This is a genomic window from Clostridium ganghwense (assembly GCF_026735165.1).
GTDB lineage: Bacteria > Bacillota > Clostridia > Clostridiales > Clostridiaceae > Clostridium_H > Clostridium_H ganghwense.
In genome coordinates this window covers 115,344-173,014 of the sequence record NZ_JAPQES010000004.1, presented here as the reverse complement: position 1 = coordinate 173,014, position 57,671 = coordinate 115,344, and the positions used below count along the sequence as shown (strand labels likewise).

The window sequence follows — 57,671 nt, the reverse complement described above, 5'->3', positions numbered from 1 at the left end:
AACCTGTAGAAGGGGAAGAAGTTGTAGAAAAATTCAACGGTACTTTAAGTGAACAGCAAATAAAAGAAATAAAGAAGATTGATGAAAAATATATTGATTATGCATCAGCATTAGAAAAATCAAAAGGTAATTTAACTGAAAAAATAGATGCAGCTAATGCAGAGAGAGAAGAATTGAAGAGTAAATTAGATCAATTAAAAGTTAAAAAGCTTGATAAGACAGAAATAACTGCTGAAAGTGGTGGAAGTTCAATAGAAATACCAAATAAAATTGAGCTTGAAGATGATCAAGTAAATAAAATAAATGATGTGGCAGAAGGATATGTTGAGTATGTATCTCAATTAGAAAGTGAAGTTAGTGATTTAAACAATAAATTAGAAGAAGTAAATAGTGAAATAAAATCTATTAAAGAGGAAATAGAAAAACTAAGTAACAAAGAGCAAAATGAAACAGAGGAACAAATACCACAGCAACCAGCAGGACAGCCAGGAGATACAGGAGAGCAAGGCTCAGAAGAGAACCAAGGTCAAACAGGTGAAACGGAAGATCAAGAAGGTTCAGAAGGTAACCAAGAACAGTCAGATGAAACGGAAGATCAAGAAGGTTCAGAAGGCAACCAAGAACAGTCAGGTGAAACAGAAGATCAAGAAGGTTCAGAAGGTAACCAAGAACAGTCAGGTGAAACCGAAAATCAAGAAGGTTCGGAAGAAAATCAAGACCAAACAGGTGAAGCTGAAGATCAAGAAGGTTCGGAAGAAAATCAAGACCAAACAGGTGAAGCCGAAGATCAAGAAGGTTCGGAAGGAAATCAAGACCAAATAGGTGAAAAGGAAGATCAAAAAGGTTCAGAAGATAAGCAAGACCAAACAGATGAAACCGAAGGTCAAGAAGGTTCAGAAGATAAGCAAGACCAAACAGATGAAGCCCAAGATCAAGAAGGTTCGGAAGGCAACCAAGACCAAACAGGTGAAACCGAAGATCAAGAAGGTTCAGAAGGTAACCAAGAACAGTCAGGTGAAACCGAAGATCAAGAAGGTTCGGAAGATAACCAAGACCAAACAGTTGAAACTGAAGATCAAAAAGATTTAGAAGGTAATCAAGACCAAACAGGTAAAATCGAAGATCAAGAAGGTTCAGAAGTTAAGGAAAAAGAAGAATCTAAAACAAATGAGCAAGACTCAGTAGTTAAGAAAGACGAAGTTGCTGACACAGAGGAAGAAAGTCATGAGCAAGATTCAGATAAGAAAGTGTCAAAAGAAAGTAATTCTGCTAATTATACAGCAGTTAATGATGATGCTAATAAACCTAGAATAAAAGAGTAAAAATCCTTTGATAATGGATATAGCCTCCTGTTAAAGGAGGCTTTTAAATAATATTAGAAGAAAGAAGGTGAGAATGTGGTTAAGAATACCAAAAGCTTTTTTAGAAAATTTGTAGTAGTAGTAATGGGTATATTTGTTTTTTCAAGTTTAGTTGTTAAACCTGTAAAAGCTGCTCCAATATTTTCTATAAGCAAGGAAGATGGTCAAGCGATTTTTACTTTAGATGATGCAGGTCTAGCTCCAGGGACTATTATTTCAAAAGAGTTTTATATATTTAATGATTATAGCTATTTAAATAAACTTGAGAAGATATCACTAAACAATTTTAAATTAAATTATAGTGGAAACAATATTTCATCAAGTCATGATAGCTATAAAGATTTTGTAAAATATGTAAAAGTTAATATAGTCCAAAATCAAGACAGTCAACAGAATAGAGAAATATTTAATGGGAGTTTAGATACATTACTTAAAGAAAGTGTATTACTTGATGGAAGTGACAAAATTTTAATAAATCCAGATAAAAAGATTGAAATGGGTATAACAATATCAATGGATAAAGAAGCTGGAAATAGTGTTCAGGGTCTAGCATGTAATTTTGATTTGAATTTTGTATGCAGCTATGAAACTGGAGGATCGGGACACCACAGCAGTAGTAGAAGTAGAAGCAGTTCTACTACTGTTATAAATGAAAAACCTCAAATCACACTACTAGGTTCTAAAACAGTAAATATTAAAGTAGGTGAATCCTATTCAGATGCAGGAGCTGAGGCATACGATAAGGAAGATGGAAATATAACAGACAAAATTGAGGTAAAGGGAAATGTTGATACGAATACTGTTGGAGAATATATAATAACTTATAACGTAAAAGATTCAGCAGGAAATAAAGCAGATGAAGTTACAAGAACTGTAAAAGTAGAAGAAGAAATAATTGTTCCAGAAGAACCAAAAATTCCAGAAGGTACTCCAGATAAGAAAAGACCTGTAATTACATTAAATGGTGATTCTAAAATTGTTCTTAATTTTGGAGATGAATATGAAGAATTAGGAGCAACAGCTGTAGATGATGTTGATGGAGATATTACGGACAAAATTAAAATAAAAGTGAATGGAAAAGATGATGAAGTAAATACAAATATTCCAGGAAATTATGTTATTACTTATAATGTAAGTGATACAGCAGGAAATAAGGCATATGAGGTAACAAGAATTGTTATGGTAAAAGAAGTAGCAAAAGCTTCAGACGATGAAATAACAGTTCCAGAGGACAAAGTACCTCAAGGAACTCCAGTGCTCCCCAAAACAGGAGAACAGAGTCCGTTTATATATTATTTATTAGGAGCTTTTATGATAATATCAGGAGTGATAATTAAGAAAAAAGATATTAAAAGTTATAATGAATAATAACAATTTGTGAAAAATAGAAAGTCATCACATGATAGTTTATGGGATGGCTTTCTATTTTAATTTCATCAAAAATCTCATTGGGTTGGAATAAATGAAATTGCATTATATGTAAAATATTGGTATAATAAATATATATTAAATAAATAATTTATGTTTTAAATTTTACTTTAATTTTTTGTGAGAAACAGTCACAAATAAAGAGCATGGTGCATATAATGTAGTATAGGAGGGGTACAGAATATGTACAAATCCAAACCTCCTAAAAGAATATGTTATTGGTGGGAGCTTTTCACCGATAAAGGCAAACCTATCGAAAGGTAGGGACGCAAAGCTACAGGGCCTTCCAGTTGATGGCAGCCAGCTACCGAAAGAAGAGTTTTTTGTATGCAAAAAAACTGAATATCGGAAAATTTATTGGTGTAAAACTTTTCAGCGATAATAGCAAACCTATCGAAAGGTAGGGACGCAAAGCTACAGGGCCTTCCAATTTGATGGCAGCCAGCTACCGAAAGGAGAGTTTTATATGTTTAAGAAATTAAAAAAAATATTAGCAGCAATGCTAACAGCAATTATATTACCTACTAATATAGTACTAGCTAAGGAAGTACAAAATAATATATTTGATAATTCAAATATAAATAAAGGAATAGTAAGTGTAGGTTATTCAAGTAGTAATGATAAAAAAATTAAATTAATGATAGAGAAAGATGCAGTTAGATATTTTTATGATATAAAAGATAATAATGAGGAAAGTTTTCCTCTTCAATTAGGAAGTGGAAAATATAATATAAAGGTTTTAGAAAATAAAGATGGAGATAAATATAAAGTCGTAAAGGGACAAGCTGTAAATGTTGAGATAGATAATGAAAAACAGGTTTATTTAAATTCTATTCAAATAATAAATTGGAATGAAGACATGGAAGCTATTAAAAAAGCTAAAGAATTAGTAAAAGGAAAAACGACTTCAACAGAAAAAGTACAGGCTATTTATGATTATATAGTTGAGAATGTAAAATATGATTATGATAAAATAAATCACATTGAGTCAGATTATATTCCAGATATTAATGAAACATTTAAAAGCTCAAATGGTATCTGTTATGATTATTCAGCTCTTTTCGCAGCAATGACAAGAAGTATTGGAATTCCTACAAAACTTGTGAAAGGGCATAGAAAAGAAATTGATGCTTATCATGCATGGAATGAAGTATATCTTGATGATTCAGATACCTGGTTTACTATAGATACAACGTATGATGCTTCCTTATATAACAATAATCAAGAATATTCAATGATACAAGATAATTCAAATTATGAAAAAGATAAAGAATATTAGAATACTAGAATAATGTTGCTGTGCAACATTATTCTTATTTTTCAAACATTAAAACCTTTGCCTTTAGTCAATTTATTTACCAATAATACAGAAATAATAGTAGTAAAGGATAGAATAGAAGCAAGGGCAGCACCTGTTCCAAAGTTGCTTGTAAATACCTCTGAGTAAACTGCTACTGAGATTGTAGCTGTAGCTCCTGAGTAAAGAATTATAGTGGAACTAAGCTCGTTTATAGTAGTAACCCAGCTTAATACTGCTCCAGAGGCTGTTCCTGTAAGCATAAGTGGGGCTGTTATTTTCCAGAAGGTTTTAAGTGGAGAAACACCAAGATTTATTGAAGCTTCTTCAAGACTTTCATCCATTTGATAAAGTATAGCGGTACTTGAACGTATTGTATATGGAAGTTTTCTTATAACGTAGGATATTACAAGAATAATCCATGTCCCAGCTAAAATTAACGGTTTTTTATTAAATGAAATAATTAAAGCTATACCAAATACTGTGCCAGGAAGTACATAAGGAAGCATTACTAAAACATCTAATAAGGCACTTACTTTAGTTCTCTTTCTTACAAGTACATAAGATAGAAGCATACCACCAAAAATCATGATTAAGATTGCTACTGTTGAATAAGTAAAGGTATTTGTAATACTTCTGGGTACTTTATAAAAAATTGTTTTATAGTTATCAAGGCTAAATTTTCTGTAGAATATAGGGCCTTTTGTTTTCATGAAAGAAGAAATAATTACAACTGCTTGAGGCAGTACAGATAAAAATACTACAACAATGCAGAATAATGTAGCAGCAAATCTTTTGCAGCTAGATAATTTTTTTACTTTAGGAGGTCTTAAAGAGTTCATATTATAGTTCTTTTTGGTTATTAGATATCTTTGAAGTAATAAAAGAAAAGTAGATACTAATATCATAATAACACTTATAGTAGAGGCAACCCCTGCATTTCCCCCCATTTCATTAATAAACTCATTGTAAGCAAGTACAGGCATTACTCTAAATCCTTCTCCAATCAACATTGGAGTTCCGAAATCTGAAAAAGCTGATAAAAATACAATTAAAGCTCCAGCAGATAAGGTTGGAAATACTAAAGGGAGAGTAATTGTCATAAGTCTTTTAAATTTAGAAACACCAAGACTTTCTGCGGCTTCTTCAAGAGAAGAATCTATGGTGTTTAATGCTCCCTGAACATACATAAATATATGAGGATAGAATTGAAGTGTAAATACAAGTATTATACCTCTCCAACCATATATATTAGGTATATGAATTCCAATCTTGGACAAAGCTTTAACAAGAAGTCCATTTCTCCCAAGCAAAATAATCCAAGAATATGCACCTATAAATGGAGGCATAAGTAAGGATAATATTATGAGTACGTAAAATAATCTTTTACAAGGTATATTAAATCTAGTAATAAGATATGCCATAGGTACACCAATAAGTGTAGCGAATATGGTTGCAAGACAGCATACAAATAAGCTGTTTTTTAAAGCACTCAAATAGTATTTTTTCTCAAAAAATAAAGCGTAGTTTTTAAGAGTTAAATTTGTACCTGAGTTATCAAAAAAACTTGTTTTAAGTACATTAAACAGAGGATAAACTAAAAAAAGTAAAAGTAAAATAAAACTTACCAGCATTACTGTATTCCAAAGGTTTAGTTTGAAAGACTTTTTATTTTTATTCAACCTAATACCTCCTTACCGCTGTCATCGAAAATAATAGTTTTATCTAGGGATACTTTTAAATTAACTTTATCACCTGTAGATTTGATTTCACCAATATTAAAGTAATATTTATGAATTTCTATTGTTTGTTTATTTTGTAGTTTTGCGAAATACGTAATACAGTCACCTAAAAAGACAGAATTTATAATTGTACCTTCAATAACATCTTCTCCATCATCTTCAGTAATGGTTATTCCTTCTGGTCTAATAGAATAGTATATTTTACCTTCGTAATCCTTTGTTAAAGATATTTTTCTTTCTTTACCTGGAAGAGATAATATAAAATCATTATTTTCTTTTCTTATTTTTCCTTCAATGAAGTTAGTTGTACCTATAAAGTTAGCGATGAATTTATTTGAAGGCTTCATATATATTTCTTGAGGAGTACCTATCTGTTGAATAATCCCTTTGTTTATTACTGCTATTCTATCAGATACGGCAAGAGCTTCCTGTTGATCATGGGTAACATAAATAGTTGTAATTCCAAGTCTTTTTTGAAGCTGTTTTATATCATTTCTCATTTTTAGTCTAAGTTTAGCATCTAAATTAGAAAGAGGCTCGTCCATGAGAAGAATACCAGGTTCTATTACAATAGCACGAGCTAAAGCAACTCTTTGCTGCTGCCCACCGCTCATATTTGAAGGCTGTCTGTTTTTTAGCTGCTCTAGTTCTACAATTTTTAAAGCATCAAATACTCTTTTTTCTATTTCAGATTTAGGTATACTTCTAGCTTTTAGTCCATAAGCTACATTATCTCCAACAGTCATGTGAGGGAAAATAGCATAATTTTGAAAAACCATACCGATATTTCTTTTGTGAGGAGGAATATTGTTCATTAATTGCTCACCAAAATATATTTCTCCTTCATTCTGCTTATAAAATCCAGCTATCATTCTAAGAATGGTGGTTTTACCACATCCAGAAGGACCAAGTAAAGTGAAAAATTCACCTTCTCTAATATCTATGTTGGCCTTGCTTACTGCTTTCATATCTCCGAATTTTTTTGTTACATTACAGATTCTAACAGAGCTGCTCATTGTTTTCCTCCTTTCAAATTAATATAAGAATTCTTCAGATGTGCCAAAAGCATTTCTGAAGAATTCAATTGTCATTAATTTATTGAGATTATTTTATAAAGATATCTTTCCATTTATTTAGATTTTCAGATTTATTTTTTGCTGCTGAATTAAAGTCATATTTAACCATAGGAATATCTTTTATAGCTTTTAATCCTTCTGGAGAAGCTACATCATTTCTAACAGATCTTCTCTTGAAGTTTTTAACTACTGTTTCTTGAATCTCTTTACTTAAAACAAAGTCTATAAACTTCTTAGCATTTTCTGCATTTTTAGCACCTTTGATTAAAGCTACACCATCTGGTACTGCAGAAGTTCCTTCTTTAGGATAAGCAACACCTACATTAGCTCCATTATTTATATATCTAAATGCTACTTCTTCAAGTGTTACACCTATAGGATATTCTCCGTCACTTACTTTTTTAGGAACATGAGATGAACTGCTTTCAACTTTTCCATTAAGGTTTGCAGCATATTTATTTATAAAATCCCATCCGTCTTTAGCTGTTACCATAGTAATCATTTGAGTATATGATGAACCAGACTTGTTTGGATCTGCATAAGAAATTTTACCTTTCCATTCAGGTTTTAATAAGTCATCCCAGCTTTGAGGTACTTTGTCTTCAGAAACTAATTTTTTATTATATATCATTACCATAGGTAGTGCTGTAAAGCCATTCCAGTAGTGTTCAGGACTCTTGAATTTTTCATCTATAGTTCCGTCTTCTGAGCTTGTATATGGTTCGAAGTAATCTTTAAAGGATTCTAGCGATTCTGCTCCACCACCAAAGAAAACGTCGCCTAGTGGATTAGCTTTTTCAGATTGAACTCTTTTAAGTAATTCTCCTGTACCTCCACTTATTAATTGAACTTCTATACCAGTTTTTGCTTTAAACCTATTTACTATCTCGTTATTTATCTCTGGTTGGTTTGGAGAATATACAACAACAGTATTACTTGATTTTTTCTCGTCCCTTGAAGGTGCAGTGTTGCTATTATTTCCGCCGCAGCCTGCAAATAAAGCAGTAATTAAAGCGGTTGAAATTAAAGTGGTAATTAATTTTTTCTTCATAAAAAATCCTCCTTAAATCTAATCCAATATATCTATTACAATTTGTAATATAAAGAAGTTTAGAAAAATTAACAAAGTAAAGTTTTGTTCTAATTATTAATATTAAATTTATGTTTCAAATATGTTAAATTCTAGAAATGAACATACGATTAATTCAAGTTATATGAAGTATTGTAATAAAATTACAATTGAGTTATAATTTTTGCAAGGTATTTGTTTTATTTTTACAAATAGGGCAAGCAAAAGGGGGGAAATGTAATGATAAAATTTGGTACTGGAGGATGGAGAGCTATTATTGCTGATGAGTTTACTTTTCAAAATATAAGGCTTGTAGCTCAAGCTGTAGCTATAGATGTGAAAAATAGAGGGAAAGAAGATAAACCTATTATTATAGGATATGATAATAGGTTTTTATCAGATACTGCTGCAAAATTATGTTGTGAGGTTCTAGGAGCAAATGATTTGAAAGTATTATTAATTAATAAACAGGCACCAACACCGCTTATTATGTATACCGTAAAAAAATATGAGGCTGTATATGGTCTTGCTATAACTGCAAGTCACAATCCTGCTGAGTATAATGGTATAAAAATTATTGTGGAAGAAGGGAAAGATGCAAGAGTAGAGGATACAAAACGTATAGAAGAAATAATTGAGACAATTGATAAGTTTAAGTATATTACTTTTGAAGAAGGAATTAAAGATAGGAAAATTGAGATAATAAATCCTTTTAATGATTATATAGATACGATAATAAAAATGATAAATGTAAATGCAATAAGAGATAAAAATTTAAATATAATTTTAGATACAATGTTTGGGGTATGTAAAAGCACTCTTTTAACTATACTTTTAACCTCAAGATGTAATGTTGAAGTTTTGCATGATAATCGTGATACATTGTTTGGGGGCAGACTACCAACCCCTACTTCTCATACATTAGGAAAATTACAGAGGAAGGTTATAGAAAATAATGTGGATTTAGGTATAGCTACAGATGGTGATGCAGATAGACTTGGAATTGTATGTAATCAAGGAGAGTTTATACATCCAAATGAAATTATGTCGGTGATTTATTATTATCTTCTTAAATATAAAGGATGGAGAGGTCCTGCTGTTAGAAATGTGGCTACAACCCATTTAATAGATAAGATTGCTAAAAGCTTTGGAGAAAAGTGCTATGAAGTACCAGTAGGATTTAAATATATAAGTGGAAAGATGGAAGAAGTAAATGCACTTATAGGGGGAGAAAGCAGTGGAGGACTGACAATAAGAGGACATATAAAAGGAAAAGATGGAATATTTGCAGCGGCACTTTTAGTTGAGGCGTTATGTGTTACAGACATGTCAGTACATGATTTATTGAGAAAAATTCATGAAATATATGGAGAAGTTATTTTTAAAGAAGCTAATTTGAAATTTGAAAGCAAGAGAAAAGAAAGCTTGAAAAATAAAATATATGTAAATAAAGAGCTTCCTAAAATGCCTTATGAAGTAGAAAAAGTAAGTTATTTAGATGGAGTAAAGATATACTTTAAAGATGGAGGATGGATATCTACAAGATTTTCAGGTACAGAACCTGTACTTAGAATTTTTGCAGAAATGGATAAGAAAGAAAAGTGTTTAAAAGTTATAGAAGTATTTAAAGAATTCTTAGAATTATAAAATCTTAGGGGGAAGAAATTATGATAAAAAATGTTGTTTTTGATATAGGAAATGTATTAATTCAATTTAAACCTTTAGAATTTTTGAAGGAAAGATATAAAGAAGATAAACTAGTACAAGAGTTGTATGAACTTATTTTCAGAAGCAAAGAATGGATTATGTTAGATAGAGGAACTATAACAGAAGAAGAAGCTGTAGATAATTTATGCAGGAGGTCTCCTCATAATGAGGTATATGTAAAAGAAGTTATGAGTGAGTGGCATGATATGCATATTCCTATGGAAGGAACTGTAGAAATACTAAGGAAATTAAAACAAAATGGATATAGAATTTATCTTCTATCAAATTACCATAAAAAAGCTTTTAAAGTTGTATATGATAGATTTGAATTTTTGAAAAGAGTAGATGGAAGAATCATTTCATCAGATCTTAAACTATTAAAACCAGAAGAAGAAATATATAAGGCTCTTCTAGAAACTTATAATTTAAAACCAGAGGAGACTATATTTATAGATGATACTTTTGTAAATATTGAAAAGGCTAGAGAATTAGGTATAAAAGGAATTTGCTTTAAAAATAGCGGAGATTTATATAAAGAGTTAAATACATTAATTAAAGAAGAAAAAATAGTTAATTTATAACAAACGATACTTCCATATATTAAAATAATAACAAAGTTCTATACTTATTTTACAATTAATGGTAAAATTTATATGGAGGTGTCTTTAATGGAAAAAGTAATAGAACGAGATTTAATATTACCATCTTATTGTAGAATAAGGGGTGCTAATAAATTTGAAGATATATATGCAAAGCTAGCCAGACAAAGTCTGGAATATTATATAAAAAAAAGTAGATATCTAAGGATGCCCTTAGTTCATGAGAAAATGTTAAATCAAAGACATGGAGTCTTTGTTGTAATAAAAAAAGAGGGAGAAATAAGAGGGTGGAAGGGTACTGTGCATCCAACTACAGATTGTATTGCTAGAGAAATAATTAAAAATGCAGTTGAAGCAGGTTGTTACAATAGAAAATTTAGTAAAGTGAAGAGAGAGGAACTGTCTAAGTTAGAATACTCAATATATATTATAAATAGTATTAGAGCGGCAAAAAAAGAAGAGTTAGATCCTAAAAAGTATGGAGTTTATGTGAAATGCGGTTTTAAAAGTGCATATTTACTTCCAAATTTATATGGAACAGAAACTGCAGAGGGACAGCTTCAAAGAGTTTTAAGAAAAGCCGAAATAGGTGAATATGAAGAATATACTTTGGAAAAATTTGAGGTGATTAAAAGGGGATACAGAGGATGAATTTGGGAGATGATTAGGTAATGAAAGAAAATAAGTATAAACAATATATTAATTCATTAAAAGACAATGAACTAAAAAAAGATATATACGATTTAATTAAATTGTTTCCGCAGGTGAGAGAATATTATGATTTGAGGATAAATCCTAAATTAGAAAAGGAATTATTAAATAAATATAAACACATTATAAAACAAGAATTTTTTCCACAAAAAGAAGATGTAAAGATGAGGTATTCGGTAGTTAGTGAAGCTATAATAGAGTTTCAAAGAAAGGCAACAATACCATCAAATGCAGCAGAACTGATGCTTTATTATGTAGAAATTGCTCTAAAATTTACAGAGTCTTATGGAGATATTGGAGAAAAGTTTTATATAAGTGTTGAAGGAGTTTTTGATAAGGCACTAAATTATATTTTAAAAAATGGACTTGAGGATGAATTTTATAAAGAAGCAAAGAAGCTTGTTTTAAGAAGTAAAGGAATTGGATGGGATTTTGAAGATAATATGGAAGAAATATTTTATAAGTATTTTGATTAGATAAAACTAAATTTTTTGAAATGAGCGAACTTTTATATTTTTTGTGCGTATTACTTTATGTATTACAAATTATAAAAATTATAATAAAAGGGGAAGGTAATATGAAAAATACAAAAAATATAGTATGTTTAGCATTATTGGCTACTTTAGTAACAGCTTCATTTACAACAGTTAAGGCAGTTGAAAATACACATAAAAAAACTATTAAAACAGCAGTAAAAGCAGATAATAAACTACAAGAAGATGAAGTGTTTATAGGTGGTACTCCAAATTTTGATGAGAAAACAGGAAAATATATATCTAATGAAGATAATAAAAAATTAAATGTTGAAATAATTGGAATAGATGACAGAGAAAGAGTATCAGCATATGTAGGAGATTTTCCTGTTACAGTTATGAATGAAAATACAAAAAAAGAAAAATACATGAAGAAAGATCAGACGATAGCAGTTAAGTTAACAGAGAATGCATCAACAGGATATACGTGGAATTATACTATTGAAAATCCTGATATTATCGAATTTACAGCAGATGGTGTAGAAGAAATAAATAAAGATTTAGTAGGAAGTCCATCTAATCACTATTGGGGATTTAAAGCTAAAAAAGAAGGTTCAACAACAATAACATTTAACTTGTATAGAGAGTGGGAAGGAAAAGAAAAGAGTATAAAAACTTATAAGTATAAGGTATCTGTTGTACAAAAAGATTCAAAAATTAATCCTTACAAAGATAATAAAGAAACCAAATTGCAGATTATTAATACAAAAGTTGATAATTCAACTGAAAAGTCAAACATTATACAAAGTATAATTCAAAAGTTACAAGGATTATTTAACTAAATATAGTAAATGATTAATAGATAAAAAGGAACTATAGCATTTAGAGCTGCATAGTTCCTTTTGTTATATATAATTTAAAATTTCATTTTTTATATTAAGTGGGAAAATAAAGAATCAAATAAATATATTTAGTCTTAATAGGGAAATATAATTATAAGAATAAATTAGCACATATTTAATAAAGGGAGAGATTTAGTATGGAAACTAAACAAACCATAACAGTTAAAAATGAGTTAGGAAAGAAAGTAGAATTAGTAGTAGTAGACGCTATAAAAATTGCAAATGATAAATATGTTATAGTATCACAACAGGGATCAGATGAGGCTAATGCTTATAGAGAGGTTAATAGAAATGGAGAAGTAGAATATACTTCAATAGGTGCTGGTGCAGAATTTAAAAGAGTTTTAGAAGCATATAACACTAGACACAATCAATAAAGAAAAGTTAGGACACAAATACAGATAAAACCTGTAATTGTGTTCTGGTTTTTTACAATTATAATGAATTTATAAAAATATAATGAATTTATAAAAATATAATGAATTTATAAAAATATAGTAAAAATAAATTTTGGTGATTTGCAATAGGAGATAGGAGCATATGAGGAAAAAAGCCTTTAAAAAAAATAAAAAGATAATAATAATTGGCTTTTTAGTAGTATTACTTTTATCAATAAATTTTATAGCAGTTAAAAGAAATTTAGAAATAGATACCTACGACTTTATAATAGAAGGAGCATTTTTTATTTTTGCTGTAATAAGTTTGAGTGTTTCATTAGAGTTTAAAATAAAATATTTAAATATTGGATGGGCACTTTTTTGTATATCATTACTTACTGATACTATAGATGAACTTTCGTTTGTTGTATTTCCGGAGTGGGTAGATAATATATTTCAGAAAACTTTTTTAGGATTAGGAATAATATTTATTGCTCATGGTTTCTATAGAGCTATTAAAGAAAAGAAAAGAATTTTAGAAGAATTAAGATATTTTGCATTTAATGATCCACTAACCAATTTGCCAAATAGAAGATATATAAAAGAAGAGTTAATGTTATCTATAGAACAAGCATCGAAAAATAATACAAAGATAGCAGTATTATTTATTGATTTAGATAAGTTTAAATTAGTAAATGATACATTTGGACATAGTGTTGGTGATGAACTTTTAATACAAGCTGCTAATAGATTAAGGAAAGCTATTAGAAAAGAAGATATGGTTGCTCGATTGGGTGGAGATGAGTTTATAATAATATTACATGATACTAAACAACTAGTTCAAATAGAAGGTGTTGCTAGGCGAATTATAGATGTTTTCAAAGAAACCTTTGTATTAAAAGAAAAACATATTCATGTTACATGTAGCATTGGAATTGCAATTTTCCCAGAAGATGGATTCGATGGAGAAACACTATTTAAAAAGGCTGATATTGCAATGTATAGGTCAAAAGAAGATGGGGGAAATAAATATAGAATTTATGTTGATTCAATGAATGAGAATACAGAGAAAAAACTTGAAATCGCAGAAAGTCTTAGAGAGGCATTAAAGAGAAGAGAGTTTATTCTTCATTATCAACCAAAGGTAGAGATTAGAACAGGAAAGATTACAGGATTAGAAGCTCTATTAAGATGGAAAGATCCTGAAAAAGGGTTAATTTATCCAAATGAGTTTATATCAATAGCAGAAGAAACAGGACTTATTAATGAAATAGATGAACATGTCATAGAGTTAGCTTGCCTGCAGATTAAGGAGTGGATAAACAAAGAGGTTAATCCAATAAATATTGCTGTAAATATATCAGGACAATTATTTAGTAAACAAGATTTTGTTGATAAATTAGAGGGTATACTTAAAAATACAGGAATTAATCCTTCTTTTATAGGCATAGAAATAACTGAAACAGAAGCTATGCAAGATATAAAAAATGCTTATAATAGTGTTACTGAGTTAAAGAAAAAGAATATAAAAATATCACTAGATGATTTTGGAACAGGATATTCATCATTAAGTTATTTAAAAACATTTCCTATAGATGTACTTAAGATTGACAAATTATTTGTTGATGGAATAACTAAAGATAAAAGAGATGAATCTCTTATTAAAGCAGCTATTACAATGGCAAAAGCGTTAGAAATAAAGGTTGTATCTGAGGGTGTGGAAACTAAAGAACAATTAAATTTTTTAAGTGAAATTGGTTGTGATGAGTATCAAGGATATTTATTTAGTAAACCTGTACCTGTTGAAGAAATTGAATATATGTTAACTATAAAAGCAAAGTAATAAAAAAATGTAGATAAAGGGTACTCTATGTTATTATGAGAATACCCTTTTCCAATGTATTACTAAATATTATATGCTTAAAGTTGAAAAGACGGATCAACTTCTGCATCTAGTAAGGCTTTTCCTTCACGTGTTAATATATATTTTTTTTCACTATCTTTATTTTTACAATCATCTGTTATTTGAATTAAACGACATTTTTCTAAATCTTTTATAGAAGCCCGTACAAGTTTGTGACGTTTTTTAACAAATCTAGAGCATATAGTATCTATATCACAAATTTTATCAGGATATAGTTCGTACATAATTTTTTTTGCGTAAGGTTTATGACTTTTTTTTAACTTATCATACATAAGTAACACCTTCCTATCATCAAATTGTTTATATATAACATAAATATGAGAGAAAATCAGAAACTATTCATAATAAGTTATTTGAATTTAATTTAGATAAATTATGTATTACTATATAAGGGAAAATAGGAAGGTATACGAGGAGGAAGATAGTTTATGCGATATGTTGTGGTTTGCTTGTTGAAGGGAGAAACTTTGAGATTTCACGAAACATTAGTAAGTGATGTATGTACAAGATTTAAAGTACAAAGGCAAAAGCTTCCTGCACATTTTACTATAAAAGCACCTTTTGAAGCTGATAATATAGAAGAATTAGAAAAAGTTACAAAAGAATTTTGTAATATTAATTATAAAACAACAATTAAGATTAAAGGATTTAATAGTTTCAGAAATAATGTAGTTTTTATGGATATTTTTCCTTCAAATGAAGCAGTAGAAGTTCATGATAAATATATTGATGAATTACAAAAATTAGATTGGCTTTCTTGGAAGGAGCATGAAGGAAAAAATAAAAAATTTCACTGCACTATAGTTTCAAGAAGGATTAGCAGTAAGTTTAATGAAATATGGGAGTATGTAAATAAATTTAATCCTAAATTTGATCTTTATTTTGATAATATAGCTATTTTAATTTGGAAAAATGGAAGATGGGAAACTTATAAAGAATATAAACTAGGAGAATAGTTAATAAAATTTAAGGACATCCTAAAGAGTGAAAATATATTTATATATATTTAGTGATTATTTTGGAGGTGTCTTTGATGAAAGACCGTGAACAGATTAAGAATGAGAATAAGAAAAATTTTAATAAAAAATCTTTTAAGTCTCAAGGACAGTTTGCTAAAAATCAAATAGTTCAAACTATAGAAGAAAATCAATATAATGAAAGTGGTATTAAAGCAAAAAATAAACATGATTTTAAATAGAAAAAGGCAGGCTCAGGATTAAAAATATACAGGGAGCCTATTTTTCTATCAAACAAAGCCTATATCTTACTTTATATGGTAATTTAAGATATAGGCTAATATTTATTTGTATTAGAAATTACTGAAAAATAAAAAAATATCAAAAAACTTTGTTAAATAGTTGACAAGCGTTTAAGGATGTGTTATATTACAGATATAGAGAAAAATATAAAACAGTTTGAAACAGATTTTAACGAAAGAAGAATTAAGATAAGGTTTATATAGAGAGTAAAATAGGTGGGGGAGGTTATGTAATATGAAAGAAATTATGGTTAAAGAAATATTAGGAGCTAAGATAAAGCCAGAAGATGCTATAATTTTAAGGGAATTGGTAAGTCGTGAGTTAGATGAAAATGTAATATTGGATTTCTCAGATATGCAAAATGTATCCTGTTCATTTCTTGCTAATTTATTAACAGAAATGATGTATAAAAAAGGAAGAAGTCATGTTATTGACCATTTAAAAGTTAAAAATTTAACTAACAAAAAGGATTTTAGTAGAATTTTGATGGGAACCTCTTACTGTTAATGAAATTTATTACAAAGATTTTCAAATATGAATTTGGGGAAATGTAAAATTTAAAAAAATTAAATGATAATAAAAATAATATGTATATAAATAATTAATTGCTAACAATATTTATTAAATATAAATCCCAAGTTTCCAAAATACCTTCTGTAGATTTTTCTATGGGGGGTATTTGGATTTTAAAAAATAATTAGAATATTTAGTTAGTTTCTATTTTATATTTATAATATATATGAGATAATATATACAATTCTATTATAAAAAGAAGGTGTATATTATCATGGAAAAGGAATTATTACAGGCGATATTTAATAGTATTTCAGATGGAATTCTTATTTTGGATGATAAACTTAATATAACTGATTTTAACAAGATGGCTTTAAGAATATTAGGATTAGAAAAAGACGTATTAATGAAAATAAATATAAAAGATATATTTAATAATTATAAATTAGTGGACAAGTGTCTGATATATAATGAAAGCTATAAGAGGCAAGATTGTACATTTACTGCAAATGGAAATAAAATAAGGTGTGTTACAAATTTAGGTCCTATAGTAAGTGATAGCAAAATTATCGGTGTTGTTATAAGTTTTAGAGATACAAAACACATTCATAAAGTTGTAAATAATGTTGTTGGATATAGTGCTGCATATACTTTTAAGGATATAATAACAAAAAATCAGAAAATGAAAAAAATTATACAGTATGCTAAAAAAGCAGCTAATACAGATTGTAATATTCTTTTAGAAGGATGTAGTGGAACAGGAAAAGAGGTCTTTGCACAAGCAATACATAATTATAGTAGTAGAGCAAAAGGACCTTTTGTTGCTGTTAACTGTGCAGCTATTCCAAGGGAATTATTTGAAAGCGAACTTTTTGGATATGAAAAGGGTGCTTTTACAGGAGCCAATAAAGGGGGATATCCTGGGAAATTTGAGCTTGCTGATGGAGGAACAATATTTTTAGATGAAATAGGAGAACTTCCTCTTGATATTCAATCTAAGCTGTTAAGAGTATTGGACAATCATAAAATAGTAAGAGTAGGATGTACTCATGAAAAAAAGATTAATGTAAGGGTAATAGCAGCAACTAATAGAAATTTATTAGAAGAAGTGGATAAGAAGAATTTTAGATATGATCTTTATTATAGATTAAATGTTATAGGAATTAGTTTAATGAAGCTTAATGAGAGAGAAGAAGATATTGAAGCACTAACTAAACATTTTCTAAAAAAATTAAATATAAACAATTTAGAAGGAAGTAAAGATATAGAGAGTAGTGCTATAGCTAGGTTAAATGACTACAAATGGAATGGGAATATAAGGGAACTTAGAAATGTTGTAGAAAAGGCATATTATTTATGTGATAACGATATAATAACTGAAAAGTATTTGCTTACATTCCTAAAAGATAAGCCTAAATTAGAAAATGATTTTAGAAGAGAAAAAATAAATAAATCAAATTTTAAAGTAGAGGATATACTGCCGCTTAAATTAGTTGAAGAGCAGAACATAAAAAAAGCATTAATAGCTTTTGATGGTAATCCAGAAGAAGCTGCTAAAGCTCTAGGTATAAGCAGAGCAACGATTTATAGAAAGATTAGTAAGTATAGAATAAAAATAGATTGATGATTAGTATCAAATTGAGAAAAATTCGGATATAATCTCATAATGAGAAAAATATAATCTCATTATGAGATTATATTTTTTTATTTTATTGTGAAAAGCTTAAAAATAGCCATTTAAAAATTTGGTATAAAAAATGCTATAAATTTAAGATAATTATGGAAAGGAGAGAATATTATGCAAAAAACTACAAATGTTCAACAACTAGTAAGAGCATCATTAATTATAGCTTTAGGCATGGTTTTACCTATGTTTTTTCATATTTTTGGAAAAGATGCAGGTGCAGTATTTTTACCAATGCATATACCAATTTTAATTGGAGGATTTATTTTAAATCCAATGTATGCATTATTAACTGGATTAATAACCCCATTATTAAGTCATTTTTTTATGGGCATGCCAGCGTTTCCTTTCGTTTATGTAATGATGTTTGAATTAGGGACATATGGACTATTTGTTTCGTTATTATATAATAAAACTAAAATAGGGGTGTATCCTTCACTAATTGTTGCTATGATTATTGGAAGAATTGTTAATATTACAGGCATTTATACTATAATACATATGATTATGAGAAAACCTTTTAATTTAAAAATAGTTGCTGCTGGTTTATTTATAAAAGGGCTTCCAGGAATAGTAATTCAATTGATTTTTATACCACTAGTTATATATGCTATTAAAAGAAGTCTTATATCAGGAGTGGAAAGTAGAGGCTATTAAGATGTTGAGTGAACTCTATAAACAACATGATTTGTTTATAGAGTTTTTTGCATATTAAAGAGTACTAATTAAATTGTATATATCAAATAAGCTAATAATTTGTATTTGTTAGAATAGTTTGATAAAATTAATATGCAAAAATATGCAATGATAGTGAATAAAATATCTTTATAAAACAGGGGGAGTTAAGATGAAATATATAGATTTAAGGAGCGATACGGTTACTCAGCCTACACCAAATATGAGAGAGGCTATGTTTAATGCAATAGTTGGGGATGATGTTTATGGTGATGATCCTACTATGAGAGAGCTTGAAGAATATGCAGCAAAAGTAGTTGGAAAGGAAGCAGCTTTATTTGTGCCAAGTGGTACATTTGGAAACCAACTTTCACTTTTTACTCATTGTAATAGAGGTGATGAGGTGATTTTAGGTGATGACTGTCATATTGTAGCCCATGAAGTTGGGGCAGCTTCTGTAATTGCAGGAGTTCAGCTTAGAACTATAGTAAGTAATAAAGGAGAATTAGATCCTAAGGAAATAGAAAATAGAATAAGAAAAGCTGATGAAGATATACATTTTCCAGGAACAGGTCTTATTTGTGTTGAAAATGCACACTCTAATGGAAGAGTTGTATCTTTAAGTATAATGAAAGGTATATATGAGGTAGCTCAAAAACATAATGTGCCTGTACATCTAGATGGAGCTAGACTTTTTAATGCAGCAACTTATTTAGGAGTAGAGGCAAAAGAAATAACTAAATATTGTGATTCAGTTATGTTCTGTTTATCAAAAGGTTTATGCGCACCTGTAGGTTCTATTTTAGCAGGAAGCAAAGAATTTATAGATAAGGCTAGAAAAAATAGAAAGCTTATGGGTGGGGGATTACGCCAAGCTGGAGTTTTAGCAGCAGCTGGTCTTGTAGCATTAAAAGAAATGATAAATAATTTAAAAATTGATCATGAAAATGCAATATTATTAGGTGAAGAGCTTTCAAAAATAGATGGAGTAAAGGTTAGAAAAGAAGATATGCACATAAATATGGTGTTTTTTACAATAAAGGATACAGGTTGCAGTAGTGAAAAACTTGTGCAAGGTTTATTAGATAAAGGAATTAAAATTAATGGAGAAGAAAATGGAGAGATAAGATTTGTAACTAATTATTGGGTAAGCAAGGAAGATGTTTATCATGTGGTTAACTGTGTAAAAGAAATATTGAATTAATTTATTTGGAGGCTTTAAAGTGAAGGATATAGAACTTGCAAAGAAACATTTACTAGAAAACAATTTATCTCTTGTAATAGTTAAAGATGGAAAAGTAGTTGTAGAGAAAAATGAAAGAGGCATAAAACCTTTGTTTATGGCTGTATTAGAAAAAAAAGATACTATAGATGGAGGAGTTTTAGCAGATAAAGTTATAGGAAAAGCTGCAGCTATGTTAAGTGTAAAAGCTAATCTGAAATGTATCTACACAAAAATGATAAGTGAGAATGCCATAGAGGTTTTAAAAGATAATAATATATCTTTTGAGTATGATTTAAAAGTGCCTTATATAATGAATAGGACAAAGACTGATTCGTGTCCTGTAGAAAAAATGGCTAAAGATGAAGAAAATGTTGAACATTTAATTAAGAAAATTAAGAATTTTTTAAAAATATAAACATATATTATTTTAACAGATTAATTTAGAAAAATTTAATATTTTGTTACAAAAACCTATTGACAATTTTGAATATGATATATATAATTGTGAATAAGAATTTCGTTAATTTAACAGAATAAAGTGACGACGGAGAGAAAAATACTTTGTTTTTAACTACAGAGAGCCAATGTGTGCTGAAAGTTGGCGTTAAAATAAGTATATAATGATCACTCCAGAGCTGCCAAATTGAAAGAAATTATTTTCGAGTAGATGAGGACGGTTGCCACCGATATATGGCTATGGTTAGGTAATTTACCAAATGAAATTTATTTGGAGTTTACGTCGACCTGAATAATAAGGCATTTCAATGAAATGTGAATTAGGGTGGTACCACGATAATATCTCTCGTCCCTATGAAGTATATGATTATACGTTCATAGAGTCGAGAGTTTTTTATTTATATATTAATATTTTTTACAGATTTTGAATTACCAGAAATCTTTTATAGAAATTAAAAATTGAAAAGGGGGGGGCTTATTAAGGGGTAAAATTTATACATGCAACAGTAAAAAAATGCAATAAATGGAATTATATAGTATTATATAGTATTTTATAAGAAGGGGGCTTTATATATGAAAAGAGATAATTTTGGATCAAAATTAGGTATTTTGGCAGCAGCAGCGGGGTCGGCAATAGGTTTAGGAAACATATGGAAGTTTCCGTACATTACAGGACAAAATGGTGGGGCAGCATTTATTTTAGTTTATTTAGCATGTATTGTATTAGTAGGACTTCCTGTAATGTTAACAGAATTTGCACTAGGAAGAAGGACACATAAGAATGCAGTGGGAGCATTCAAAGAATTAGAACCAAATAAACCATGGTATCTATCGGGAGTTGTGTCTGTTTCAACAGCATTTATCATACTTTCTTTTTATGCTATGATAGCAGGATGGGTATTTGCATATTTATCAAGATCAGTTTCAGGAAATTTAATAAACGTAGCACCAGATAAGTTAGGGGATTATTTTGGGGCAATAATTTCTAGTGGAACTGAGCCTATAGTATGGACTTTTGTTATACTTTCGTTAACAGCGTGTGTTGTAATTTTAGGAGTTAAAACTGGTATAGAAAAATGCAGTAAGGTATTGATGCCAGTATTATTATTAATCTTAATTGGATTAATGATTAGATCAGTAACTTTAGATGGAGCTTCAAAAGGATTAGAATTCTTATTTAAACCTGATTTTTCACAGTTAACTAAAGAGGGTGTTTTAGAAGCACTTGGACATTCGTTCTATTCTTTAAGTTTAGGTATGGCAATAATAATGACTTATGGTAGTTATATAGATAAAAAAGAAAATCTTTTTAAATTGGCAGTTCAAGTAACTATAGCTGATACATTAATTGCTTTAATGGCAGGAGTAGTTATATTCCCAGCAGTTTTTGCATATGGACTTGAACCAGGTCAAGGACCAGGATTAATATTTGTTACTCTTCCAGCGGTATTTAAGGCTATGCCATTTGGAGCTTTCTTTGAAACTTTATTTTTCTTATTAATTGGAATTGCTGCTTTAACTTCAACTATATCTTTAATGGAAGTTGTTGTAGCTTTCGTTACAGAACAATTTAATATCGGCAGAAAGAAAGCTACAGTTTTAATAGCTTTAGCATTATTTGCACTTTCTATACCAAGTACATTATCTTTTGGTCCATGGGCTGAAGTTAAAATATTCGGCAAAAATTTCTTCGACCTTTTCGATTACGTTACAGCAAAGATAACATTACCATTAGGTGGAGTATTGGTATGTTTATTTGGAGGATGGATCTGGGGTACAAAGAATGCTGTTAAAGAAATCGAAAGTAATGGATTATATCCTTTCTCATGGAGCAGATTATATAGTTTTGCTGTTAAATTCCTTGCACCAATAGCAATTATAATTATCTTTGTACACTCTATTGGTTTAATGGAATACTTTAAAACGGATAACGGAAATTTAGCAACAACAAATGTATTTTTAGCAGGTGGAGTATTACTATTTGTTCTTACAATGTGGGGCTTAAAAATGAGAAGAACAAGTGGGGAAGAATAAAAATATAAATATATAATAGGGCAAGTATAGGGGCGTTATTCATTTAGTTTGTATAATAAGGGTTAAGTTACAATGTAGATTATATTTTGTAACTTGCCCTTTTTTTATGTTACTAACAAATAATTGTTCTAATTTTTATACCTTGTTTTATATATGTAATGTTAAAATATATATTAGATATAGAATTTTAAAACTTAAAATTCTATATGGGTGAAAATTGATAATTGAGAGTTAAAAATACTTTGCTTCTGCAAAGTTTTAATAAAAATTAATTTTTAAGTTCGTTATCTATAATATGAGGGAATGAAAGGGTGAAATTATGAGACTATTACACACTTCAGATTGGCATCTTGGAAAGAGCTTAGAAGGTGCTAGTAGAATGGATGAGCAAGAACAGTTTATAAAAGATTTTGTTGATATAGTACAAGAGAAAAATGTAGATATGGTCATAATATCTGGGGATATATATGATAACAGTAATCCTCCTGCAAGAGCAGAGAAAATGTTTTATAGAGCATTAAAAGAAATTTGTAATAATGGAGAGAGGCTAGTTTTAGTTATAGCGGGAAATCATGATAATCCTGAAAGACTTGCTGCTGCAAGTCCACTGGCTTATGAACAGGGAGTTATCCTTTTAGGCAGACCTAAAAGCTGTGCTGAAATAGGAAAGTGCGGAGAACATAAAATATTAGATGCTGGTGAAGGTTTTGTTGAAGTAGAGGTAAATGGTGAAAAAGCAGTAATTATAACGCTACCTTATCCTAGTGAAAAGAGATTAAATGAAGTACTTTCAGAAAGTATTGAAGAGGAAGAAAGACAAAAAAGCTATTCGACAAGGGTCGAAGAGTTACTTCTATCACTTTCAGAAAAATATAGAGAAGATACTATTAATTTAGCAGTATCACATTTGTTTATTTTAGGTGGAGAAGAATCAGATTCAGAAAGACAAATTCAACTTGGCGGAAGCTTAGCAGTAAGTGCAGTGGCTATTCCAGAAAAGGCTCAGTATGTTGCTCTTGGACATTTGCATAAGCCTCAAAAGATAAAGGGAAGAAGTAACTGCTTTTACTCAGGTTCGCCACTACAATATAGTAAGAGTGAAGTTGGATATACAAAATGCTGTTATATTGTTGATGTTAAAACGGGAGAAGAAGCAGTAATAGACAAGATTAATTTTAAAAACTACAAACCTATAGAGGTTTGGAAGTGTGATTCTGTAGAAGAAGCTATTGAAAAGTGTGAAGAAAATTGTGATAAAGAAATGTGGGTATATTTAGAGATAAAGACGGACAAGTATATAACTCAAGAAGATATAAAGACAATGAAGAGTCTTAAAAAAGACATCTTGGAAATAAGACCTATAATTAAGGGGAAAGATGAAGAAAATGAGGATTTTTATAATGTAAAGGAAAAAAGTATGGGAGAGCTTTTTGAAGAATTTTATGTAAAGCAGAGAATGGTAGAACCAAGTGACGAAATTATGGAACTGTTTTTAAGTATAGCTGGAGAGGAAGAAGGTGAAGAGCATGAAGCCTAAATTGCTTAAAATTGTTGGATTAAATAGTTTTGAAGAGGAACAAAAAATTGATTTTGAAAGGCTTACAGAGAAAGGACTTTTTGGTATTTTTGGACCAACAGGAAGTGGAAAGTCTACAATTTTAGATGCTATAACTATAGTTTTATATGGGAAGGTTACAAGAACAAATAAAGGTTATATAAATACTACAACTAAAAATTTAAATGTAAGCTATGAATTTGAAATTGGTTTAGGGAGTGAAAGAAAAACTTATATTGCTGAGAGAAATATGAGAATTGATAAGCATGGTGCCTATAAGACTAGATATGCACGACTTATTGAAAAGGACGATCTAGAAAACAATATACTTGCGGATAAACCAACGGAAGTTCACAAGCAAATAGAAAAAATTATAGGACTTACTGCAGAGGATTTTACTCGTTCAGTTGTGCTTCCACAGGGAAAATTCAGTGAATTTTTAAAACTTACAGGAAAAGATAAAAGAGATATGCTTGAGAGAATTTTTGCTCTTGAGAAATATGGCAAAAACTTGAGTGAGAAGATAAAACGAGCAAGAAATGGAAAAATAAAGGAAGAAAATATATTAAGTGGTGAGCTTAAAAAATATGAAGGCTTATCTGAAGAAATATTTAAGGAAAAAAAACTTCAATTAAAAGATCTTATTGAAGAGGAAGAAAATTTAACAGAAGAAAAGAAAAAATTAGATATAGATTATGAGAAATATAAAGGTATATATGAGCTTCAAAATGAACTTAAAGATTATAAAATGATAGAAAAAAATCTAGAAGATAGAAATGAAGAAATTTCACTAAAAAAAGAAAATGTAGATAAAGCTAAAAAAGCTTTAAAAGTGAAGCCTTTTATTGATGATTTAAAGGAAACAGAGAAACAAATTCAAAATAATGATACCGAATTAAAGAATTTAGAGATTAAACTAAAAAATATAGATGAAGAATTGGAAATTGTAGAGAAAAACTATAATGAAATCTTAGAAAGAAAAGAAAAAGAAATACCTGAACTTATTAAAAAAGAAGCTAATCTTCAGCAGGCAATAGAAATAAATAAAAAGATAGCAAGATTAAAATTAGAAAGAGAAGAATTGCTTAAAGATTATAATAAAGTTAAGAGTGAGATGAATGTATTAGAGAAAAAATTAAATTTAATACTTTCAAGTAGAGAAGATAAGGTTAAAAATATAGAAGAAATAGATAACAGATTAAAGAAAATAAATATTGATCCTGAGTATAGAGAAAAAGTACAGGATGCTTTTAATAAAGAGAAGGAGTACAAACAATTACTAGATAAAAAAGAAGAATTAGATTTAAAAATCAAGGATAAAGATAAATATATTATTAATGAAGAAAAAGAGTACAAAGATATAGTAGAGGCACAGAAAAAACAAAATAGTATAGTTATAGAACTAGAAAATAAATATAAAGAAATAGAGCAACAAAATCCAGGAGATAATTCGTTGCTTCTAGATAAATCAGAAAAAGTAAGCTTCTTGAGAGAAAAATTAGAGAAGGCTGTAAAGAATGATAATAAAAAAAGACAATTACAAGAAAAATTAAAAGAGCTTTGTGATAATAAGAAGCCTGTAGAAGAAAATTTTAAGCTTATTAAAGAAAATCTGGCAAGAAGAGAGGCAGAACTGACTGCTGTAGATAAAGAAATAGCTGATATTAATAAGACAAATTTAGCTAGTGTTTTAGCTGGTGAGTTGGAAGAGGGAAAACCATGTCCAGTTTGTGGTTCTATTCACCATACTGCTTCAGCAGAAAAAATAGATAGAAAACTACTAGAAGAAAAACAAGAAGAAAAGACTCATCTTGAGGTGCTGCTTAAAAAATTAAATGAAAGCATAAATAATTTTTCTATTAAGTTTATATCTTATGAAAAAGAAGAAGAACATATAAAAAATGAGTTAAATCAAATAGAAGAAGAGTTGAAAGAAATTAGTTTATCAAAGCTTAAGGAAGAAAAAGAAAAAGAAGAAAAAGAATTTATAGATTTAAAAAATAGACTTGAAAAATACAATAAAGAAAAAGATGAAATAGATAATAGTATAAAAGTGCAAAAAGAAAATAAAACAAAAATAGATATGAAGGAAGCAAAATTAAGTCAAATGCTAAAAAGTGAAAAAAATTCTTTAGAGGAGTTAAAAAAGGATTTAGCAAAAGAAAATGAAAAATTAGGTAAGGCTTCTAAAGAATATTTATCTTTAAAGAAAGAACTTAATCTAGAGGATATAGGACTAAAGATGCAGGAAATAAAAAAAGCTGAAAAGGAAAATATAGAATTACAAAACAATCAGAGAGAGTTAAGAAAATATATAGATAAAATGGATACGGAAAAGGAAGATGTAAATAAAAAAATTAAAGAATTAGATATTGAGCTTTCTAAGATATTACAAAGTGGAAAAGAAAAAGCAAGTATTATAAAAATTGAAGAAGAAGAGTTTCAAAAGCTATCATTAGGAAAAAATCCAGAAGAATATATTGAAGCGGTTAGAAAAAAAATAAAAGAAATTAATGAAAATAGTGATATGCTTAAAGCTAGACTAGAAAAAGATAAAAAACAAAGACAAGGAATATGGGATGTAAAACTAAGCTTAGAACAAAGTAAATCTATTCTTAGTAATTTATATAAAGAACAAAAAGAAAAACTAGAAGTTTGCCTTCAGGAAAATAATTTTAGTGATGAGAATGAAATACTAAAAGTTTTATTAGATGAAGATGCTATAAATAAAATAGAAAATGAAATAAATAAATTTGAAGATGAGCTGAAGAATATAAAAAATAATATTGCTAGAATAGAGAAAAAATTAAATGGAGAATTTATAGAAGAAGATAGATGGGAAGAGATTAAAAGGAATAGAATTGAAAAGGAGAAATTATTAAATTTAAAAATAAAAGAAATTGCTACTCTTCAAAAGACTATTGAAGATATGAAAACGGATATGGAAGAGTTAAAAGAGCTTAGAAAGAAGGAAAAAGAACTAGAACATAAATTGAGTCTCTTAAATGACTTGGGAAAATTAGTTGAAGGAAATAAATTTGTAGAGTTTGCAGCAATGAATCAATTGAAATATATAGCAAGAGAGGCATCAAGAAGATTAAAGAATATAACTAAGGATAGATATGCACTTGAAATTGATAGTGAGGGTAACTTTACAATCAGAGATGATTATAATGGTGGAGAAATAAGAGAGACTAGTACACTTTCAGGAGGAGAAACCTTCTTAACTTCTCTTGCATTGGCTTTAGCACTTTCATCTCAAGTTCAGTTGAAGGGGAGTGCACCTTTAGAATTTTTCTTTTTGGATGAAGGATTTGGTACTCTTGATACAGAGCTTTTAGAAATTGTAATGAATTCCCTTGAAAAACTTCACAGCTCAAGGCTGTCTATAGGAATAATAAGCCATATGGAGGAACTTAAAAACAGAGTTCCAGTTAAACTTATAGTTACTCCTGCAAAGCAAGGAGAAGGGGGAAGTAAGGTTAAATTAGAATATAGCTAAAAATAAGGGAAAGCTATTCTAATATTGAATTTTCAGTGTTTAGAATAGCTTTTATTATACATAAAAATATGACCTCACAATTTCATCACAGTTTCCTCATATTCCTATAAAATTTCTTTTGTATTATAAGAGTGTGGGAGGATTTAAATGGGATATACAACACAAGAAGGAGGAAATATATTTGTTGAAAAAATTTATGGCAAAAAAGTTTGTTAAACTTGGACTTGGATTGATAGTACTTTCAGCAATTGGTTATGGAAGTTATACTTATAAAATAAAATCTACTAAATTAAGTGCTGAAGAACCAGTTTTTAAAGAACAAAAGGTAATAAAAGGAGATATTGCGCTAGATTTTAGTGCAGATGGAGAAGTGAATTTGTCTGTTACTAATCTTGATTTTGAAATAGGTGGAAAATTAAAAGAGGTATTAGTTAAACAAGATCAAGAAATAAAAAAAGGACAGATTGTTGCAAAGCTTGATGACACGGATTATATAAATAAACTTAAAAGTGCTCAAGTAAGTTATGATCAAACTGTTATAAAACTTGAACAAACAAAACAAAATTACGAATTACAGATTATATCAGAAAAACAAAAACTAGATGATTTAAAATCTCAACTTGATAAAGTAAATTCGGATTATCAGTTGCAAATTATATCAGAAAAGCAAAAACTAGATGATTTAAAGGTTCAATTTGATAAGATTAGCTCGGAATACTTACCAATGAAGGATATGGAAGATTACTATTCAAAGCAGGAAATTGAACAAAAAAAATTGTCATATGAAAATGCTAAATCAGCTTATGAAGCACAACTTGAAAAATATGATATTACAGAAAAGCAATTGAAAGCTAATTGTGAAGATGCTAAAGCAGATTATGAAGTTCAACTTCAAAGATACAATATACTTTTAAAGGATAGTAACGATGTTGAAGCTGCTAAAGCTAGTGTTAGAAACTCAGAAATATCACTAAATATGGCTAAAGATGACCTAAATAAAACAATTTTAACTTCTCCTACAGATGGTAAGATTTTATATGTTTCATATAAAGAAGGAGAATCAGTTCCAACGTCAGCTCAAAGTAATACTGCAACAGCAAATACGGACCATTTTATACTTGTAACAGATTTGGGAAAAGCACAAGTAATTAGTGCGGTTTCAGAAGAAGATTTGTCAAATGTATCAATAGGGCAAGATACTGAAGTTGTATTTGATGCTCTTGATAATAAAATCTTTACTGGAAAGGTTATTAGTATAGATCCACTTCCTAAAAGAGATAATACGGGAATAGTAACTTATGATGTCACTATTGAGTTAAATGAAGCTTCAAAAGACGTAAAAATAGGTATGAACTGCAGTATTTCATTTGTATTAAAACAAAAGAAAGATGTACTCGTAATTCCCAATAGTGCTGTAACTATGGTTGAGGGAAAACAAAGTGTACAAGTCAAAGATAAAGAAGGAAATATCGTTACTAAAACGGTAGTAACAGGATTGACAGATGGCAAGAATACAGAAGTTATGGATGGGCTTAAAGAAGGAGAAACCTTAATTATTCAGGAGAAAAAATAGAAGTGGAAGTGATGTTATGAGTTTAATTGAAATTATAAGAGCTGTTTTTATAAACATTTCAACTAATAAAGTTAGAGTTTTTCTTACTTCTCTTGGTATTATTGTTGGGTCTTTTACTATAATTATGGTGGTTGGAATAGGAAAAGGTAGTCAAGCTGATGTTGAAGAACAGTACAAAAATCTTAGCGTAGGTACACTTTATGTGATGAATACCAAAGGAGTGAAAACTACAGAAACATTAGATTTTGAAGATGTAAAGGCTATGCAGGAAGGAAATTTTTCAGCAATAAAAAATGCTGACATAATGCTTAGTAGTAATGTAAATGTTAGTTATTATGATATATCTTATAGCAGCTTAGCAGTTGGAGCTACAAAAAACTTTAAAGAGATAAACTCATTAGAATTAGACTATGGTGAATTTATTAATGAATATGCTAATGAAAAAAAAGAGAGAGTAGTAGTAATTGGGACTGATTTAGCAGAAATATTATTTGAAGGTGGAGCTTCAGAAGCTGTTGGAAAAGATATTAAGTTAAATGGAAAGAAATATGAAATTATTGGTGTTTTAAAAAGGTCAGGAAATTCTTTATTAGGTTTTAGCCCTGATGAGGGAATTATACTGCCATATGAAACAGCAGTTAAATATATTATGAATGAAAAGTCAAGTCCTAAAATTACTGTTTTAGTTAAAGATATAGATTCTGTTGAAGAAGCTAAAAGTGAAATAACAGAAATTTTGAATAAAAACCATAAAGGAAAAAGTGATCAATTTATGATAATGGATGCTGGAAGCAGGTTAGTTGCAGCTCAAGAATCCGCAGCAACTATGACAGCCATGCTTATTTCAGTAGCTACTTGTGTTCTAGTTGTTGGAGGAATAGGAATTATGAATGTACTTTTAGTTTCGGTAAAAGAACGAACTAGAGAAATAGGTATTCTTAAGGCAATAGGAGCACAGAGAAGAGATATATTATTGCAATTTCTTTTAGAAGCAATAATTATAAGTGCTTCAGGAGGAGCCATAGGTATTACAATAAGCGTATTGATTATTCCAATTATACATTCAGTAGGTTTAAGCTATGTTCCATCTACGTATGGATATGGTTTAGGATTTATATTTTCTGTTGTTATAGGTACATTCTTTGGCTATTATCCAGCTGCTAAAGCAGCTTCATTAAAGCCAATAGACGCTTTAAATCATGAATAAAAATAGAAAAGGAGTTTTTAAGAATATGAAAAAGAAAATTTTATGTTTAATTTTATCAGTAATTAGTGTTACTGGATTATTTGTTGGATGTTCAGGAGCTAATAAGACAGCAAGCAATTCTAATACTACAGCTATAAGTGGTGCAGAAAAAAAAGGTGAAAATTCTAAAACTGAGAACAAGAACAGAAACCAAGCTTATATAATGGGTAAAGTAAAAAATATAGTAGGAAATGAAATAACTATTGATTTGGTTGATATGCCTGAAAGACCACAAAGGAGCGAAGGAGAAACGAAAAAGAAAGGTGAAGAAACAAAAGGTATGGGTTCTGGTGGAAGTAGAGAGCGTGTGGCAGATAATATTAAGCTTACTGGAGAAAGTGAAGTTGTTATTATTCCAGTAGGTACTCCTATAGTTTCTAATAAAAGAGGAGATGATGGAATGGAAAAAACTGAATTGCAATTAGAAGATATATATGAAGGAATGATTTTGCAAATATGGCTTAAGGCGGGAAGTGAGGGTAAAGACAAGACAGCTGAGAAAGTAGTTGTCTCAGCTATGAAATAATGCCTATGGATAATAATATAGTAATATCAATGAAGAATATTTTGAAATCTTATAAAATGGGTAAGCAAGATATGGTAGTATTAAATAATATATCTCTACAAATAAAAAAAGGTGAGTTTGTTGCTATTTTAGGACCTTCAGGTTCTGGAAAATCAACTCTTATGAATATTATAGGGTGTATTGATACAGCAAATTCTGGAGAATATATACTATCAGGTGAAAGTATAGATAATAAAAGTGATGATGAGCTTGCTTATATAAGAAATAAAGAAATTGGATTTATATTCCAAAAATTTAATCTGCTTAGTAAATATACAGCTCTTCAAAATGTTACTCTTCCTTTATTATTAAGAGGTGTAAAGCGAGAGATAGCTGAAGAGAAAGCAAAAAAAATGCTTGAAATTGTAGGACTAGGAGATAGGACAAATCACAAACCTACAGAGCTGTCAGGAGGTCAGCAACAAAGAGTTTCAATAGCAAGAGCGCTAGTAGGTGAACCAGAAATTTTGCTTGCGGATGAACCAACAGGAGCTCTTGATTCTAAGACAAGTGAAGAAATATTAGAAACCTTTAAGAAGCTTAATAAGGCTGGAAATACAATAGTTATGATTACACACGATTTAGAAGTTGCTAAACAAGCAGGTAGGATAATACATGTAACAGATGGTAAAGTTCATGTTTAGTAAGGAAAAGCATGCAGTGCATATTTTATGCACTACATGCTTTTCATATTTCAATCCAAATCATAGTTCCTTTATTTAATTCACTTTCAATACCATAATTAAATTTATGAGCTTCTAAAATATTCTTTATTATAGCCATTCCTAAGCCGGTACTGCTGTTATTTCTTTTGTGAGATTTATCTACTTTATAAAATCTATCCCACACATAAGGTAAATCTTCTTTAGGAATGCCTTTTCCATTATCTATAACTTCTATTCTTACCATATCATTTATATTATTAACTTTAATTATTATATTTCCATTCTCATGAGAATAGTTAATTGCATTGTTTATGAGATTAAAAAATACTTGATACATTTTAGCTTCATCGCCACTAATTAAGGTATTCTCATTAGCAGCTATAATGTTTATATTTATATTTTTTCCAGAGCATAGAAAGGAAAGTTTTTTTATAACACTGTTTATTGTGTCAATAACTGAGAAATTTTTAAATTCAGGTTTATAGTATCCAGCTTCCATTTCTGATAAGTAAAGAATATCTTCTACCATAGTGTTCAATCTTTTGGATTCATCTATAATAACCTGTAAATGTTCATTTCTAGCTTGTTTGTCTTCACCGTCTACATCCATAATTAATTCAGAGTATGCTCTGATTAAGCTAATAGGGGTTTTTAACTCATGAGAAGTATTAGCTATAAACTCTCTCCTGAAATTCTCAATTTGTCCCAATTGAACTGCCATATTATTTATGGTGTCTCCTAAATCTCTAATTTCATCTTTGGATTCTAATTTAACACGGGCAGTAAAGTCGCCATTAGCAATTTGTTTTGAAGTCTTTGTAATTTTCAATATGGGATTTGTAAAAAGTTTAGCCAATAATAATGATAAAAATGTTGCAATAATTATTGATGCTAAGGTAATTATAGATAATTGATTTTTCAAAATTGAAGTTGTTTCTTTTATAGGTGCTAAAGGTGAATTTAATATAAAATATCCATTCATGTTTCCATTTTCTTTAATAGGAATACCAACTGTAATAAAGTAAAATGAATCATTTAAACGAGTGTTTTTCTTTATAAAAGTTTCGCCTTTTTCAATTTCTATGTTGATTTTTGATAGTAGTCTTTCGGGGATTGTTTCAGTATTACGTTTAGGTACATTATGTGGTGCATTAAAAAATAAAACATTATTACTAGAATCAATTATTATAACTTGTGCATTAAATGAAGAAATAGTAGAATTTATTCTACTCATTGTTTCCTCGGAAACTATTTGGGGGTTTTTGGATTTTGTAATTATACTTACAATTTCATTGCCTTCTTTTAATAAGTTATTTGTTCTTTCACTAACATAAAATTTATTTAAAAAACCTACTTGAAATATCCATATAATTATAAGAATAAATAAAACTAAAGAAGTAATACCTAACCATAATTTGCTCAATATACTTTTCATTTTATTCTCCTACCTTAAATTTATAACCTATTCCCCAAACAGTACGGATATATTTTTTATTTTTGCCCAATTTTTCTCTAAGTTGTTTTACATGAGTATCAACAGTTCTATAATCACCAAAATAATCAAATCCCCAAACATTATTTAGTAGTTGTTCTCTTGAAAAAGCTTGGTCTGGATGTTGTGTAAAAAAACTTAAAAGTTCAAATTCTTTAGGGGTTAATAAGAGCTCTTTGTTTTCTAAAAAAGCTTGTTTACCTAATATATTAATTTTTATATTACCTACTGTTATACAACCATTATCTTCTTTATTTTCTCCTTTGGTTCTTTTTAGAACTGCTTTTATTCTTGCAACCATTTCTCTAGGACTAAAGGGTTTAGTTATATAATCGTCTACCCCTAATTCAAATCCAAAAAGTTTATCATATTCTTCTCCTCTTGCTGTTAACATTATTATTGGAACAGAAGAATTTTTACTAATCTCTCTACAAACAGCCCAACCATCTATTATTGGCATCATAACATCTAATAATACAAGGGAAAATTCACAACTATTAAATTTAGCTAAAGCATCGTTACCGTCTATTGCTTCTTCTACTATATATCCTTCACGCTGCAAGTATATTTTAATAACTTGACGCATTTTTTCGTCATCATCTGCGATAAGAATTCTTATGTCTTGCATAAACAAACCCTCCTTGTACATATTGTGATTAAAACTATAATAACATAATAAGAAATAATATTAAAAATAGATTTGGGGATTAAACCTCACAAATTACTCTGATTTTCATCATTATTTCATCACAATTTATAGGTATAATATATCATATAATTTACAAAATTCAATGTTGGGACAATGTTAGTGAATAATAAGGTTATTAATTCAGTATCAAAATATATAAAATTTTTATTTATATAAATAGGAGGAGTTTATGCAACAAAAATTAAGACATGGATTATTACTTAGATATCGTAGTAGTAAGAAAAAAAAATATAAAAGAGCATTAGGAAGTTTACTATTTATACTCATGGTACTAAATATTACATTTGCATATGCTGATGTAGAAGAGGACAAAGATAATCTATTGATATTAACTAAGGAAAAAGCTATTAGTACAGCAATACAAAACAGTAATGATTTGAAAAGAATAGACTTGGATTATAATAAACTTCAAAGAGATTTTAATAATGCTAAAGAAAAAAGTGATGAAGCACAGGAAACCTTAGATGCATTAGAAAGATATAAATATCTTTATGAGAAAGAACAAGATGCAAAACAATCCCCATTACAAGAACAATATAATCAAAAGAAAGAAGAATTAAAGATAGAAGAAGATAAATTAACAGAAATGGAACAGGCAGAGAAACCAGATTTGGAGCAAATAGCTAATCAACAGCAGATTATAACTAATTTGGAGAAAGAGATAGAGGAATTAAAGTCAGAAATAAATAAACTCTCTTTAAGTCCTAGTGAGCAAGAAGAAATGGATAAATATAGGAAAACGTTTGTAAATTATGGAGAAGTACCACCAACTTTTAGTGATGAAGAGGAATTTAAATTATTTATTAGAGATAGAGATTTAAAGTGGTATGAAGTACAAGGAAAAATTGAAAAGCAAAATATAAATGTTGAAAAAGCAAAAAAATCTATTGAACTTAAAGTAGGTCAGATTTGGAATCAAATTGTACAAATATATTATTCAATAAAGATTAAAAAGGATTTATATGAGCTTCAAAGTAAAGAATTTGTTCAAATTGAAATGAAATTTAAAAATGGACAAACATCTAAATTGGATAAGGATATTGCTGAAAATGAATTAAAAAAATTAGAATTACAAATAGATAATCTTATTAAAGATAAGGAAAATTCAGAAATGATGTTAAAGAAAGAAATAGGAATAAGTATAGATAAAGAGATAAAGCTGGATTTTCAAGAAAATAAAATAAAAGAAGTATCAGAGTATAGTGTTTATTTACAGAATGCATTAAAAAATAGAGGTGAAATAAAGATAGCTGAAATAGATCTTGACATTAAGGAGAGAGAATTAGGTATTGCAGATGATTATCTTGATGAAGATAATATGGAATTCAAAGAGATAAATGAACAACTTTATGAAAAACAAATTTTTTTACAGGACGCAAAAAAGCAAGTGGAAAAAAACGTTAAAGAATTGTATATGAATGTATGTGAAAAAAAATCAGAGTTTGATTTAAAAGTTAAGAGCCTTGAAAAGAAAAAATCAGATTTAAAAGCAGCAGATAATAGATACCAACATGGGACTATTTCTTTAGATAAACTTTGGAAGGATGAAGTTGCAAAAACTCAAGCGGAAATTGAATATAAAGCAGCAAAAATAAATTATATTGAAGCTATGTGTAATTTAGAAATGGCATGTGAAATAGGGTATTAAATTAAAAGGAGAGAAATATAATGAAAAAAATGTCAATTGCAGTGATAGTGAGTTTAGTTTTAGTAGGCTCTTTAACTTTTAAATATGCAAATGCAGAAAATTCTACTAATAACTTGAATTATGGTGATGTTATACAATATGCTATAAATGAAAATTCTGATTTAAAGATACTTAATGAAAAAATAAAACTTGCTGATGAAAAATATGATGATGCTCTAGATGAAAAAGATGAAGAGGCGAATACTTCAATTGAGACAGATAAACGAAAAGAAGTTTATCATCTTAAAGCAAAATTAGAATTAGAAAATGCAAAATGGAATAAAGAGCAAAAGCAAAATCAAGTAGATTTAGAAGTAACTAAAAAATATTACAGTATATTAATTCAAGATGAACTTATAGATTTGCAAAAGCAACAAATACAAAGACTAGAAAAGCAATTAGAAAAAAAACAAAAAGAATTTGAAGCAGGAATTACATCAAAAAACTCTTTAATGGATTATGAATTAATTTTAGAACAATCGAAAATAAAACTTGAAGCTTTGAATAATGAAAAACAAAAAATGATAATGGAATTAAATATAAATATGGGACGAGAGGTAAATCAAGAGTTAATTTTAGAAGAAAAAGAAATTCCATATAAAGAATACAAAGTGGACAATTTAGATGAAACTATAAAAAGAATGAGAGAAACATATTATGCTGTTACTAGAGTTGAAGATGAAATTAAGGCAACAGTACAAGATAAAAATATTACTCAACAATATAATGATTCAGATCAATATGATAACTATATAGAAGGGTTAGAAGATAAGATAGTTAATTTGAATTATGAAACTGAAGATGAGCAAAAAGATATTGAATATAAAATTAGAAGTGATTACAATAACATATTAAAGCTTAGCAATGAAATAAAGATTAAAAAATTAGATTATGATAATAAAGTTAAATTATTAGAATTAGCAGATACTAAACTTGAAAAAGGACTTATTACAGAATTAGAATATAGACCTTTTGAAGAAGATGCTAGTAATGCTTTACAAGATTATGAGAAGGCTAAATTAAATTATTATATAGCGATAGAAGATTTTAAATTTTTTATAAGATGAAAACCTAAAGATAGATTTTTTCTATCTTTAGGTTTTTTTAGTTTAGTTTAAATTAAATATTATTTATTGATATCTTGCAAAACTAATACTTAATATTAAATGACTATTTTTGTGAAATCATAGAAAAAATTGACCAATATAGATAAATCATGTATTATATAATATAGCATATATCATATGATATATTATCCTACAAAAATAAATATTGGCACATCTATTGAAAAATAGAGTCGCAAAGCTATGGGTCTAAAGAATAATTTGTTCCATGATTGCCAAGCTGCACAGTTATTAATTTAGTATATTAATAAATTGTGCAGCTTTTATGTTTTCTTCAAGTAAAAAAACACTAAGGGGGAAGAGGATGATTAAAAAATTTAAGGATTTAAAAATAGTAACAAATGTTGTAATAATATTAGTATTAGCTATTTTATCAGGTTCTTCGATAGCATCTGTTGGATTATTAAACATGGGGAAAATTAAGGATAATATGTCAACTATGTACAAGGATAGGCTAATTCCTATTACAGATGCAACTTCAATAAGAGCAGATTTTTTAAATATAAGGGTTCTTATTAATGGAGCTTGTAATAAATATGATAGTAGCTTTGATTCAGGAATACAGGATTATGACGGAAGAATAGCTAAAAGATTAAAAAACTATACATCAAGTAAAATGGACGAATTTGAAGTAAAAGAAATAGAGAAATTTAAAAGTAATTATGCTAAATATATGGACACATGGAATCAAGTTAATGATAAATTAGTTAGAGGAGAAGCCATAGAGAAGGAATTATATGATAATTTTAAAAATTTAGGAGTAGAAATAGAAGCTTCACTAAAAGAGTTAAAAGATTATGATTTAAAAGTAGCGGAAGAATTAAATATACAGGCGGTTAATGTATATAATAGAAGTATAAAAATATTTATAATTATTTTTGGAGTAGGTTTAGCTATATTATTATTTATTTCATATTACATAATTAAAGCTATAAAAAGTGAAACAAAAGAAATGGAAGAAACATTAGAAATAATTTCTAATGGTGATTTTACTATTAATATAAATTTAGAGGGTAAGAATGAATTTGGTATGATGAAAAAATCACTAAATAATACAGTAAATGAAATTTCAAAACTTTTACATATGGTTAAAGAAAAATCTGAAAATATGGATGAAGCTTCTGATAGCTTGTCTGATATATCTGAAGAAATGACATCTTCATCTGAAAATGTCACAAATGCTATACAAGATGTAGCACAAGGAACAGGATGTCAGGCAGAAGATTTAGTTGAAATTACTAACATATTGAATAACTTTAGTGAAGAATTAGGAATTGCTGCTGAAGCAATAAACGATGTGGATTCAAAGTCTAAAGCAATTCAGGTTACAGCAGATGATAGTAATAATAATATGAAAGAATTAATAAATTCTATAAAGCAATCATCAGAATCATTTAATTCTTTTGTTTCTAGAATTTTAAATTTTGGACAAAATATAAATAGAATAGATGAAATAACAAATGTTATAAATGGTATTGCAGACCAAACAAATTTATTGGCATTAAATGCTGCTATTGAGGCAGCTAGAGCTGGTGAAGCAGGAAAAGGATTTGCTGTAGTTGCTGATGAAATTAGAAAACTTGCAGAACAGTCTAAAACATCTTCACAAGATATAAATTCATTGATTAATAATATATCAGATGATACAAATATAATTATAAATACTACTGAAGTAATGAATAATGAACTGACTAATCAAGGTACAATTGTAAAGACTGCAATAGATTCATTTAATAATATAATTAAAGCTTTAGAAGATATAGGTCCTAAAATTGAACAAGCTAACAGTTTATTTATAGATATAGATAACAATAATAAAGTTATTTTAGAAAAGATAGAAAGTACTTCTGCAATTGCAGAAGAGGTTTCAGCTTCTGCGGAAGAAATAGCAGCATCATCTGAAGAAATGAATGCTTCTACAGAAGAAGTAGCTTCTACTGCACAAGGATTAAGAGAAATGACAAAAGAAATGACAGAATTAGTAGATATATTTAAATTGTAAATTAAAATTAAAGCTATTCTAACATTAAATTTTTAGTGTTTAGAATAGCTTTTGTTATATATAAAATAGTTTTCACAATTCATCTCCAATAATTATTAGATTTAATTTTAATTACTTACAAAATTCCGTTTAATATAGAGTTTTTAACTTCAGCAGAGGTTATACCTTTTTTGATTGCAGTTTCAATAGTTTTTGATAAGGAAATATCGTTAATAAGGTATCCTCCAACTAAAATATCATCTTTGAAGAATAACTTTATAATAAAGCTTTCAGTACTATCTTTTATTATGAAATTTTGGTAATCGGGGTTTATGTCACCACAGGAGAATAGTTTGATTCCCATACCTTCAAATATAGTTGAAGGTACGAAATTTTGAAAAATACCATCTACACCTACAGCATTTAAACCAGCTATTTTGCCCATTTCAACAGCAGCAGACCAGTTACCATAAACTTTTCCATTAACTTCAGCAACATCACCACAAGCATAAACATTTTCTACACTTGTTTCCATTTTTTCATTTACAATAATACCCTGATTTGAATTTATATCAGTATTTTCAACGAGTTCTTTACTAGGATCTATTCCAACAGAGAATAATACTAAATCAGTTTTAAATATTTTTTCACTTTCTAATTTAACTAGCACTACTTTATTTTTGCCAAAAACTTTTTTTATAGATTCTCGAAATAATACATTTATTCCAGCAGCGTTTACATATTTTTTTAAAATTTGTGCTCCATCTTGATCTAATTGATGATTAAGGAGTGTAGGTGCCAATTCAACTATAGTTACATTTAACCCATTTTGTTTTAATTGCCATGCAGCTTCAAGACCAAGTAATCCTCCACCTATTACTACTGTATCACTAGATTTTTTCATATAAGCTTTTATATTATTTACATCTACGATATCTCTTAATGTAAATACTCCTTGTTTATTTGATCCTTTAATAGAAAGAATATGACTTTTACTTCCATTTGCCAGAATTAATTTATCATAAGATAATTCTTCCCCATCTTCTAAAATTATTTTTTTATCATGTATTTTTATTTTTTCTACAGTTTTACCAAGAGTTAAGGTGATATTATTATCTTTATACCAATTTGGGGGATATATAAACATATCAGCATTTAGTGTTTCTTTAGATAAATAAACAGGTAGTTGAGGGCGATTATATGGGATATAATTTTCAGAAGATATTACTTTTATTTTAGCATTTTTATTTTTTTCTCTTATAGTTTTAGCTGCAGAGTATCCAGCAGCACCACTACCTATAATTAAAAAATTTTCTTCTCTATCTATAAGTTCTTTATTCTTAGAACTTTTTTCACTTATTTTAAAAAAGTATTCTTTATTAGCTCCGCAAAATGGACAAAAAATAGGAGGCAACTCTCTTTGAAATTCTTCAAAGCAAATTTGACATCTCCATCTGTTTACTTTTTTATATTCCATATTCATCCTCCTTATAACAAATTACTAAACAAATAACTATTATCACTAATAAGAACAAATCTTTTTTCGAGCTTGTACTTAATCATATGTATATCGAAATAAATCAACATAAAGCTAATAATTGACATTATGTTAATTATGAATGATTTTTCACAGTCATCAAATACTAAATAGGAATATTGCATTATATAATAGTGTACTAATGGAGGAGTGAAAATATGAATTTTATAAATATAGAAGATATTGATAACTTAGACAAAAAAACTATAGATAAAATGTACAAAAAACATTATAGTCCAGGATTGTATAAATTATTTAAATATATAGGAATAGATAAGGAGTTTGTTAGAGCTAGTGGTATTCATGTCTATGATAAAGATGGAAATGAGTACATAGATTTTTTAGGAGGATTTGGTGCACTAAATTTGGGTCACAATAATTTTGATGTTATGCAAGCTATACAGAAGACTAACTGTAGACCTAATATGCTTCAAACTTCAAAAAATACATACTCCTCAGTATTGGCAAATAATATAAGTTATCTAACAAAAGGGGAATTAAGTTATTGTTTTTTCACAAACAGTGGAACAGAAGCAGTTGAAGAGGCATTAAAGCTTTCGCTCTTTTATAAGGATGGAGGTAATATAGTATATTTTAGCAAGGCATATCATGGAAAAACTATGGGAGCTCTTTCTGCACTTGGAAATAAAATGAAAAGCTATTACAAGCCTTTACTTTATAACTTTATTGAAGTGCCTTATGGTAATGTTGAAAAATTTAAGGAAGAATTAAATACTTACAGAATTTCAGCTGTAATTGTGGAGCCAGTTCAAGGAGAAGGAGGAATTGTAGTTCCAGATAAAAGTTTTTTAATGGAGCTTAGAGAAATATGTGATAAGCAAGATATAGTTTTAATTTTTGATGAAGTGCAAACTGGTCTTGGAAGATGCGGATCTATGTTTTGTTATGAAAAGTTTGGTGTAATTCCAGATATTATGTGTTTAGCAAAATCTTTAAGTGGAGGAATTATTCCTATTGGGTGTATGGCTGTGGAAGAAATTTTGTGGAAGGATACTTATAGAAAGTTAAAAAATGCAAAACTTCTAAGTTCAACTTTTGGAGGAAATACTCTTGCATGTGCAGCAGCAATTAAGACTTTAAGTCTAATAAGAGAAAATAAATTAGATGAGAGAGCAGAGGAGCTAGGTAACTATACATTGCAACAGCTTAAATCTTTACAAAAAAAACATAAAATTATCAAAGATGTAAGAGGAATGGGATTAATGATTGGGGTAGAAATTAGCAATATGAATGGAATTATACCTGTGAAAGTTAAAGAAGTAGTTATGTCAAATATAATTTCAAAGCTTATGAATGAATATAGAATTATAGCAGGATATACTATAAATAATCCAGCAGTTTTAAGAATAGAACCACCTCTAATTATAGATAAAAGACAAATTGATTATTTAATATATGCATTAGATAGGATTTTTGAAGAAGAGACTGGATTGCTTAAGTTAAGTGTTGATAGTGTTAAGAATATAGCCAAAAATATTATTTAATAATAAATTTTGCATATATAGGATATTTATATTAAAATAGCTTTAGTATAAGAAAAATAGGGAAATGGGGGCAAAATTAGTGTTAAAGAAATTTATAAGCTATTATAAGCCGCATATGAAATTATTTATATTAGATATTGTATGTGCTTTTTTAGCAGCGGGAATAGATTTATTTTATCCCATGATTTCAAGAAAATTAATTAATGAAGTTATACCAAAATATCAGCTAGAAATGCTTTATAAATTATCTATATTATTAGTTTTACTATATATAGGTAAACTAATATGTAACTATATAGTTGATTATTGGGGACATGTTGTAGGGGTTAGAATGCAGTATGATATGAGAAAAGAGTTGTTTTCACATCTTCAAGAACTACCATTTAGTTATTTTGATGATAATAAGACAGGGCATATCATGTCTAGAATAGTTAATGATTTAATGGAAGTTTCTGAATTAGCACATCATGGACCAGAGGATGTATTTATATCTATTGTTATGATTTTAGGATCATTTGCAGTTCTTTGTACGATTAACTTGAAACTTACTCTTATTGTTTTTGCTTTTATACCTATTATGTTTTGGTTTGCAATTAAAAAAAGAGTTAAAATGTCTAAAGCTTTTAAGAATGTAAGAAAAAAAGTAGCCAATGTAAATGCTCAGCTTGAAAATAGCATATCTGGTATAAGAGTTGCGAAATCTTTTACTAATGAAGAATATGAAATGAAAAAGTTTGATGACGGAAATGTTAAGTTTAGAGAATCAAGAGAATTTGCATATAAATCTATGGCAGAATTTTTTTCAGGAATTAAATTTTTAATAGATTTGTTACGTATAGTTGTTATTTTTGCAGGTGGAATATTTGCTTATAAAAGACTAATAAATATAGGAGATTTAGTGGCTTATTTTTTATATATAAGTTTATTTATGCAGCCTATTAGAAGACTAACTTCTTTTATCGAACAATATCAGTTGGGTATGGCAGGGTTTGAGAGATTTGTTGAGATTATGAATGTACAACCTGAAATAAAAGATAAAGAAGATGCTGGTGAATTAAAGAATGTAAAAGGAAATATTCAATTTAATAATGTTAGCTTCAATTATGATAATAAGAAGTCAATTTTATCTAATTTAAACTTAGAAGTAAAGGAAGGTAAGACTTTAGCCTTTGTAGGACCTTCTGGAGGTGGAAAAACTACCCTATGTCACTTGATTCCAAGATTTTATGAGGCTACAGAAGGGGAACTTTTGGTTGATGGAAAAAATATAAAGGATATAACTCTTAAGTCCCTAAGAAAAAATATAGGAATAGTTCAGCAGGACGTATTTTTATTTGGAGGAACTATAAAAGAAAATATTCTTTATGGTAATTCAGAAGCTAGCGATGATGAGATAATTGAGGCAGCTAAAAATGCTAATATACATGATTTTATAATGAATTTACCAGAGGGGTATGAGACTTATGTAGGTGAGAGAGGAATTAAATTATCTGGTGGACAAAAACAGAGAGTTTCAATAGCAAGAGTTTTTCTTAAAAATCCACCTATATTGATTCTAGATGAAGCAACATCTGCATTAGATAATGCAACAGAGCTTATAATCCAAAAGTCCTTGGAAAAGCTATCAAAGGGTAGAACTACTATAGTGGTAGCTCATAGACTTTCAACTATAAAAAATGCAGATGAAATAATTGTATTAACAAATAAGGGAATCGAGGAGAAGGGGTCTCATGAAGAGCTTATAAATAAAGATGGAATATATGCTAAGCTGTATAATGCTCAATTCAAAGGATACATTCCAGATGAAGTATAGGATTTATATATTTAAAAGGGGGCAGGCATATGGTAGAAAAGAATATTGTAGAAGTTGATAAAAATGATTCAAAAACTAACATAAATGATAGAGGGGCTGAATTAATTAAAGGAGTTAAATCAGGTATTTCTATTGCTATTGGTTACATACCTATAGCAATTACCTTTGGGTTAGTAGCTAAATCATCAGGAATTCCTAATATGGTTAGCATACTTATGTCACTGCTTATTTTTGCTGGTGCAAGTCAATTTATTGGGGTGAATTTGATGGCGCATGGAGCTACTGGACTAGAAATAGTAATGACTACATTCATATTAAATTTTAGACATTTTCTTATGTCATCGTCTTTAACACAGAAGATTTATGACAAAACTACAAAGAAACTATTAAGTGTACTAGCTTTTGGAATTACTGATGAGACTTTTGCAGTTGCATCACTGTGCTCAGAAGAAAGAATCAGTCCTTGGTTTATGTTAGGACTGAATTTTATAGCATTTATTTCTTGGAATTTTGGTACTTGGATTGGTATATTCTTAGGAGATGCTATTCCTAGTTCTTTAAAGACAAGTATGAATATTGCACTTTATGCTATGTTTATTGGACTTTTGCTTCCAGCAATTAAGGAGTCAAAACCAGTTTTTGTTGTTACGTTTATTGCTATATTTATTAACTGTTTATTGAAATGGATTCCACTATTTTCTTTTATATCTATGGGATGGAGCATAATCATATCAACAGTAGTTGCAGCAGCTATAGGTGCAGTATTATATCCAAAGGAGGTAGAGTAAAATGACAAGCGCTATAGGCATTGTAGTTTTAATGGCACTAGTAACATATATTCCGAGGGCAGCACCAATGATTTTATTAAATAATAAAAAACTATCTCCTTTTTTAAAAGCTTTTCTTAAATTTATTCCCTTTGCAGCATTAGGAGCGCTTATTTTTCCTCAAGTTTTATATTCAACAGGAAGTATTAAATCTGCCATAGCAGGCTGTTTAGCAGCTTTAGTTTGTGCATTTTTTCGTTTGAATGTAATTATAGTTATATTTGCTGGAATTTTGGGTGTTTTTATGTATGAATTAATTTAATAAATAAGAATGTTGCAAAGCAACATTCTTATAATTCTAACTTGTCTAAATCATTTTCTGTATATACTTCAATTCCATTTTTAGCTAGTAATTCTGCAGTAAAACCATAACCTTCCTTAAAATTGCCTGAAAATGTTCCATCATATATACAACCATAACCACATGAGGGACTTCTAGACTGTAATATTGCTTCTTCAACACCAATAATTCTAGCAATTTCTAAAGTTTTTTCTGCACCTTCAATGAATTCTTTAGTAAAGTCTTGTCCACCTTCGCTCATTATTTTTTTATTGCCACTTTCATCTATAATAATTTCACAACAAGCCCTTGGTGTTGGTAATCCAGATAATTGTTCAGGGCAAATAGGAATAGCCTTTCCTTCTTTTACTAATTCACATATAGTCTTATGTTTACTATTTCCACCATTATATCTACAATTTACTCCAGCTAAACAGGCACTTACTAAATACATATTGTTACATCTCCTTATAGTTTATTAGTATCTCTTTTTCTATTTTTGGTCTTTTTTATTATTGGTATATTATACAATAAAGTTCTTTAATTACTCAAATTTAAAATAAAATAATACAAAATATTAATATTATTTGAAATAGAGACTGAAATTTAAATTGCTATTCCAATACATGTAAAAATATGGTAATATTATAAGATGTAAAATATTTGAATAAATGTAATATTGATACGGGAAGAGAGGGGCGCTTAATGAAGAAAAATGTTTTTAATATTACAGCTTTGGTATTAATAAACATGTTACTGGTTGCAGGATGTACATCAAATAATATGAAAAAAGTGAGTAAAATACCAAATGGTAAAGTGATTAAGAAAAAAGAGGTTAGTTGTGCTGCAAATATAGATAAGACTAATGTGAAAAAAATAGATAACAATCCTATATATGTTAGAAGTTCTAAACTCCAAAACATTGATTATTGTTTATTCTTAGATAATAAAAAGATAAAAGAAGTTAAATCTAATAATTTTAAAATATTTCCTAGAAAGTATTCTGATATAGATGGGATTTTAACTTTTAGAGGCAATAATTTAAGAAATACAGCAGCTTTTGGTACAGCACAAATTGACAAAAAAAATTTAAAAGTTATATGGTCTTTTCAAACTTCATCAGGTACATGGGGAGGAGGGGCTGGTTGGACAGGACAAGCTTCTATTATAAAATGGACGGAAGATACAAAAAAGATTATGAATTTAAAACAAGAGTTTAAAAATAAAAAAGAATTTGTAGAAGTAGTTTATGCATCTTTAGATGGAAATATATACTTTATTGATTTAGAAACAGGAAAGAAAACAAGAAATCCTATAAGTATACATAATCCTATTAAAGGCAGTGTGGCTTTAGATCCAAGAGGATATCCATTACTTTATGTTGGGCAAGGTATACCAGAAAAAGGGGAAATAGGATATAGAATTTTTAGTTTAATAGACGGAAAAGAGTTGTATTTTATTAAGGGAAAAGATTCTCAAGCTTTTAGAAGTTGGGGTGCTTTTGATGGTTCACCTTTAATCAATAGAGAAGATGATACAATGATACTAGGAGGAGAAAATGGACTTTTATACAATATAAAATTAAATACTAAATTTGATAAAGAAAATAAAAAGATAAGTATAAAACCAGAAGTTTTGAAGTATCGCTATAAGATAAAGGGGGACAGTCATCAAGGCATTGAAAATTCTGTAGCTGTATATAAAAATCTTGCATATTTTGCTGATAATGGAGGAGGAATACAATGTGTTAATTTGCAAACTATGAGACCAGTTTGGACTTTTGATGGAAAAGATGATACAGATTCAACGATAACAATAGAGGAAGATGATAATATCCCTTATATATACACTGCAAATGAAGTTGATAAACAAGGTGCAAAAGGAATAACATATCTTAAAAAGATAAATGGTATTACAGGTAAAGAAATATTTGAAAAACAATATCATGCAATGTCGTTATTAGGTGATAAACCTGTAAATGGAGGTGCTCTTGCAACGAATGTAATTGGTAAAGGAGATATTAAAAAGCAGGTTATTTTCACAATTGCTCGATATAAACAATTTAATTCAGGACTTATGGTGGCACTAGACAAAAAAACAGGGGAAGAGATTTGGAAATATGAAATGCCTAATTATGCTTGGTCATCACCAGTAGATATATATGATAGAAATGGAAAAGGATATTTGATTCAAGGGGATTCTACTGGGGATTTATCTTTGATTGAAGGAAAAACAGGAAAGGTGTTAAACTCTATTAATTTAGGAACTAATATTGAAAGTTCACCAGCAGTTTATAATAACATACTTGTTGTAGCAACAAGATGGGGAAAAATTTATGGGGTGAAAATAGAATAAATTTTTACTTAGATTTAAAACTCCTTGCAATTATTTTGCAAGGAGTTTCGGTGTAGAATGTCTATTATACTTATGTAAAATATTCTATTAAAGCGTTTTTAAAGTTTTGATTTATAAGTTGTGAAATATACTCTTTGATTTCTGTACTTTTTTCTTTTGGATAAACATGTTTAAATTTACCATATGGCCCCCATTTTAATTGTCTAGTTTCTTCATTCATATCAAGTTGTGTATTAGGAAATCTTTTAAGGATTAATTCTTTAGCAGTATCTGTAAATCTATGCTGTATAAGTTCAAAAGTAATTTCATCATTATAATCTTCTAGCTGAGATTTTAATGTATCTATTAATTGTTTATATTCACTTTTCCAATTATCATAAATCATAATAGGTGCAATAATAAATCCTATAGGGTATCCTGCACTGGCAATTTTTCTTGCAGCTTCTATTCTTTCTTCAAAGCTAGAGGTATTATGTTCAAATTTACTTATTACATATTTTGTATTAACACTAAATCTAAATTTTGTATGTTTATTGTGATTTATATTTAAAAAAGAATCTACATTATTAAATTTAGTAATAACTCTAAGCCTACCATTTTGGGCATTTCCAAAGAATTCTATACATTTTTTTAGATTCCCTGTTAAATGTTCAAGAGCTACTGGGTCAGTGATGCTTCCACATTCAAAAGTAGTAATGTTAGGTGAATTATTATCTATATGTTCTTGAATAACATTAAGTATATCTTCAATATTTACAAATACTTTCATAAAAGGTTTTTCACCCTGAGTGGTTTGTAAATAGCAATACTCACAGTGACCAGGACATGAACTTGATAGAGCAAATTGATAATCAGCAGATGGTTTGCAGCTTCTCAATTTTTTTTGTGAGTTTGTAGTAATGAAAACTGTTTTTTTAGCTTTAGCATAATTTTCGCTAGGTGACTCACCTTCTATTGATACTTTTCTAGAATTAATTATAGGAACATTTAGTTTTTCTAAATATTCTTTCGCTGTTTTTCCAGCAGTATATTTTAAGCTTGCAGGATTTATATAAGCAACATCTGGTATAAACAAATTCATCTTATTCACCTCAGAGTTAGTATTTTAATATCAGTACAATACATTCAATAGTATTCACAATTTTTTATACTTTTATATGTGAGGTAAATAAAAAAATAGCACTTAAAAATCAAGTGCTATTTTTAAAATTGCTATGCAAAATTAATAAAAGTATGATTCACCTCATATTTTTCTTTCACACTGTCTTTTATTATTTTACATATGTTTTTTATTTTAGTTTTTTCAATATTTTTATTTGTGAAATCTATATCTACAACGACATAGGCAGTTTTTCCTACTTTTTGAACCTTAAGGTTTATAATATTTATTTCATTTGAAAGCTTTTCTTTGAGGAAATTTAGAAGCTCTTCCTTTTCTTCTTTTTCAACACCTTGTCCACCTAAAATTGAAATAGTTTTTGCAAATAATTTAGATGTATCAATAGTAACCATAAGTGCTATAAAAAATACGATTATTGAATCACTTATTGGTACTAAAAATTTTAATGGAGTAAACTTTAAAAGTCCAATAAATATAAAAGATCCTCCTACACCTAACATAAGCATTGAGTTTGCCTTAGCGTTAAATTTCTCTGCTGAAAGAAGTTCAGATTTGCCGTCAGTAAGCGTACAATACTTACCATAATGCATATTTAAGACAACATACATTAATGCTATAAAGATAACATATATCATAAATATTTTTGCATTAACTTGTGCAATATTGCCAGTTGTAAAGTATGTTACTATCTTTAATACACTATCTAATAAAGCCATTAATACTGTAATAATAAGTAAGAAAGATCTGAGAAGTACATAAAGAGGCTCATAACCTGCATATCCAAAAGGATATTTTTCATTTTCTTTTGTTAGAAGTGATGATACTTTAATTGCTATTAATGTAGTAACTGCTGATATAAGGCTAAATATACCGTCAATTAGTATTGCACCAGAATTTGAAATTTGAGAAACTATAATTCCTAAAACACCCATAAATAAAAGTATAATAACAGCTATTTTCAATCCTTTAGCTTCTATCTTTTGTATATCCTTCATAATATCCTCCTTGAAAATTATATTTATTGAAGACCTGCCAATTTGACAGGTCCTGAAATTAAATTATTAATTATTTTCCTTTTCCCATTCTTCTTTTAATACATCATAGTTAAGTTCATATTTTTCAAGGAATCCTTTGAATGCATTTAGGTGATCTTCCATTACATCAACCATTGGACTCTCTTGTCTGTATACCTTCTCTAATCCCCATTCATCAGGAGTGTAGATTTCTTTTACACCAGGTCTTTTCTTACATCCTTTTATAGCGCTTATATATCTGTCTGCTTTTTCTTTTACGTTTGAAATAGGACCAAATTTACTAGGATCGATTACCATAATGTATGAACCACCAACAGGTGTAGGGGAATCAGGTTTAAAGTAATCAGAAGGTTGTGATGGAAGATCAGAAGATACAATTCCCTTAGGATTAATAATTGCTGTCATGAATTCATTCCATATATTTAGTGAGTAAAGTCTAGGATTTGAGAATATCCATGGGGCACTACAGTCACTAACTCTGCCATATCCTTCAATTAGTTTAGAATAAGGTCTTACATCATCTGTGAGTTCTCCTGTTTCAGGGTCTACTAAAAGTTTTGCTTTAAGCTTTCCATCTTTTAATAGTGCTTCTGTAATATCTGCATCATATCCTTCACAAAGCTTCGTACTAGTTACTAAAGGTAATTGTTCTCCAGCAGGACAAACCGCATCAAATGGTGGCACGGACATTACAAAATCCATTCCTCCGAATGGTGCACTAAGAGGAAGTGAGTTGTTTGAAGACATTGCAACCATGTCATGTTCAAGTGCAAGTGATGTATAAGTAAAGAAAGAGCCAGCATCAACATGGTTATATCCAAATGATATTGCCATACCATATTCTTTTGCTTTTTCTATTGCTTTTTCAGTCATTTTTGTAATTGTGTAATATCCAGTAGATCTGTTTCCGTTGTAAACTGACCATGTAGGACCCTCAGATATTAATTCAGGTTCAGTTGTTAAATCACCAATTCCACCTTCAACAGGAATTAATGCAGCTTCCATTACCCCCATACCTTGATAAAGTTTTCCTTGTCTGTCACCCATTGATATTCCTCTTGCGAAAGCTTTTGCATGTTCTTCTGAAGCACCCAGCTTCATCCAGAATTTTTTATAAAGAAACTCAAGAAAATCAGCGTTCATTTTTAATAATTTTGCTCCTGTCATTTTTATTACCTCCACATAAAAATTTTTTATTTGATTGTTTTTTTACTTTACAGTAAAATTAAATTTATTATAGGTTTATAAGTTAATTTTTTAACTTATAAGTCTATGTAAAAGGACCAAGTTTATTAAAGGTTCAACTCGATTCTATATAATACTTTAGAACAATAACGTACGTAATGGTCAATAGTAAATTTTCCTTTTATGAAAGGAGACTAAAGGTGAAAAGAGAGTATTTAATTAGTGAAATAGCAAAAATGTTCAATGTAACTAAAAGAACACTTCAGTACTATGATGAAATAGGTTTACTAAAGCCAGCTTTTATTAAGGAAAATGGATATAGAGTATATGGTGATGATGAGTTAGCTAAGCTCATAGAAATATTAATTCTAAAAAATGTAGGCTTAAATAGTCGTAATATAAAAAGTATATTTGAAAATAAAACACCTGAAAATATAGAAAAGATTTTAAATAATGCAGATAAAAAGCTTGAACAAGAGATGAAAAAAATAATGTTTCTAAAAGAAAATATAAGACTTATAAAAGGAACATTGAGTTCTAAAAATTCAACATACAATGGAATAAAAATAAAGCAGTTAGAGGAAAGAAAAATTATAAAAATAAAACAAAGTGGAGAGAGCTTGAATAATTTATCAGATATGTTGGCTTCTGGTACAGAAATTTTAAAGAAGGTTATTAATAATCAAATTCCATTTGTTGAATTTGGCTTTATATTTGATAAAAATAGTAACATATTACAAGAGTATACTAGATATTCATGTTATTTTTTTACAGTATCTAAAAATTATGAATTTAAAGATAGTACAAATTTAAATAAAGGAAGTTACGCTTGTTTGAGAGTTGAAGGATATTTACAAGAGTTAGATAAAGAGATAAAAAAATTACTTTTATGGATAGAAGAAAATGGATATAAAATAGCAGGAGATATTATCTATTCAGAATCTTTCATATCACTACATTACGATGATCCTAATAAAACAAATGGAGAAATACAGATTCCAATTATTACTACATAATAATAGGTAAGATAAATTAAAAAATAATCGATAATAAATTAGAGGTGAAATTACAATGTATATTATTTCAATATGATTGGAACGGTGAAGTGAATGAAAAATAAGCAAAAGATTTCAAATCTTCTTTTAAAAAATTATTTAATATTATATTTTTTTACTACAATTCTTTTTATTATTACATTTATTTTATTTCTAAATTTGATTGTTGATTATTTCCAGAGTACAAATAAAAAATACTTATATATGAGTCTTTCAATAATATCTTTTTATATTCTTTCATTAATATTAATTGTGTATTTTTATTCAAAGTTTACCGCAAGAACATTTTTAAAACCAATGCAACAACTTATAAATGGAACTAAGAAGATTGCTGATGGAGATTATTCTTCAAGAATAACCATAAACGTTAATAATGAATTTGGAGAACTTAAAGATGCCTTCAATATGATGGCGGAAAAAATAGATAATGAAATAATTAATAGAAATTCAAAGGAGAAAAAACTTGTAAAAAAGGCTACTATAGATGAATTTACAGGTATATATAATAGAAGTGCAGGACTTGAAATATTGGAACATAAGTTTAAAATTGCAAAGAAAAATAATGATATATTAAGTATATGTTTTATAGACTTAAACAATCTTAAATATGTAAATGATAGATTTGGGCATAATACAGGTGATGAGTACATTAAGAAATGTGTTGAAACAATTAAGAAAGAGATTAGGGAAAAAGATATATTTATGAGATTAGGTGGAGATGAATTCTTAATTGTATTTACTAAAACTTCGTATGAAGAAGCTGAAATCGTATGGCAGCGTATTAAAAATAACATAGATAGGTATAATGAAAATAATACTAAAGAATATGAATTAAGTATGAGTCATGGTATAGAAACTCTGCATAACAATAATTTTTATAGTATTAAAAAATTCATAGATAGTGCTGATATTAAAATGTATAAAGAAAAGAAGAAAATAAAAAAATTATATAATAAATTAGCCATCTAAGGGGGAGCATGTTTTTCATCCATTCTACTTATTAGAGGTAAATAAAGAAGGGGATTCTCAAATTTTAATCTTTTAAACTATTGATTTTTGAGAATGCCCTTATTGTTATTTTAAAGTTTTATTTTGATATTGACTAATCCATCAATAATTACGGCTAAGGGAAATCCTAAAATGTAGCAAGTTGCAATGGCAGCTAATATATTATAAACATTAAATTTATCAAAAGTATTAAGTTTTATATTCCTATGAGTACCACAAAAATCTAGGTTAAATGTTACACCACTTGACGAATACTGAATATCTTTTGCGGTAAAATCTGCATGACTATCAATACCATAGGTTACAATATCACAGTTTGCACTTTTTTTTATGTCGTGTAATATTGGATCATCAGCATTAATAATGCACAATCTACACATTTTAAATAATTTGATTTTGTTTTTTTTGTAGATATCTATTGTTTTATGTTTTGCTAAATGTTTTTCAGTTAGATTAGTAAATATTCCTATATCAAAATTATATTTGTCAACTTTATCCTGATCTAAAGCATCAATAATTCCAACTTTACGACCAATATTTTCTAATATATTTAAAATAAACATGGAGATTGATGATTTTTCATTTGCACCAGTAATTCCAATTTTTGTTTCATCTGTTACTTGAATTATATTGTATGGAATTTCAGTAAAAGATTCCTTTAATTTCATATGTTTCCTCCGAAAAAATAGTTTTTAAGTCAAATTTGTATATTAAGTTATATACAATCTACATATCTAGTATATTCATAATTTTTACTATATTCTTTGCTAAAAATGCTTGAAATATTGCAAAAACTGCTTTAGTATAAAATTGGAATAAAGAGAGTTATTTAAATATGCTAGAGAGGGTTTTGCATGAAAAATAATAAAGACGTTTTGAAAACTAAGAGAGGATACCTAAAAAAAGATTTTGAACTTTTTCATCTAAAAGATCAAAAGAATATGCAGTTTGAATTTCATTACCATGATTTTAACAAGATAATTATTTTTATGTCAGGTAAAGTAACATATTTGATTGAAGGTAAGGCTTATAAATTGAAACCCTGGGATATACTTCTGGTAAATAACAATGATATACATAAACCTTTAATAGATTCTAGCGAAACATACGAGCGTATAGTTATTTGGGTAAATTCTAGATTTTTGGAAAAGCATAATAACTTTGATTGCAATTTATTATCTTGTTTTGAATTGGCTTCAAGTCAAAAGTTTAATTTATTACGATTAAATTCTGAATTACCTATAAATTTGAAATACACAATAACGCAGCTTGAAGATGCTTGCAAAAGTAGTGATTTTGGAAGTAGTATACTTAAAAATTCATTGTTTTTACAACTTGTAGTTTATATAAATAGATTATTTTTAGAGAATGAAAAAAACAAAGTACTGAGTGATATTAATTATGATGAAAATATAGGTGCTATTTTAGATTATATAAATAAAAATCTTAGTGAGGATTTATCGATAGATAATCTCTCTTCAAGGTTTTATATGAGCAAATATTATCTTATGCATAAATTTAAAAAACAAACAGGTTATACAATACATAAATATATACTTCAAAAGAGACTTATTATGTCAAATTCGCTAATAAAGAAAGGAAAATCTATAACAGAAGCATGCGCTGAATGTGGATTTGGTGACTATTCTAACTTTGTAAGAGCATTTAAAAAAATGTTTGGATTATCACCAAAAAAACATTATAAAACTTTAATGCAGCTTGAAAAATTATATAATAAATGATGGGAAGTAAAAAACTCTAATATAAATCTATTAGAGTTTTTGTCAATGTAGATATTACAAACTAATCTGCTTTTAATCCGGCTCCGCATAAAGGGATTATTACTTTTCCGTTTAAGCTGACTTTATTTTTTTTATAGTAATTAAAGAAACCTGCAAAGGTTGCAGCTGTAGTTGGTTCTACATAAAATCCTTTTTGTGCTAAGTATTTTCTTGTTTCAACAATTTTATCTTCAGGAGCGGTAATAATTTCTCCGTTTGTATTTTTTATAGCTTCTAATATTTGTTTTCCTCTCTTTGGTTCTGCAATTGCAATTCCCTCAGCTAAAGTACCTGTGTTGACAACAGCCTCTACAGAATGTGTACCTTCTTTAAAAGCTTCATATATGGGAGCACAACCTTGTGCTTGAACGGCAATAATTTTAGGCATTTTGTTGATAAGTCCTAGTTCTAATAATTCTTTAAATCCATAATAACAACCTAAAAGTAGAGTGCCATTTCCTACTGGAATTATTAATACTTCTGGTATTTTTCCATTTAGTTGTTCATAGATTTCATAAGCATAGGTTTTTGTACCTTGGTAGAAAAATGGATTATATACATGGCTGGCATAAAATCCTTCACCATTTTCTACAGCATTTAAGGCGGCTTTGGCAGTATCTTCTCTAGTTCCTTTAACTACATGAACTTTTGCACCGTGAGAAGAAATTTGTTTGATTTTTTTAGGAGAAGTGCTTTCAGGAACATATATGTCACATTCTATACCAGCCCTATTGGCATAAGCAGCTATAGAGGTACCTGCATTACCGCTGCTATCTTGAATAACTTTTTTTATTCCAAGTTCTTTAGCCTTAGAAATTAATACTACAGCTCCTCTATCCTTAAAGGACAAAGTAGGCATTAAATAATCAACTTTTACTAATATATTTGGATTATCTTTTTCTAGAGGAACAATAGGGGTTAAGCCTTCACCCATAGAAATATCTTTCCACAAACTAAAGTTATTATCGAAAGGAAGTGTTTTAAAATATCTAAACAAACTCCACTCATTATTTAATATATCTTCCTTTGAAAATTTAAAATCAAATTTTTCAAGGTTTAACAATCCTCCACAATCACATCTAAAGACTAGTGTTTTAGGGTCAAATTTTTTACCACACTCACTGCATATATATTGAATTGACATAATATCATCTCCCATTAAACCATTTTGTAGTTGTATTTATCTAAAATAGATTTTGGAAATTCCATACGAGCAGTCATTAATGGATCGACAATTTGACAAATTTTCAAATCACCTACTAAAGATAAAAGCATTCCTGCTTCAGCATTATCCATATTTAATTCACTAGTTAAAAGTTTATACATATTAATAGTAGCTTGTTTAGATGCTTCATCTAAAGTTTTTTTAGAAGCAAGAGTCATAATATGTCTGCCTTCAACTACCATTGGTAGTGGTAAATCTTTGTTTTTGATTACATCTACCTTTACTGTTACTTCACCATCTATTTCTAATCCACATATAACTATTTCTCCATCGCCCATTACTGCATGTAAATCACCCATAGATAAAAGTCCACCTTTAGTGCATACAGGTAAATAAACTGTTGAACCTTTAACTATTCTTTTACAGTCTAAGTTTCCACCATGCATATCAGGTACATTTGTTCGAATTTCTCCGCTCTTTGGTGCAACACCAATTACACCAATCATTGGGTTTATAGGTATTTCTATTTTTTCGTTGAAAATAGCTTTATTGTTTTTTATAGGTATTATTTTTAATTTTGGTTCTTCGAAAAATCCACCTAATACCCCGTTATTAGGTACTGTAGCCATTACTCCTTTGTCATTTATTTTAATATCTATAATTTCTATTTTTAATATATCGCCAGTTTCAGCTTCTTCTATATATAATGGGCCAGTAGCAGGATTAGTTAATTCATTTTTTATACTATTAAATGATTGATTTTCACTTTTAATTTGATTATTATAGCAATCATAAGTTTCAAAAATAATTGTTTCTCCTGAATTTATTTTTTCAACTGGCTTATGATTTTTAGACATAGTAAATATAGAATTTTCTCTTTTTATTATTTTCATTTCAATCACCTCGTTAATTTTTCTTTATTGTTGCAATAACATCTATTTCAACTTTAAAACCAAAATGTAATTCTTTTGTAGGAACAATAGCTCTAGTAGGTTTGTGATTTTTAAAAAAATCACTATAAACCTTATTTACTTTATCCCATAAAGAAATGTCAGAAATATAGATGGTTGTTTTTAAAACATGATTTTTGTCACTGTCAGCTTCTTTAAGAATTAATTCTATATTTTTCAAAACTCTTGCTGTTTCTTCTTCAATTGTTCCAAGTTTCTTTTCACCTGTGTTAGGATCGATAGACAATTGACCTGAGATATATACCAAATCATTATGCACGATTGCTTGAGAATAATGACCGGATGGTTTTAAAGCGTTATTTGTTGATATAAATTTCATTAGCGTTCCTCCTCATTTTTTTTTATTTCATCTAAATAACTATATACAGTTACTTTAGAAATGTTTAGTTTTTCAGCTACTTTTTCAATAGCTCCTTTAATTAGAAATATTCCTTTATTGTCCATAAATTTTATTAGCTCTATTTTTTCTTTTCGTTTTAAAGTATCTACATTGGTATTAGTGATTATTTTATCAATTAAATCATCTACTATTTCTATTACGTTATTAAATGGTTCAACTTCTTCTTTCACTTTTTCTTCTTCAACTTTCATAAAGTCATCTAAAAAATTTTTCATGTTTTTCATAGGTTCCAAATCATAATTTACACATAAGGCACCAATTACTTCATTTTTAGAATTTCTAATAAGAGCAGTAGAAGATTTTATTTCTTTACCATCTTCCGTAATAGTTTTATAATTTGCAGCATAATCTCCATCAAAATTTTTAGAGAGTAAAACTTGTTTAACTAAATGGTCAAATGTTTGGCCAACCTTTCTCCCAGTCACATGGTTATTAACAGTATAAACTACAGAATTTTGAGGAACTGATAAATCATGAATAACAACTTCGCAGTTTTTACCAAAAGTTTTAGCCATTAAATTTGCTATAGGAATATATCTTTCTAAATCTTTATTTATCATTAAAGTCACTCCAAACATATAAAAAAATATATAAATACTTGAAGAGTTATAAAAATTCATATAATATTTTAAATATAAAAGCTGTTTTTTATTATAATTATATAATTTTTTATATAAAAATCAATATAAATATATAAAAAATTATATGAAATTGATGAGAACTATAAAGAATTATATAAAATAAAAAGATATAAATTGGGGGTTAAGAAGATATGAAAATAAAATGGTCAAAAGGAAAAGAAGATTTTAAAGATGCAAATATGATTCGTAAAGAAGTGTTTGTAAAGGAACAAAATGTCCCAATAGAAATTGAGATAGATGAGCTTGATGATACAGCACACCACATAGTAATATATGAAAATGATAAACCAGTTACTGTTGGAAGATTATTAGAGAAAAAAAAATATTATGTAATAGGAAGAGTGGCTGTTCTAAAGGAGTATCGAGGAAAGAAATATGGTAAA

52 protein-coding genes, 3 riboswitches and 1 other annotated feature (2 of these 56 cut by a window edge) are annotated in these 57,671 nt (G+C 28.4%); of the genes, 36 read left to right on the top strand and 16 right to left on the bottom strand.

Features of this window, described 5'->3' with window-relative positions; genetic code table 11:
• The 3 genes from OXH55_RS12065 to OXH55_RS12055 all read left to right on the top strand — a co-directional run.
• A protein-coding gene (locus OXH55_RS12065; RefSeq protein WP_268050231.1) for a hypothetical protein crosses the window boundary here: on the top strand, nt 1-1,322 show its 3' portion. It extends 1,744 nt beyond the left edge of the window; the window shows 1,322 of its 3,066 coding nt (coding positions 1,745-3,066); the start codon falls outside the window, past its left edge; its stop codon occupies nt 1,320-1,322.
• Nucleotides 1,323-1,397: 75 nt separating this feature from the next.
• The gene (locus tag OXH55_RS20135; RefSeq protein ID WP_268050230.1) at nt 1,398-2,729 is read left to right on the top strand and encodes an immunoglobulin-like domain-containing protein; all 1,332 of its coding nucleotides are present in this window, start codon (nt 1,398-1,400) and stop codon (nt 2,727-2,729) included.
• A 293-nt stretch (nt 2,730-3,022) separates the two neighbouring features.
• Nucleotides 3,023-3,101: riboswitch (cyclic di-GMP riboswitch) on the top strand.
• 61 nt (nt 3,102-3,162) lie between these two features.
• Nucleotides 3,163-3,242, top strand: a riboswitch (cyclic di-GMP riboswitch).
• 13 nt (nt 3,243-3,255) lie between these two features.
• Complete coding sequence (locus OXH55_RS12055; RefSeq protein ID WP_268050229.1) at nt 3,256-4,068, top strand: transglutaminase-like domain-containing protein; 813 nt, start codon at nt 3,256-3,258, stop codon at nt 4,066-4,068.
• 41 nt (nt 4,069-4,109) lie between these two features.
• Here OXH55_RS12055 and OXH55_RS12050 read toward each other — a convergent pair whose 3' ends face one another.
• From OXH55_RS12050 to OXH55_RS12040, 3 genes are all read right to left on the bottom strand, one after another.
• Nucleotides 4,110-5,768 carry an ABC transporter permease gene (locus tag OXH55_RS12050; RefSeq protein ID WP_336296774.1) on the bottom strand — a complete coding sequence of 553 codons (1,659 nt, stop codon included), beginning with the start codon at nt 5,766-5,768 and terminating at the stop codon, nt 4,110-4,112.
• The gene (locus OXH55_RS12045) at nt 5,765-6,844 is read right to left on the bottom strand and encodes an ABC transporter ATP-binding protein (protein ID WP_268050228.1); all 1,080 of its coding nucleotides are present in this window, start codon (nt 6,842-6,844) and stop codon (nt 5,765-5,767) included. The genes OXH55_RS12050 and OXH55_RS12045 overlap by 4 nt, the downstream gene beginning before the upstream one ends.
• Nucleotides 6,845-6,932: 88 nt before the next feature.
• Nucleotides 6,933-7,955 carry an ABC transporter substrate-binding protein gene (locus OXH55_RS12040; protein WP_268050227.1) on the bottom strand — a complete coding sequence of 341 codons (1,023 nt, stop codon included), beginning with the start codon at nt 7,953-7,955 and terminating at the stop codon, nt 6,933-6,935.
• A 258-nt stretch (nt 7,956-8,213) separates the two neighbouring features.
• Between OXH55_RS12040 and OXH55_RS12035 the strand changes: the two genes are divergently transcribed.
• From OXH55_RS12035 to OXH55_RS12005, 7 genes are all read left to right on the top strand, one after another.
• Nucleotides 8,214-9,620, top strand: a complete 1,407-nt coding sequence (locus tag OXH55_RS12035) for a phosphoglucomutase/phosphomannomutase family protein (RefSeq protein WP_268050226.1) — start codon at nt 8,214-8,216, stop codon at nt 9,618-9,620.
• 20 nt (nt 9,621-9,640) lie between these two features.
• A complete protein-coding gene (locus OXH55_RS12030) occupies nt 9,641-10,261 on the top strand; it encodes an HAD family hydrolase (protein ID WP_268050225.1) in 621 nt (206 codons plus the stop codon).
• Nucleotides 10,262-10,348: 87 nt separating this feature from the next.
• Complete coding sequence (locus OXH55_RS12025) at nt 10,349-10,930, top strand: AMMECR1 domain-containing protein (RefSeq protein WP_268050224.1); 582 nt, start codon at nt 10,349-10,351, stop codon at nt 10,928-10,930.
• A gap of 20 nt (nt 10,931-10,950) precedes the next feature.
• Complete coding sequence (locus OXH55_RS12020; protein WP_268050223.1) at nt 10,951-11,466, top strand: DUF6155 family protein; 516 nt, start codon at nt 10,951-10,953, stop codon at nt 11,464-11,466.
• Between the two features lie 101 nt (nt 11,467-11,567).
• Nucleotides 11,568-12,305 (top strand): protease inhibitor I42 family protein, encoded by a 738-nt coding sequence (locus OXH55_RS12015; RefSeq protein ID WP_268050222.1) that lies wholly within the window; start codon nt 11,568-11,570, stop codon nt 12,303-12,305.
• Nucleotides 12,306-12,502: 197 nt separating this feature from the next.
• Nucleotides 12,503-12,742 (top strand): DUF1292 domain-containing protein, encoded by a 240-nt coding sequence (locus OXH55_RS12010; RefSeq protein ID WP_268050221.1) that lies wholly within the window; start codon nt 12,503-12,505, stop codon nt 12,740-12,742.
• A gap of 163 nt (nt 12,743-12,905) precedes the next feature.
• The gene (locus OXH55_RS12005; RefSeq protein WP_268050220.1) at nt 12,906-14,585 is read left to right on the top strand and encodes a putative bifunctional diguanylate cyclase/phosphodiesterase; all 1,680 of its coding nucleotides are present in this window, start codon (nt 12,906-12,908) and stop codon (nt 14,583-14,585) included.
• A 77-nt stretch (nt 14,586-14,662) separates the two neighbouring features.
• On the opposite strand, the gene OXH55_RS12000 is transcribed toward OXH55_RS12005, so the two are convergent.
• The gene (locus OXH55_RS12000) at nt 14,663-14,938 is read right to left on the bottom strand and encodes a hypothetical protein (protein WP_268050219.1); all 276 of its coding nucleotides are present in this window, start codon (nt 14,936-14,938) and stop codon (nt 14,663-14,665) included.
• A gap of 156 nt (nt 14,939-15,094) precedes the next feature.
• On the opposite strand from OXH55_RS12000, the gene OXH55_RS11995 reads away from it, so the two are divergent.
• The 14 genes from OXH55_RS11995 (at nt 15,095) to OXH55_RS11930 (ending at nt 31,597) form a co-directional block, all read left to right on the top strand.
• Nucleotides 15,095-15,622, top strand: a complete 528-nt coding sequence (locus tag OXH55_RS11995; protein WP_268050218.1) for a 2'-5' RNA ligase family protein — start codon at nt 15,095-15,097, stop codon at nt 15,620-15,622.
• A 77-nt stretch (nt 15,623-15,699) separates the two neighbouring features.
• On the top strand, nt 15,700-15,864 hold the full coding sequence (locus OXH55_RS11990) for a hypothetical protein (protein WP_268050217.1): 165 nt from the start codon (nt 15,700-15,702) through the stop codon (nt 15,862-15,864).
• A gap of 295 nt (nt 15,865-16,159) precedes the next feature.
• Nucleotides 16,160-16,432, top strand: a complete 273-nt coding sequence (locus tag OXH55_RS11985; RefSeq protein WP_268050216.1) for an STAS-like domain-containing protein — start codon at nt 16,160-16,162, stop codon at nt 16,430-16,432.
• 280 nt (nt 16,433-16,712) lie between these two features.
• Nucleotides 16,713-18,062, top strand: coding sequence for a sigma-54 interaction domain-containing protein (locus tag OXH55_RS11980; protein WP_268050215.1), 1,350 nt, complete (start codon nt 16,713-16,715; stop codon nt 18,060-18,062).
• 174 nt (nt 18,063-18,236) lie between these two features.
• Nucleotides 18,237-18,779: an ECF transporter S component gene (locus tag OXH55_RS11975; RefSeq protein ID WP_268050214.1), complete on the top strand. Its 543-nt coding sequence runs from the start codon at nt 18,237-18,239 to the stop codon at nt 18,777-18,779.
• Between the two features lie 190 nt (nt 18,780-18,969).
• Nucleotides 18,970-20,001: a low-specificity L-threonine aldolase gene (gene ltaE, locus OXH55_RS11970; protein WP_268050213.1), complete on the top strand. Its 1,032-nt coding sequence runs from the start codon at nt 18,970-18,972 to the stop codon at nt 19,999-20,001.
• Nucleotides 20,002-20,020: 19 nt separating this feature from the next.
• Nucleotides 20,021-20,437, top strand: coding sequence for a DUF1893 domain-containing protein (locus tag OXH55_RS11965; RefSeq protein WP_268050212.1), 417 nt, complete (start codon nt 20,021-20,023; stop codon nt 20,435-20,437).
• Nucleotides 20,438-20,554: 117 nt separating this feature from the next.
• Nucleotides 20,555-20,835: a binding site (T-box leader), on the top strand.
• A 216-nt stretch (nt 20,836-21,051) separates the two neighbouring features.
• Nucleotides 21,052-22,512 carry a sodium-dependent transporter gene (locus tag OXH55_RS11960; protein WP_268050211.1) on the top strand — a complete coding sequence of 487 codons (1,461 nt, stop codon included), beginning with the start codon at nt 21,052-21,054 and terminating at the stop codon, nt 22,510-22,512.
• A 319-nt stretch (nt 22,513-22,831) separates the two neighbouring features.
• Nucleotides 22,832-24,049 (top strand): exonuclease SbcCD subunit D, encoded by a 1,218-nt coding sequence (locus tag OXH55_RS11955; protein ID WP_268050210.1) that lies wholly within the window; start codon nt 22,832-22,834, stop codon nt 24,047-24,049.
• Nucleotides 24,039-27,569: an SbcC/MukB-like Walker B domain-containing protein gene (locus OXH55_RS11950; protein WP_268050499.1), complete on the top strand. Its 3,531-nt coding sequence runs from the start codon at nt 24,039-24,041 to the stop codon at nt 27,567-27,569. Before OXH55_RS11955 ends, OXH55_RS11950 begins: the two co-directional genes overlap by 11 nt.
• Nucleotides 27,570-27,765: 196 nt before the next feature.
• Complete coding sequence (locus OXH55_RS11945; protein ID WP_268050209.1) at nt 27,766-29,142, top strand: efflux RND transporter periplasmic adaptor subunit; 1,377 nt, start codon at nt 27,766-27,768, stop codon at nt 29,140-29,142.
• Nucleotides 29,143-29,158: 16 nt separating this feature from the next.
• Nucleotides 29,159-30,349, top strand: a complete 1,191-nt coding sequence (locus tag OXH55_RS11940) for an ABC transporter permease (RefSeq protein ID WP_268050208.1) — start codon at nt 29,159-29,161, stop codon at nt 30,347-30,349.
• A 25-nt stretch (nt 30,350-30,374) separates the two neighbouring features.
• Nucleotides 30,375-30,914, top strand: a complete 540-nt coding sequence (locus OXH55_RS11935; protein ID WP_268050207.1) for a hypothetical protein — start codon at nt 30,375-30,377, stop codon at nt 30,912-30,914.
• Nucleotides 30,914-31,597: an ABC transporter ATP-binding protein gene (locus OXH55_RS11930; RefSeq protein WP_268050206.1), complete on the top strand. Its 684-nt coding sequence runs from the start codon at nt 30,914-30,916 to the stop codon at nt 31,595-31,597. The genes OXH55_RS11935 and OXH55_RS11930 overlap by 1 nt, the downstream gene beginning before the upstream one ends.
• Before the next feature lie 43 nt (nt 31,598-31,640).
• Here the strand turns inward: OXH55_RS11930 and OXH55_RS11925 are convergent, their stop codons facing one another.
• Nucleotides 31,641-33,053, bottom strand: a complete 1,413-nt coding sequence (locus tag OXH55_RS11925) for a sensor histidine kinase (RefSeq protein ID WP_268050205.1) — start codon at nt 33,051-33,053, stop codon at nt 31,641-31,643.
• Nucleotide 33,054: 1 nt separating this feature from the next.
• A complete protein-coding gene (locus OXH55_RS11920) occupies nt 33,055-33,738 on the bottom strand; it encodes a response regulator transcription factor (RefSeq protein WP_268050204.1) in 684 nt (227 codons plus the stop codon).
• A gap of 250 nt (nt 33,739-33,988) precedes the next feature.
• Here OXH55_RS11920 and OXH55_RS11915 point away from each other — a divergent pair, with 250 nt between their 5' ends.
• From OXH55_RS11915 to OXH55_RS11905, 3 genes are all read left to right on the top strand, one after another.
• Entirely contained in the window at nt 33,989-35,467 is a 1,479-nt protein-coding gene (locus tag OXH55_RS11915; RefSeq protein WP_268050203.1) for a TolC family protein, read from the top strand.
• A gap of 20 nt (nt 35,468-35,487) precedes the next feature.
• Entirely contained in the window at nt 35,488-36,573 is a 1,086-nt protein-coding gene (locus OXH55_RS11910) for a TolC family protein (RefSeq protein ID WP_268050202.1), read from the top strand.
• A 197-nt stretch (nt 36,574-36,770) separates the two neighbouring features.
• A riboswitch (cyclic di-GMP riboswitch) is annotated at nt 36,771-36,858 on the top strand.
• A gap of 76 nt (nt 36,859-36,934) precedes the next feature.
• Entirely contained in the window at nt 36,935-38,632 is a 1,698-nt protein-coding gene (locus OXH55_RS11905) for a methyl-accepting chemotaxis protein (protein WP_268050201.1), read from the top strand.
• A 115-nt stretch (nt 38,633-38,747) separates the two neighbouring features.
• Here OXH55_RS11905 and OXH55_RS11900 read toward each other — a convergent pair whose 3' ends face one another.
• Nucleotides 38,748-40,088, bottom strand: a complete 1,341-nt coding sequence (locus tag OXH55_RS11900) for an FAD-dependent oxidoreductase (protein ID WP_268050200.1) — start codon at nt 40,086-40,088, stop codon at nt 38,748-38,750.
• A 218-nt stretch (nt 40,089-40,306) separates the two neighbouring features.
• Here OXH55_RS11900 and OXH55_RS11895 point away from each other — a divergent pair, with 218 nt between their 5' ends.
• The 4 genes from OXH55_RS11895 to OXH55_RS11880 all read left to right on the top strand — a co-directional run bounded on the left by OXH55_RS11895 (nt 40,307) and on the right by OXH55_RS11880 (nt 44,555).
• A complete protein-coding gene (locus tag OXH55_RS11895; protein WP_268050199.1) occupies nt 40,307-41,653 on the top strand; it encodes an aspartate aminotransferase family protein in 1,347 nt (448 codons plus the stop codon).
• A 79-nt stretch (nt 41,654-41,732) separates the two neighbouring features.
• Nucleotides 41,733-43,466, top strand: a complete 1,734-nt coding sequence (locus OXH55_RS11890) for an ABC transporter ATP-binding protein (RefSeq protein ID WP_268050198.1) — start codon at nt 41,733-41,735, stop codon at nt 43,464-43,466.
• 29 nt (nt 43,467-43,495) lie between these two features.
• A complete protein-coding gene (locus OXH55_RS11885; protein WP_268050197.1) occupies nt 43,496-44,254 on the top strand; it encodes an AzlC family ABC transporter permease in 759 nt (252 codons plus the stop codon).
• A gap of 1 nt (nt 44,255) precedes the next feature.
• A complete protein-coding gene (locus tag OXH55_RS11880) occupies nt 44,256-44,555 on the top strand; it encodes an AzlD domain-containing protein (RefSeq protein ID WP_268050196.1) in 300 nt (99 codons plus the stop codon).
• Between the two features lie 28 nt (nt 44,556-44,583).
• On the opposite strand, the gene OXH55_RS11875 is transcribed toward OXH55_RS11880, so the two are convergent.
• Entirely contained in the window at nt 44,584-45,027 is a 444-nt protein-coding gene (locus OXH55_RS11875) for a 2-thiouracil desulfurase family protein (protein ID WP_268050195.1), read from the bottom strand.
• A 251-nt stretch (nt 45,028-45,278) separates the two neighbouring features.
• On the opposite strand from OXH55_RS11875, the gene OXH55_RS11870 reads away from it, so the two are divergent.
• On the top strand, nt 45,279-46,928 hold the full coding sequence (locus tag OXH55_RS11870; protein ID WP_268050194.1) for an outer membrane protein assembly factor BamB family protein: 1,650 nt from the start codon (nt 45,279-45,281) through the stop codon (nt 46,926-46,928).
• Nucleotides 46,929-46,998: 70 nt separating this feature from the next.
• Here OXH55_RS11870 and splB read toward each other — a convergent pair whose 3' ends face one another.
• From splB to OXH55_RS11855, 3 genes are all read right to left on the bottom strand, one after another.
• Complete coding sequence (gene splB / locus OXH55_RS11865) at nt 46,999-48,009, bottom strand: spore photoproduct lyase (protein WP_268050193.1); 1,011 nt, start codon at nt 48,007-48,009, stop codon at nt 46,999-47,001.
• Between the two features lie 131 nt (nt 48,010-48,140).
• Nucleotides 48,141-49,043 (bottom strand): cation efflux transmembrane domain-containing protein, encoded by a 903-nt coding sequence (locus tag OXH55_RS11860; protein ID WP_268050192.1) that lies wholly within the window; start codon nt 49,041-49,043, stop codon nt 48,141-48,143.
• A 66-nt stretch (nt 49,044-49,109) separates the two neighbouring features.
• Nucleotides 49,110-50,249: an Ldh family oxidoreductase gene (locus OXH55_RS11855; RefSeq protein ID WP_268050191.1), complete on the bottom strand. Its 1,140-nt coding sequence runs from the start codon at nt 50,247-50,249 to the stop codon at nt 49,110-49,112.
• Between the two features lie 218 nt (nt 50,250-50,467).
• Between OXH55_RS11855 and OXH55_RS11850 the strand changes: the two genes are divergently transcribed.
• Both OXH55_RS11850 and OXH55_RS11845 read left to right on the top strand, forming a co-directional pair.
• Nucleotides 50,468-51,283, top strand: coding sequence for a MerR family transcriptional regulator (locus tag OXH55_RS11850; RefSeq protein ID WP_268050190.1), 816 nt, complete (start codon nt 50,468-50,470; stop codon nt 51,281-51,283).
• Nucleotides 51,284-51,526: 243 nt separating this feature from the next.
• Nucleotides 51,527-52,291, top strand: a complete 765-nt coding sequence (locus OXH55_RS11845; protein ID WP_268050189.1) for a GGDEF domain-containing protein — start codon at nt 51,527-51,529, stop codon at nt 52,289-52,291.
• A gap of 110 nt (nt 52,292-52,401) precedes the next feature.
• Here OXH55_RS11845 and OXH55_RS11840 read toward each other — a convergent pair whose 3' ends face one another.
• Nucleotides 52,402-52,998, bottom strand: coding sequence for a Mur ligase family protein (locus OXH55_RS11840; protein WP_268050188.1), 597 nt, complete (start codon nt 52,996-52,998; stop codon nt 52,402-52,404).
• 186 nt (nt 52,999-53,184) lie between these two features.
• Here OXH55_RS11840 and OXH55_RS11835 point away from each other — a divergent pair, with 186 nt between their 5' ends.
• Nucleotides 53,185-54,072 carry an AraC family transcriptional regulator gene (locus OXH55_RS11835; protein ID WP_268050187.1) on the top strand — a complete coding sequence of 296 codons (888 nt, stop codon included), beginning with the start codon at nt 53,185-53,187 and terminating at the stop codon, nt 54,070-54,072.
• A gap of 61 nt (nt 54,073-54,133) precedes the next feature.
• On the opposite strand, the gene OXH55_RS11830 is transcribed toward OXH55_RS11835, so the two are convergent.
• From OXH55_RS11830 to OXH55_RS11815, 4 genes are read right to left on the bottom strand one after another with little or no spacing between them, the layout of a single operon-like run.
• The gene (locus OXH55_RS11830) at nt 54,134-55,255 is read right to left on the bottom strand and encodes a threonine synthase (protein WP_268050186.1); all 1,122 of its coding nucleotides are present in this window, start codon (nt 55,253-55,255) and stop codon (nt 54,134-54,136) included.
• 14 nt (nt 55,256-55,269) lie between these two features.
• Entirely contained in the window at nt 55,270-56,169 is a 900-nt protein-coding gene (locus tag OXH55_RS11825) for an acetamidase/formamidase family protein (RefSeq protein ID WP_268050185.1), read from the bottom strand.
• 13 nt (nt 56,170-56,182) lie between these two features.
• Nucleotides 56,183-56,566 (bottom strand): RidA family protein, encoded by a 384-nt coding sequence (locus tag OXH55_RS11820; RefSeq protein WP_268050184.1) that lies wholly within the window; start codon nt 56,564-56,566, stop codon nt 56,183-56,185.
• A complete protein-coding gene (locus OXH55_RS11815) occupies nt 56,566-57,207 on the bottom strand; it encodes a helix-turn-helix transcriptional regulator (protein ID WP_268050183.1) in 642 nt (213 codons plus the stop codon). Before OXH55_RS11815 ends, OXH55_RS11820 begins: the two co-directional genes overlap by 1 nt.
• 212 nt (nt 57,208-57,419) lie before the next feature.
• Here OXH55_RS11815 and OXH55_RS11810 point away from each other — a divergent pair, with 212 nt between their 5' ends.
• On the top strand, nt 57,420-57,671 hold the 5' portion of the coding sequence (locus tag OXH55_RS11810) for a GNAT family N-acetyltransferase (protein WP_268050182.1). The gene runs 171 nt beyond the window's last position; the window shows 252 of its 423 coding nt (coding positions 1-252); the start codon lies at nt 57,420-57,422; its stop codon lies beyond the right edge, outside the window.

What these genes read in the sequence shown, in the direction of transcription:
- OXH55_RS11935 (WP_268050207.1), top strand. Translation starts at nt 30,375, where the DNA reads ATGAAAAAGAAAATTTTATGTTTAATTTTATCAGTAATTAGTGTTACT.
- OXH55_RS12045 (WP_268050228.1), bottom strand. Translation starts at nt 6,844, where the DNA reads ATGAGCAGCTCTGTTAGAATCTGTAATGTAACAAAAAAATTCGGAGAT.
- OXH55_RS12025 (WP_268050224.1), top strand. Translation starts at nt 10,349, where the DNA reads ATGGAAAAAGTAATAGAACGAGATTTAATATTACCATCTTATTGTAGA.
- OXH55_RS11930 (WP_268050206.1), top strand. Translation starts at nt 30,914, where the DNA reads ATGCCTATGGATAATAATATAGTAATATCAATGAAGAATATTTTGAAA.
- OXH55_RS12010 (WP_268050221.1), top strand. Translation starts at nt 12,503, where the DNA reads ATGGAAACTAAACAAACCATAACAGTTAAAAATGAGTTAGGAAAGAAA.
- OXH55_RS12055 (WP_268050229.1), top strand. Translation starts at nt 3,256, where the DNA reads ATGTTTAAGAAATTAAAAAAAATATTAGCAGCAATGCTAACAGCAATT.
- OXH55_RS11875 (WP_268050195.1), bottom strand. Translation starts at nt 45,027, where the DNA reads ATGTATTTAGTAAGTGCCTGTTTAGCTGGAGTAAATTGTAGATATAAT.
- OXH55_RS11960 (WP_268050211.1), top strand. Translation starts at nt 21,052, where the DNA reads ATGAAAAGAGATAATTTTGGATCAAAATTAGGTATTTTGGCAGCAGCA.
- OXH55_RS11825 (WP_268050185.1), bottom strand. Translation starts at nt 56,169, where the DNA reads ATGAAAATAATAAAAAGAGAAAATTCTATATTTACTATGTCTAAAAAT.
- OXH55_RS12000 (WP_268050219.1), bottom strand. Translation starts at nt 14,938, where the DNA reads ATGTATGATAAGTTAAAAAAAAGTCATAAACCTTACGCAAAAAAAATT.
- OXH55_RS12035 (WP_268050226.1), top strand. Translation starts at nt 8,214, where the DNA reads ATGATAAAATTTGGTACTGGAGGATGGAGAGCTATTATTGCTGATGAG.
- OXH55_RS11835 (WP_268050187.1), top strand. Translation starts at nt 53,185, where the DNA reads ATGAAAAATAATAAAGACGTTTTGAAAACTAAGAGAGGATACCTAAAA.
- OXH55_RS11925 (WP_268050205.1), bottom strand. Translation starts at nt 33,053, where the DNA reads ATGAAAAGTATATTGAGCAAATTATGGTTAGGTATTACTTCTTTAGTT.
- OXH55_RS11950 (WP_268050499.1), top strand. Translation starts at nt 24,039, where the DNA reads ATGAAGCCTAAATTGCTTAAAATTGTTGGATTAAATAGTTTTGAAGAG.
- OXH55_RS11860 (WP_268050192.1), bottom strand. Translation starts at nt 49,043, where the DNA reads ATGAAGGATATACAAAAGATAGAAGCTAAAGGATTGAAAATAGCTGTT.
- OXH55_RS11990 (WP_268050217.1), top strand. Translation starts at nt 15,700, where the DNA reads ATGAAAGACCGTGAACAGATTAAGAATGAGAATAAGAAAAATTTTAAT.
- OXH55_RS11900 (WP_268050200.1), bottom strand. Translation starts at nt 40,088, where the DNA reads ATGGAATATAAAAAAGTAAACAGATGGAGATGTCAAATTTGCTTTGAA.
- OXH55_RS11870 (WP_268050194.1), top strand. Translation starts at nt 45,279, where the DNA reads ATGAAGAAAAATGTTTTTAATATTACAGCTTTGGTATTAATAAACATG.
- OXH55_RS11945 (WP_268050209.1), top strand. Translation starts at nt 27,766, where the DNA reads ATGGCAAAAAAGTTTGTTAAACTTGGACTTGGATTGATAGTACTTTCA.
- OXH55_RS11880 (WP_268050196.1), top strand. Translation starts at nt 44,256, where the DNA reads ATGACAAGCGCTATAGGCATTGTAGTTTTAATGGCACTAGTAACATAT.
- OXH55_RS12030 (WP_268050225.1), top strand. Translation starts at nt 9,641, where the DNA reads ATGATAAAAAATGTTGTTTTTGATATAGGAAATGTATTAATTCAATTT.
- OXH55_RS11830 (WP_268050186.1), bottom strand. Translation starts at nt 55,255, where the DNA reads ATGTCAATTCAATATATATGCAGTGAGTGTGGTAAAAAATTTGACCCT.
- OXH55_RS11980 (WP_268050215.1), top strand. Translation starts at nt 16,713, where the DNA reads ATGGAAAAGGAATTATTACAGGCGATATTTAATAGTATTTCAGATGGA.
- OXH55_RS11855 (WP_268050191.1), bottom strand. Translation starts at nt 50,249, where the DNA reads ATGACAGGAGCAAAATTATTAAAAATGAACGCTGATTTTCTTGAGTTT.
- OXH55_RS11985 (WP_268050216.1), top strand. Translation starts at nt 16,160, where the DNA reads ATGAAAGAAATTATGGTTAAAGAAATATTAGGAGCTAAGATAAAGCCA.
- OXH55_RS11940 (WP_268050208.1), top strand. Translation starts at nt 29,159, where the DNA reads ATGAGTTTAATTGAAATTATAAGAGCTGTTTTTATAAACATTTCAACT.
- OXH55_RS12020 (WP_268050223.1), top strand. Translation starts at nt 10,951, where the DNA reads ATGAAAGAAAATAAGTATAAACAATATATTAATTCATTAAAAGACAAT.
- OXH55_RS11895 (WP_268050199.1), top strand. Translation starts at nt 40,307, where the DNA reads ATGAATTTTATAAATATAGAAGATATTGATAACTTAGACAAAAAAACT.
- ltaE (WP_268050213.1), top strand. Translation starts at nt 18,970, where the DNA reads ATGAAATATATAGATTTAAGGAGCGATACGGTTACTCAGCCTACACCA.
- splB (WP_268050193.1), bottom strand. Translation starts at nt 48,009, where the DNA reads ATGAATTTGTTTATACCAGATGTTGCTTATATAAATCCTGCAAGCTTA.
- OXH55_RS11920 (WP_268050204.1), bottom strand. Translation starts at nt 33,738, where the DNA reads ATGCAAGACATAAGAATTCTTATCGCAGATGATGACGAAAAAATGCGT.
- OXH55_RS11955 (WP_268050210.1), top strand. Translation starts at nt 22,832, where the DNA reads ATGAGACTATTACACACTTCAGATTGGCATCTTGGAAAGAGCTTAGAA.
- OXH55_RS11845 (WP_268050189.1), top strand. Translation starts at nt 51,527, where the DNA reads ATGAGTCTTTCAATAATATCTTTTTATATTCTTTCATTAATATTAATT.
- OXH55_RS12015 (WP_268050222.1), top strand. Translation starts at nt 11,568, where the DNA reads ATGAAAAATACAAAAAATATAGTATGTTTAGCATTATTGGCTACTTTA.
- OXH55_RS11995 (WP_268050218.1), top strand. Translation starts at nt 15,095, where the DNA reads ATGCGATATGTTGTGGTTTGCTTGTTGAAGGGAGAAACTTTGAGATTT.
- OXH55_RS11815 (WP_268050183.1), bottom strand. Translation starts at nt 57,207, where the DNA reads ATGATAAATAAAGATTTAGAAAGATATATTCCTATAGCAAATTTAATG.
- OXH55_RS11915 (WP_268050203.1), top strand. Translation starts at nt 33,989, where the DNA reads ATGCAACAAAAATTAAGACATGGATTATTACTTAGATATCGTAGTAGT.
- OXH55_RS11910 (WP_268050202.1), top strand. Translation starts at nt 35,488, where the DNA reads ATGAAAAAAATGTCAATTGCAGTGATAGTGAGTTTAGTTTTAGTAGGC.
- OXH55_RS12005 (WP_268050220.1), top strand. Translation starts at nt 12,906, where the DNA reads ATGAGGAAAAAAGCCTTTAAAAAAAATAAAAAGATAATAATAATTGGC.
- OXH55_RS11840 (WP_268050188.1), bottom strand. Translation starts at nt 52,998, where the DNA reads ATGAAATTAAAGGAATCTTTTACTGAAATTCCATACAATATAATTCAA.
- OXH55_RS12040 (WP_268050227.1), bottom strand. Translation starts at nt 7,955, where the DNA reads ATGAAGAAAAAATTAATTACCACTTTAATTTCAACCGCTTTAATTACT.
- OXH55_RS11975 (WP_268050214.1), top strand. Translation starts at nt 18,237, where the DNA reads ATGCAAAAAACTACAAATGTTCAACAACTAGTAAGAGCATCATTAATT.
- OXH55_RS11820 (WP_268050184.1), bottom strand. Translation starts at nt 56,566, where the DNA reads ATGAAATTTATATCAACAAATAACGCTTTAAAACCATCCGGTCATTAT.
- OXH55_RS11905 (WP_268050201.1), top strand. Translation starts at nt 36,935, where the DNA reads ATGATTAAAAAATTTAAGGATTTAAAAATAGTAACAAATGTTGTAATA.
- OXH55_RS11885 (WP_268050197.1), top strand. Translation starts at nt 43,496, where the DNA reads ATGGTAGAAAAGAATATTGTAGAAGTTGATAAAAATGATTCAAAAACT.